This is a genomic window from uncultured Jatrophihabitans sp. (assembly GCF_964244045.1).
Taxonomy (GTDB): domain Bacteria; phylum Actinomycetota; class Actinomycetes; order Mycobacteriales; family Jatrophihabitantaceae; genus Jatrophihabitans.
In genome coordinates this window covers 118,391-173,691 of sequence record NZ_CAXTHK010000002.1, presented here as the reverse complement: position 1 = coordinate 173,691, position 55,301 = coordinate 118,391, and the positions used below count along the sequence as shown (strand labels likewise).

Below are 55,301 nucleotides of genomic sequence, written 5' to 3'. Positions count from 1 at the left end.
CGCCGGCGTGCAGAAACGCCTTGTCGAGCTGCTGCGCGCGGCCCCGCCGGCCGCTTCGTCCTCCGTGGAGTCACCCAGCGCCCCGTCACCCGACGCGGACGGGCTCACCCGGCGCGAGGTCGACGTCGTGCGCCTCGTGGCCGAAGGGCTGTCGAACCAGCAGATCGCCCGGCGCCTCGTCGTCAGCGAGGCGACCATCAAAACGCACCTGAACCATGTGCTGTCCAAGCTGGCTGTCGACGGCCGCCCTGGCCTGGTGGCCTGGGCCTGGCGCAACGGACTGGGCGGCACCTGACCCGCCCCACCCCGCACTTCACGCGGAACGCGGCGCGCGCTCTGGTTGTTTGCGACAATGGAGAGTCGCAACAATTTAGGGAGACCCTTGACCGACCTTCACTTCGTTCAGGCCGCCAGAGGCCATTTCGCTGCGTCACTCGCTCACTTCGTTCGCTCATGACCGACGGACCGTTGATCGTCCAGTCCGACAAGACCTTGCTGCTCGAGGTAGATCACCCGGAGGCGGCTGAGTGCCGCGGTGCGATCGCGCCGTTCGCCGAGCTAGAGCGTTCGCCCGAGCACGTGCACACCTACCGGCTCACGCCATTGGGGCTGTGGAACGCGCGCGCGGCCGGGCACGACGCCGAGCAGGTCGTCGATGCCCTGGTGCGCTTCTCGCGCTACCCCGTCCCACACGCACTGCTCGTCGACGTCGCCGACACCATGGACCGCTACGGGCGGCTGCAGCTGGTCAAGCACCCGGTGCACGGGTTGGCGCTCGTCAGCCTCGACCGTGCCGTGCTCGAGGAGATCCTGCGGCAGAAGAAGATCGCGCCGATGCTCGGGGCGCGCGTCGAGGACGACATCGTGCTGGTCCACCCGTCCGAGCGCGGGCACCTCAAGCAGGCGCTGCTGAAGGTCGGCTGGCCGGCCGAGGACCTCGCCGGCTACGTCGACGGCGAGGCGCACCCGATCGAGCTCGACGAGGAGAAGTGGCAGCTGCGCGACTACCAGCAGCAGGCTGCCGACATGTTCTGGGCCGGCGGCTCAGGCGTGGTCGTGCTGCCGTGTGGCGCGGGCAAGACGCTCGTCGGTGCGGCCGCCATGGCCAAGGCGAAGGCGACCACGCTGATCCTGGTGACCAACACGGTCAGCGGCCGGCAGTGGAAGCGCGAGCTGCTTGCCCGCACGTCGCTCACCGAGGACGAGATCGGTGAGTACAGCGGCGAGAAGAAGGAGATCCGCCCGGTCACCATCGCCACCTACCAGGTGATGACGACCCGCCGGAAGGGCGAATACCGCCACCTGGAGCTGTTCGACTCCCGCGACTGGGGCCTCATCGTCTACGACGAGGTGCACCTGTTGCCCGCGCCGATCTTCCGGCTCACTGCGGACCTGCAGTCCCGCCGCCGATTGGGCCTCACGGCGACGCTGATCCGTGAGGACGGCCGCGAGGGTGACGTCTTCTCGCTCATCGGTCCCAAGCGCTACGACGCGCCGTGGAAGGACATCGAGAACCAGGGCTACATCGCCCCGGCCGACTGCACCGAGGTCCGCGTCACCCTCACCGACGCCGAGCGGATGGCCTACGCCACGGCCGAGCCCGAGGACCGCTACAAGCTTGCCGCGACCGCCCGCACCAAACTGCCGGTCATCAAGGAGATCGTCGACCGGCACCCCAACGACCAGGTGCTCGTCATCGGCGCCTACCTCGACCAGCTCGACGACGCGGCCGAGGTCCTCGATGGCGCCCCGATCATCCAGGGCTCGACGACGACCAAGGAGCGCGAGCGGCTCTACGACGAGTTCCGCCGCGGGGAATCGCGCGTCCTGGTGGTCAGCAAGGTCGCCAACTTCTCCATCGACCTGCCGGAGGCCGCGGTGGCGGTCCAGATGTCGGGCACCTTCGGTTCGCGCCAGGAGGAGGCCCAGCGGTTGGGCCGCGTGCTGCGCCCGAAGGCCGACGGCCGGCAGGCGCACTTCTACACCGTCGTCGCCCGCGACACCCTGGACGCGGAGTACGCCGCCCACCGGCAGCGCTTCCTCGCCGAGCAGGGCTACGCGTACACAATCAAGGACGCTGACGACCTGCTCGGGCGCAGCCTGCCCGAGTTCCCGGTCGAGGAAGAGTGACCTCAAGGCCTGCGGCACGCTGAGCGCGGGCGGCGGGCGTCGTATTCGGGTGGTAGAGGTAGCGGCATGCTCTCGCGCGCGCAGGTTGCACTGCCCACCCTCGCGCTGATCGGCGCCGTCGCCCTGACGTCGTGCACGTCCAGCTCATCGAACTCGTCGAACTCGACCAAGGACAAGAGCGCTACCGGGTCCACGCGCACCGCGCGGACGACCGGTGGCCGCTCCGTCGAACCCACCACCGTCGCGGACAAGCTGGAGACGGGTCTGGCTACCGCGACGTCGGCGCACCTGGCCGTGTCGACGGAGCTGTCCGGCCAGAGGTTGGAAGGCGCGGGCGACGTCAGGTTGACCAAGGGCGCGATCTCCCAGGCCAATCTGCAGCAGGCCCTGCCGAGCGGTCTGGGCACGATCACCGTCGTCGTCTCCGGGGGCAAGACCTACGCCAAGCTGCCGAGCGCGCTCCGCACCGACTCGAGCAAGCTCTGGGTGCTGCTGACCCCCGACAGCCGGAGCACCGTCGTGTCGCAACTGGCCTCGACCGTGCAGCCGATCCTGACCGTCGCATCGCCCGCCAGTCTCGTCGCATTCACCCGCTCGGCGTCCTCCGTCACCGACCTCGGTCAGGCAAGCACAGGTGGCGTGACCACCACGCACTACCGAGTCATCGTCGACGCGGGCTCGCTGCCGACCTCGGTACCGAGCAGCATCACGGCCGGCGGAAAATCCTCTATCCCGATCGACATGTACCTCGATGCGACCGGCCGGCCCCGCCAGGTCACCGGCACCTTTTCGATCAGCGGGCAGACGGTTACGCCGACCATCACGCTGTCGGACTACGACGCGCCGGTGTCCATCACCGCGCCGCCCGCGGAGCAGGTCGGCGCGCGCTGAACGACGCAGCCGCTGGCGGCCGTTCGGCAGAATGACCAGGTGCACGTAGCCCTCGACATCCTGGCCCTGGTGGCGGTCGTCGGGTTCGGTGCAGCGCTCGCCCGGCGGCTGGGCTGGTCCGAGCCGCTCGTGCTCGTGACCGTCGGCATCGTGCTGTCGTTCGTCCCACACGTCCTCGAGATTCGCCTCACGCCCGACCTCGTGCTCATCGGGCTGCTGCCGCCGCTGCTCTACGCGGCAGCGTTGCAGACGTCGCTGATCGACTTCAAGGCCAACCGCCGTCCGATCCTGCTGTTGTCCGTCGGGCTCGTGGTGTTCTCGACGCTAGCGGTGGGCGTCATCGCCTGGTGGGTGGTGCCGGCCGCGACGCTGTCGGCCGGGTTTGCTCTCGGTGCGGTGGTCGCCCCACCGGACGCGGTCGCGGCCACCACCGTCGCCCGGCGGGTCGGCATGCCGCGGCGCATCGTCTCGATCCTTGAGAGCGAGAGCCTGGTCAACGACGCCACCGCCCTCGTCGCGCTGAACACGGCGATCGCAGCGATCAGCGCGTCGGTGAGCCCGGTCGAGGTGGGTTGGGACTTCGTTCGCTCAGCCGGGGGCGGGCTGCTGGCGGGGCTGGCCGCCGCGTTCGTCCTGGCCAAGATCCGTCGCCGCATCGACGACCCGGTGCTCGACACCACGCTGTCCTTCGCCGCGCCGTACGTCGCCTTTCTGCCGGCTGAGCAGATCCACGGCTCCGGCGTGCTGGCCGTGGTCGTCACGGGCCTATTGCTCGGCCACAAGGCGCCGGTACTGCAGACGGCCAGCTCGCGCATCGCCGAGAACGTCAACTGGCGCACCGTGCAGTTCCTGCTCGAGAACGTCGTGTTCCTGCTCATCGGCCTGCAGATCCGCCGACTGCTCAGCACGGTCGGCGACGCCGGTCTCACCTGGACGCAGATCGTGGTGCCGTGCGTCGTCGTGTCCCTGGCGACCGTCGCGGTGCGCATCGCCTGGGTGTTCGGCGTGACCGCGCTGCTGAAGGTCGTGGGTGTACGCACCTGGGACTGGCGAACCTCGGCCGTCGTGTCCTGGGCCGGCATGCGAGGGGTGGTGACGCTCGCCGCCGTCTTCGTGTTGCCGGCAGACACCCCGCAGCGCAGTCTGCTCGCCCTGTGCGCGTTCGTGGTCGTGGCCGGAACGCTGCTCGTCCAAGGATTGACCCTGCCCGTGTTGGTGCGCCGGCTGCGCTTGCCCTCGCCCGACGCGGCCGAAGATGCGCTGCAGAGCGCCCAGCTCGTCAACGCCGCCGCCAACGCCGGGTTGGCGGTCCTCGACGAGGTCAGCACCGACGATGTTCCGAAGGAAGTTCTGGCCGACCTGCGCGATCGCGCCCTGACCCGCAGCAACCGCATCTGGGAGCAACTCGGCCGCGCGCAGAGCGAGATCGAACCGCCGTCGGCGGCTTACCGGCGGCTGCGCCTGCAGATGCTTTCGGCCGAGCGCAGCTCCATCCTGGAGGCGCGCGACCGCGGGATCTACGACGACGTCGTGCTGCGCCAGTCGCTGCAGGCCATCGACATGGAGGAGTCCCTGCTCGATCGCATCGCCGACGCCGCAGCCCAGGTCGACGCGGAACTCGTCACCGCCGAGCAACGCGCCGGCGACTGCGAGCACCTGGAGAACGCGCCGCACGTCATGCGCGCCAACACGCCCAACGGCTGCGAGGAATGCCTACGCGACGGGGTCCGGTGGGTGCACCTGCGGCTGTGCCTCGAGTGCGGGCACGTCGGCTGCTGCGACTCCTCACCCGGCCGGCACGCCGTCGCGCACTACCAGGACACCGGGCACCCCGTGATGCGCTCGATCGAGCCCGGCGAGGCCTGGCGCTGGTGCTTCGTGGACGAGCTCCTCGGCTGAGCTGACCCCCTCTGTGATCAACAGCGCGAAAACGTCGTCCTACGACGTTTTCGCGCTGTTGATCAGCGTGGGCGGGGGTCAGGGGCGGACGGCGGCCAGCAACGCGGTGTAGGCCGCGACGAGCTCCGCGCGCTCCTGCGTCAGCCGCGGGTCGTCCAGGGCGCACCCGTCCCGATGCCAATCGTCGGAGTGCCGCATGGCGCGGGTCCGGTGCTCTGCCGCCGGGCGGACGGCGATCTCGTCGGAGCCGTAGACGTAGGCGTACAGGGCGACCAGCGAATCCAGGAGGTCGTCCTCGGTCAACGCGTTCTCCCGCTGGCGCGCGCGGTGCACCCGCCACCACTCGACCTCCAAACGCGCCGCCCGCTCGGGGTCCAGCGTCAGCCCGCCGTCGCGGACCACGAGCGCGTAAAATCCGCGCATCAACCGCCGCGCCCGCTCCGGATCGTTGTCCGGATAAGGCGCCCAAGCCTGATTCGCCCGCAGCACCAACCACGCCCCCCGCACCGTCCGCCCCCACGACATCCCGAACCCCAGCCGCACAAGACGCCCGGCACTGACCAGCACGCCCCGCCAGTCCCGCCGGTAATAAGCCACCCACGCATCAGCTTCCGCCAAACCGAGCCTCACCGGATCAAACTCCCGCGGACCCACAGCGAGACGACCTTTCTGGGCGAAACGAGGGAGGCGGCAGGGTGGACCGATCCGGAGCGCAGGTTGGGTCTGGCCGTCTTCGCGAGCAACGAAGCGAAGACTGGATGCGACGGATCGGCCCACCCCGTCGACCGACCGGACGAAGACAAACGAAACGGGCGGCCCCACAAAAGGGACCGCCCGTTCCGAAGTGATTCAGGCTGGACTCAGAAGTCCATGTCCCCGCCGGGCATCCCGCCGCCAGCAGCAGCGCCGGCCTTCTCGGGCTTGTCGGCGACAACGCACTCGGTGGTGAGGAAGAGCGCGGCGATGGAGGCCGCGTTCTGCAGCGCCGAGCGGGTGACCTTGGTCGGCTCGACGATGCCCTCCTTGAACATGTCGACGTACTCGCCGGTCGCGGCGTTGAGGCCGTGACCCACGGGCAGGCTGAGCACCTTCTCCGCAACAACGCCGCCCTCGAGGCCGGCGTTGATAGCGATCTGCTTGAGCGGGGCGAGCAGCGCGACCTTGACGATGTTGGCACCAGTGGCCTCGTCGCCGGTCAGGTCGAGCTTCTCGAAGGCCGAGACGGTCGCGTTGGCCAGAGCCACGCCACCACCGGGAAGCAGGCCCTCTTCGACGGCGGCCTTCGCGTTGCGAACGGCGTCCTCGATGCGGTGCTTGCGCTCCTTGAGCTCGACCTCGGTGGCCGCGCCGACCTTGATGACCGCAACGCCGCCGGCCAGCTTGGCCAGTCGCTCCTGCAGCTTCTCGCGGTCGTAGTCGGAGTCCGACTTGTCGATCTCGGCGCGGATCTGGTTGACCCGGCCCTGGATGGCGTCGGCGTCGCCGGCACCCTCGACGAGAGTCGTCTCGTCCTTGGTGGTGGTGAACTTGCGGGCGCGGCCCAGCAGCTCCAGGCCGGCGGTCTCGAGCTTGAGACCGACGGTGTCGGAGATGACCTCGCCACCGGTGAGGATGGCGATGTCGGCCAGCATGGCCTTGCGGCGGTCGCCGAAGCCCGGAGCCTTGACGGCGACGGACTTGAACGTGCCACGAATCTTGTTCACGACCAGGGTCGCGAGCGCCTCGCCCTCGACGTCCTCGGCGATGATCGCCAGCGGCTTGCCGGTCTGCATGACCTTCTCGAGCAGCGGCAGCATGTCCTTGACGTTCGAGATCTTGCCCTCGTGGATGAGGATGTACGGGTCCTCGAGGTCGGTCTCCATGCGGTCGGTGTCGGTGACGAAGTACGCCGACAGGTGACCCTTGTCGAAGCGCATGCCCTCGGTGAGCTCGAGCTCGAGGCCGAAGGTGTTGCTCTCCTCGACGGTGATGACGCCTTCCTTGCCGACCTTGTCCATCGCCTCGGCGATGATCTCGCCGACCGTGGTGTCAGCTGCGGAGATGGACGCGGTGGCCGCGATCTGCTCCTTGCCCTCGATCTCCTTGGCCTGGTTGCCCAGCACCTCGGAAACGGCGAGGACGGCCTGCTCGATGCCGCGCTTGAGCGCCATCGGGTTGGCGCCGGCCGCGACGTTGCGCAGGCCCTCACGCACGAGCGCCTGGGCGAGCACGGTAGCGGTGGTGGTGCCGTCGCCGGCGACGTCGTCGGTCTTCTTGGCGACCTCCTTGACGAGCTCGGCGCCGATCTTCTCGTACGGCTCCTCGAGCTCGATTTCCTTGGCGATGGAGACACCGTCATTGGTGATCGTGGGGGCGCCCCACTTCTTCTCCAGGACGACGTTGCGGCCCTTCGGGCCGAGCGTCACCTTCACGGCGTCGGCAAGCTGGTTCATGCCACGCTCAAGGCCGCGGCGGGCCTCCTCGTCGAACGCGATCAGTTTGGCCATTCGGGTACCTCACTCTGTAAATAACTACGTCTGTGTCCGGTTGGCGGTGCCCGCGACGGACGGCCTCCATGGGGTGGCCTCACTGCACGACCGGCTGGCACTCAGCATACGGGAGTGCCAATTCGAGTCTGGCACTCACCCGGTGCGAGTGCAAGCAGCGAATCGCCGGGAGTCGCTACCCTCCGCGCATGCTGTCGATTACCGACCTGACCAAGGCCTACGGCACGACGACGGCGCTGGCCGGGGTGTCGCTGTCCCTGTCCCCGGGCGAGATGGTCGGCTTCGTCGGGGCCAACGGCGCGGGCAAGTCGACGACGATGCGCATCGCCATGGGGTTGCTCGCGGCGGACTCCGGGTCGGTGCGTTGGAACGACGGGCCGCTGACCGCGGCCGGGCGGGCCCGCTTCGGCTACATGCCCGAGGAGCGCGGCCTCTATCCGAAGATGCGCATCGTCGAGCAGGTCGCCTACTTCGGGCAGCTGCGTGGGATGCCCGCGGCCGCGGCCGCCGCTGCGGCCGAGCGCCTCATCAAGCAGATGGACGTCCTGGCCGGGCCACGCGACAACGTGCAGGCGCTCTCGCTCGGCAACCAGCAGCGCGTCCAACTGGCCGCTGCCCTGGTGCACGACCCGGAAGTGCTGATCCTGGACGAGCCGTTCTCCGGCCTCGACCCGGTCGGCGTCGACACGATGGCGGACGTCCTGAACCGCCGACGTGCCGACGGCACGGGCGTGCTGTTCTCCAGCCACCAGCTCGAGCTCGTCGAACGGCTGTGCGACCGAGTCGTGATCATCCGTAACGGCCGCATCGTCGCGGACGGCACGCTCGAGTCCCTGCGTAGTCACGGCGCCCGTCGCGAGCTTGAGGTTCGGGTCGACGCCGACCCGTCGTGGACGGCCGCACTCGACGGCGTGCGCGAGGTCTCGCGCGACGGCACGCTCGCCGTGCTCGCCGTCGACGCACCCGACGCCGATCAACAGGTGCTCGCCGCCGCGATCAAGGCCGGGCGGGTCGAGCACTTCGGCTGGCGCACCCCGTCGCTGTCCGAGCTGTACCGCGAGGCGATGAGTGTGGACGCGGCATGACCGGCCTCCGCTGCGCTCCGGCCGCCGAAGGCCATACCTATTCGTCCTGCGCTCACGGTGTTCGCGCATGAACCCCGTACTCCTGATCGCGCGGCGCGAGATCACCACGCGGATCCAGCAGCGGGGCTACCGCATCGGGTTCGGGATCGCGCTGGTGGTCGTCGTCCTCGCGTGCGTCCTGCCCTCCCTGTTCTCCGGCGACGACGGTCCGGCGCACTACGACGTCGGCATCGCGACGTCCGCGCCGGGCCTGCCCCGCGCGCTCGAGACCCTCGCCCGGGCCCAGGGCGCGCGCGTCACCGTGCACACCGTCAGCGCGGCCGACGCGCGCAGCAAGGTCCGCGACAAGAAGCTCGACGCGGCGGTGTTGCCGGGGCGGGTACTCATCGCGCGCTCGGCGGACTCGACCGCCGTCAGCCTCGTCCGTGGCGCCGATCAGCTCGCCGGCACCCTCGACCGGTTGCGCGCAGCCGGCCTGACCACCGCGCAAGCTACCGCCGCGCTGCAGGCTCCAACGCTGACCCTTGAGACCACCAAGTCCTCGCAGAGCTCCGAGCGGCAGGCGCTGGCCGTCGTCGCCGTGGTCGTGCTGTTCTCCCAGCTCATCACCTTCTGCACGTGGGTGGCGATGGGCGTGGTCGAGGAGAAGTCCAGCCGGGTGGTCGAGCTCGTCCTGGCCGCCGTGCGCCCGTTGCAACTGCTGGCCGGCAAGCTGCTCGGCATCGGCGCGCTCGCCGCCGGGCAGGTGCTGGTGATCGGCGTCGTCGGACTGGTCGCCGCCACGCTGTCCGGGACCCTGTCGCTGCCCGCGTCCGGCCTGCTCGTCCTGGTCGGCGGCTTCGTCGGATTCGTCCTGGGCTATGCCTTCTTCGCAGCGCTCGCCGCCGGCGTTGCGTCGACGGTGTCCCGCCAGGAGGAGGTGTCGGGCGTGCTCGCGCCGATCACCATCACGATCATGATCTGCTACTTCGCCAGCTTCGCCGCGGCGTCCAACCCGGACTCGAGCCTGGCGCGCGTGCTCTCGATCGTCCCGCCGGTGTCGTCGCTGACCATGCCGGCGCGGTTGGCGAACGGCGGCGTAGCGACGCTCGACGTCGTGCTCGCGATCCTCCTGCTGGTGCTGGCCGCCGCAGGCGTCACTGTCGTCGCAGCACGCATCTACCGGGCGTCCGTGCTGCACAGCGGGTCGCGGGTGTCGCTGCGCCGGGCGTGGCATGGCGAGGCCGTGGGCGGCGACGCCTGATCGCTCGGCCGTGACCACGGCGCGAGTACGGTCGGCTCAACGGGTACTTTCTCGCCGGCATCGCGCCGGCCGTGCTCGCGGCACTGATGAGCCGGCCCAGACAGCCGTGATCGGCGATCTCTATGAGCACAGCCGCACCTCTCGCCCCTCCCACCGCTGCGCCCGAGGCCGCGCGAGCCGTGTTCCGCACGGATCCGACGCCAGGCTTTGTCGAAGGCGGCTGGTGGCCGCGCTCCACCGACCTCGCCGCCGAGGCGCCGGCCCTTGTTCGGGCGGTCCGCGAGTCCGGGCGGGACGTGTTCCGGCTCATGTATTGCCTGCACGCGTGGGAGAAGCCACCGCGCTCGCTCGTCGTCGACGGCCGGGTGGTCAAACTCGGCGGCTACAACACCGTCGACCCGTCCGTCATCACCCTGGTCGACGCGTCGGGCTGGGAACGGATGGACCTCCTGGTCATTCCGCCGGACGCAGACGTGGCGTTCGCCGAGACTGCGCTGGCCGAGGCCGGCGCCGACGAGGACCACCGCGCGATCGCGATCCTCACCCACACCGCTTCGACGAAGGGGATCTGATGTCCGGCAAGAACAAGGGCGGCCGCGAGGTCCGCAAACCCAAGCAGGTCAAGGCGAAGGCTGTCGAGACGATCAGCCCGGTGCTGAAGGGTGCGGTCAAGAAGCCGAAGTAAACCGCCGAACAGCTAGCTGACGATGCGGACGCTGTCGGCCTGCGGACCCTTCGGACCCTGGACGACCTCGAACTCGACGCGCTGGTTCTCCTCAAGCGACTTGTAGCCGTCGGACTGGATGGCCGAGTAGTGGACGAAGACGTCCTGACCGTCGTCCACGGCGATGAAGCCGTAGCCCTTCTCGTTGTTGAACCACTTCACACTGCCCTGTGCCACGGTGCACTCCTTGCTCATTCCCGGGCCGGGGGCCCGATCCGGATCCCGGACCCTACCGGCACCTCGAGGCTTCGCCAAGGCCGCTCGTCGATCACGTTTGCGCCCCGAATGACCGGTTGTCGGCGACGCAGCCGGACATACCAGGCGCAAACGTGATCGGCGGGTTCCCTGTCCACAGCTGTTGCGCTCATCCCCAGCTCCGCAATCATCCCGCAGCGCGTCGCGATGATTCAGTGCGCTGTTGGCATGCGCCCGTTGCCGCCGGCCCCGGTCTTCACCCGCCCGGACCTGTACCCCCTGGGGTGGACGGACCCGGCCATCACGCGGGCCGTGCGTAGCGGTCATCTCATCGCGCTGCGCCGGGGGCAGCTCGCACGCAGCGGCGCCGACGACCGGGCGACCCGGGCGATTGCCGCGACCCACGCCTGCACGGGCAGCGTGCTCAGTGACCGCAGCGCGCTGGACGTGCACGGACTCCCCGTCGTCGGTCGATGGAACGGCAAACCGGAGTTGACGGTGCCGCCCGGGAGGGTCGGCTCGCTGACAGACGCACACCTCTACCGGGCCACGCTGTGGCCACAGGACGTCGTCAGCACCGATCTCGTGGACGTGACGTCGGTAGCCCGCACGCTTGTCGATGTAGCGCGTCGATTCCCGACCTCGACCGCGGTGTCCGCGCTCGATGCCGCCCTGCATCGCCGGCTGGTGACGTTTGAAGAGCTCGACGACGTCGTCCTGCGGTGTTGGAACTGGCCCCGCGTTGCTCGGGCCCATCGTGCTATCCGGCTGTCCGACGCTCGGGCCGAATCACCCCTCGAGTCGATCAGCAGGCTGACTATCCGGTGGCTGCGCCTACCCGCGCCCGAGCCGCAGGTGGTGGTGCTCGACCGATCCGGCTATCCCATCGCCCGACTCGACTTCTATTGGGACGAGTTCGGCGTGGCCGGCGAGGCCGACGGGCTGATGAAGTACAACGAGGACGGCCGAGCGATGCTCACCGCCGAGAAAGACCGGCAGGAGGAGCTCGAGAACCTCGGCGTCTGCTTCGCGCGGTGGGGGTGGCGACACGTCACGCGGCAACCCCACGCCATGCGCAGCCGGATCGAGTCGGCGTTCGCACGCGGTCGGTTGTTGGATCGATCAGGTTTTCGCCGCCAATGGTCGGTCCGGTCCACGTGAACCGAGCGTCCGGCGCGCAAACCTGACCAGTGGCCAGCTACAGCAGGCCGGCCTCGCGCATGCCCTTGAGGGTCGGCTTGATGGTGACGGTCGGGGCGGCGGAGACCGCGTCGATGGTCTTGAGGCCGTCACCGGTGTTGTAGACGACGGTCTCGACGGAGGTGTCGATGCGGCCCTGTTCGACGAGCTTCTTCAGCACCGCCACCGTGACGCCACCCGCGGTCTCGGCGAACACCCCGGTGGTGCGGGCGAGCAACCGGATGCCGTCGCGGATCTCGTCGTCGTTCACCGCGGCCATCGCACCACCCGAAGCGCGCACGGCGTCCAGCGCGTAGGGGCCGTCGGCCGGGTTGCCGATGTTCAGCGACTTCGCGATGCCGGTGGGCCGCACCGGGATGACCTCGGACGTGCCGGCGTCGAAGGCGGTGGCGATCGGCGAGCAACCGGCCGACTGCGCGCCGAAGACCGTCCAGGCAGAGGACGGCACGAGCCCGGCAGCGACCAGTTCCTTGAACGCCTTGTTGATCTTCGTCAGCATCGAGCCCGACGCCATCGGCGCGACGTACTGCCCCGGCAGCCGCCAACCCAGCTGCTCGGCGACCTCGAACCCCAGCGTCTTGGAGCCCTCGGCGTAGTAGGGCCGGATGTTGACGTTGACGAAGCCGGTGTCCTCGAACTCCTCGGTCTCGCCCAGCTCGGAGCACAGCCGGTTGACGTCGTCGTAGGAGCCCTCGATGCCGACGAGCGTGCCGCCGTACACCGAAGTCTGCGTGATCTTGGCCGACTCGAGGTCGGACGGGACGAAGACGATTGACGGCATGCCGATGCGCGCCGCGTGGGCGGCGACGGAGTTGGCGAGGTTGCCGGTGGAGGCGCAGGCGATGCGGCGAAAGCCCAGCTCGCGCGCCGCGGTGATGGCCACCGACACGACGCGGTCCTTGAACGAGTGCGTCGGGTTGGCTGAGTCGTCCTTGATGTAGACGGGCGCGGTGAAGCCGAGCTCGTCGGCCAGCCGGTCGGCGCGGATCAGCGGCGTCATGCCCGTGCTGGATTCCACCCGGGTTGCGGCGTTCTGGCCCACGGGCAGCAACCCGGCGTAGCGCCAGATCGACTGCGGGCCGGCCGCGATCTCGTCATGAGTGACCCGGGCCAGAGCAGCGGTGTCGTACCCGATCTCGAGCGGGCCCCAGCACTCCAGGCACGCGTGCTGCGCACCGAGCGGGAACTGCGCGCCGCAGCTGCGACAGACGAGTCCCGACGCAGGAGACGGAACGGTGTGGCGGTCAACGGTCAATGTCATAACGAGGCCTTCCCCTCATCTTCCTCGCACGTGTTCCGTGCGAGCCGGAGTTGGCACCTGCGCGCGACGGCCTCGGACGTCGCTGCATCTGAGCAGACGCAGTGTCTGAGCAAGATCGCGCGCGGTTGCCGGGGCTTCGTCGGGCCGGTCCCTCTGCCCCTCTGGATGAGCGCTGCTATTCGGTTGTGCGTCCATCATGGCACAGCGCCCGGCGGCGTCAGTCCGACTGATAGTCGGGGGTGAGCACGACCACGACAGGCCCGCTCGGTAGTTCGGCGAACTTGGGCTCGACCCGCTTGATGGTCGGGTACTGCGCCCGCAGGGCCTCGGCCGCAGCCTTTGCCCCGCTGACGGACGGGTCGTAGTAGGCGCACGTCGACACGATGTTGTTGGTCAGATTGCCCGAGGACGTGACCGTCCACCCCCCGGCCTCAAAGCGGATCGCGGCCTGCTTGGCCAGCCCGGCGATGGTGGTGTTGTTCAGCACGACAAGCGGAACGGCTCCGGCCGCGGTCGTCGTGGACGCTGTAGTGCCCGACCCACTCAGGCTGACCGGGGCGGCGCTGGTGGGCCCGCTCGTGGTCGGCGCGGGGGTACGTGTGGCCGAGCGCGACGACGACGGCGCGCCGACGGTCCCGCTGATGGACACCGACTTGCCGGCGTCGCTCGGGATGTCGGATTTGGGGTCGCGAAGAGCGACCACGGCGACGATGAGGACGACTACGCCGACCACGGCCAGGACGATCCCGGCTAGCCGCTCGCGCTGCCGACGGCGAGCGGCCTGACGAGCCAGGCGACCATGCGCGTCCGGTGCCTTCGAAACTTTCAGTGTTGTCAGCGCCTTAGATCTCAAAACCCAATCGACGTGCCGACCGCTGACGCTGCCGGCTCGCTCGCAATCTTCGCAAACGCTTGACCAGCATGGGGTCGGCGGCCAGCGCAGACGGAGTGTCGATCAAGGCATTGAGTACCTGGTAATAGCGGGTGGCCGACATGTCGAACAGCTCGCGGATCGCCTGTTCCTTGGCGCCGGCGTATTTCCACCACTGGCGCTCGAAGGCCAGAATCTCGCGGTCACGACGGTTCAGGCCGTCGGCATCCGGCTCGTCGGCAGGGCCGGTGGGGGCGGTGGCGGACTGCATGCTGAGGGGCTCCCGTTGGCTGCTCGAGTCGCTAATTGCACGGGTGTAATTCCGCGTAGACATTCAAGCATGCGGGACGGTGCCGCCCCCGTCGCGGCGCGCTGTGGACAACTCGTAAGAAGCAGGCGTGCCGTCCACAGCCGGTGAATGCGACCGTCCTGCTGGGCATTACCACCGTCAGGCTCGCAACCATGTCGTTGCTTCCTAACCCCGACACCCTGCTCGCGGTGGCCGGGCGCATCGCTCGGCACGCCGCCGCGCTTCGCCGGCACGCCGAGCTGCTCGCTGCGTCCCTAGGCCACACCACCTGGCACGGCGCGGCCGCCCGGAGCTTCGCGCACGAGGCCCTGGAGGTCTGCGCGTCGTTGCGGCGCAGCGCCGAACGCCTGGACTCCGCGGCCGCCGCTCTGCGGCAGCACGCGGCCCGGGTGCGTGGGGAGCTGACCGTGCTGAGCCGGGCAACGACCGGGGCGCTGCATACGGCCGGCGTCGGCGTCCACGTCGCAGGAGATGTCGCGCACGAGGTCCTCGACGTGGTGGGCATCTGATGGGTGACGTCGATGTCAGCGGCGGTGCAGGCGGCCTCGAGGCCCGTACGGAGGAGCTCGAACTGCTGGCACGGCGCTTCGGCGGCGTGGCCACCGACTGTCTCGGTTCGTCGACCAGCCTGCACGGCTACCTCGTCGACGGCGCGGTCACCACGTCCGTCGTGTTGGACCCGTCCGGCTGGGCGCGGTTCGAAACCGAGCTCGTCGGCGCCCTCGACGGGCTGCACGGGTTGAGCTGGCTCGGGCTGCGGTGTGGGGCGCTCGACGGCGAGCTGCGCGCAGCGGCCGCGGCTTACCGCGCCGTCGACCAGCTCGACGGCGCGTTGCACGACGAGGTGCTCGGCCTGGTACGCCTGCCCGGTGCCTTCGTCGCCGCCGGCACCCAGCTCGCGCATTCGCACGACCCCGCGGCGGCGGCCCAGGCCGGCATCGCCGCCGATCCGATGGCGGCCGACGTGGTCGTCAACGAGCTCGGGTTGCCGGCCGCTCTCGTCGCGGCTGCCGCGGCGCTGCCCGACGGGCACGGACTGGCCGTGCCGCTGGGCACCGACTCGCGGGGGATCGCCGGCCGGCCGCCACGCCGGCTCACCGACGTCGTCGGGGATCTCGCGCAGCGCAACGCCGACGATGCCCACCACGGCGCCATCGACGTCCGGATCATCACGCTGGCCGGCGGCGGCCGACGGGTGATCGTCGACGTCACCGGGACGAAGTCGTGGTCACCGGGCCGCACGTCCGATGTGACGAGCCTGACGACGAACGGCCGCGCCCTCGTGGGTCGCAACACCGCCTACGAGCAGGGCGTGCTGTCGGCGATGCACAAGGCCGGCGTGCGTCCCGAGGACGACGTCATGCTCGTAGGTCACAGCGAGGGCGGCATGGTCGCAGTGACCACTGCACGCGACGCGGTGCGCTGCGGCCGCTTCCACGTCACCCACGTCGTCACCGCCGGATCGCCGGTCGGCCGCACGGTCGGCGAGTTACCGCGCTCGGTGCAGGTGCTGGCCCTCGAGAACTCGACCGACGTCGTCCCGCACCTCGACGGCGTCGCCAACCCCGACCGCCCGAACGTCACCACCGTCAGCTCGGCGCACGGCGATCACACGGTCGACGGCGACCACTCGCTCGACACCGCCTACCACCGGGTCGCCGCCGACACCCAGGCAAGCCCCGACGCTTCGGTCCGCGCGTTCCTCGGCAGCGCCGACGACTACTTCCGCGGCACCCACGTCACGACGCACACCTTCCAGGTGGTGCGGCACTACTGAACCGATCCATCGCCCTAATCCCTTGTCCTGGCCACCCAGGTCGGCGACGATCTCGACATGCTGGGTCTGATGCAGGACACGCCACTGACCACGAACTGGATCTTCACGCGGGCTCAGCAGTACTTCCGCGACAAGCCGATCGCAACGCGCACCGTCACCGGCATCGAGCGCTCCACGCTGGGCGACACGTTGACCGACGCGCAGCGCGTCGCCGGCTGGCTCGACGATGTCGGCATCTCGCCCGAGGGCCGCGTCGGCACGTTCGCGTGGAACACCGCTAGGCACCTGGCGCTGTACTTCGCGATCCCGGGCAGCGGGCGCGTCATGCACACGATCAACATCCGCTACTTCGCCGACCAGCTCGTCTATACCGTCAACCACGCCGAGGACGAGGCCGTCTTCGTCGACCGCTCGCTGCTGCCGCTGTTCCTGCAGCACCTGCCGCGGCTCGAGACCGTCCGCCACGTCGTGGTCATGGACGACGGCGCCGATGCCGAGATCCCGGACTCCGACGCCTACGACAACATCAACATCGTGCTGTGGAGCGACGTCATCGACCACGCGACGCCCATGGACTTCAGCGACCGGGTCACCGACGAGCGGCAGGGCGCGGCGATCTGCTACACCACCGGCACCACCGGCAACCCCAAGGGTGTGTTCTACACGCACCGCTCCACCTGGCTGCACTCGAACGCGACGATGTCGTCGGCCGCCTTCGGGCTGGCTGAGTCCGACCGCGTGCTGCCCGTTGTCCCGATGTTCCACGCCAATGCCTGGGGCCTCGCCTACGCCGCCGGGCTGGCCGGCGCATCGATGGTGATGCCTGGGCCCGATCTGTCTCCGGCAGCGATCGTCGACCTGCTCGAGCAGGAGCGCGTCACGGTCACCGCGGGCGTGCCGACGATCTGGATGGGCATGCTGCCGCTGCTCGAGGGCCGCGACCTCTCGGCGCTGCGCATCATCCTGTGCGGCGGCTCGGCCGTGCCGCGCGCGCTGTCCGAGGCCTACCGCGAGAAGGTCGGCCTGCCGATCATGCAGGCCTGGGGCATGACCGAGACCTCGCCGATCGCGACCGCCGCCGTCATCCGCTCCGAGGTCGCCGATCTCGATGACGACGGACTGGCCGACATCCGCTCGATGGTTGGCCTCCCACCGCCGGGCGTCGAGCTGCGCATCGTCGACGCCGACACCCGCGAGGCGCTGCCGTGGGACGGCAAGACCTCGGGTGAACTGGAGGCGAGCGGGCCGTGGGTCGCGCGGCAGTACTACCGGACCGACGAACCCGGCGAGCAGTTCGCGGCCGACGGCTGGCTGCGCACCGGCGATGTCGCCACCGTCTCCGAACTCGGCTACGTCCGCCTCGTCGACCGCACGAAGGACCTCGTCAAGTCCGGTGGCGAGTGGATCAGCTCCGTCGACCTCGAGAACCAGCTCATGGGCCACCCGAAGGTCGCCGAGGCAGCGGTGATTGCGGTTCCGCACCCGAAGTGGATGGAGCGCCCGCTCGCCTGCGTCGTGGTGAAGGACGGCGAGCAGGTGACCCGCGAGGAGGTACTTGACTTCCTCAGCCAGCGGTTGTCGAAGTGGCAGCTGCCCGACGACGTCGTGTTCATCGACGAGGTGCCTAAGACCAGCGTCGGCAAATTCTCCAAGAAGACACTGCGTGACCGGTTTGTCGACTATCGCCTGCCGTCTGCCTGATTCCGGCGTGTCGCAACACGAGTAACACTTGTCCCAACCTTAACATTGGTGGTTTGATCAGCGGGCCCCGCGTTCCCTCGACGCGGGCGGGTTGGCTGCTGAACCAGGTACGCCGATCCTGACGACTCGCGGCTCCCCCCGGCCGCCGGCCTGACTGGATCATCGCCATGACTGCTCTTTCCCGGCCCCCCCGGCGCTCCCGGCTGCGCTCCGTTCGCGCGATCGTCTGCCTGGCTACCGTCCTGGCCGTCGCGGCCGGAGCCACCGCGGTCGTGCAGGTTGCCACGGCCGCCGCGTCCGCACCGGCGCGAGCCGCGGCCGTGCCGGGGGCCCCGATCGGCCGCTTGGACGCGATGAGCCTCACCCCAGGTGGACTTCTCGCCCGCGGTTGGTCGCTCGACCCGGACGCCCCAGCGACAACGAACGCCGTGTACGCCTGGGTCGACGGTAAGAACATCAAGTCCGGCGTCCCGGCGAATCTCAACCGGCCGGACGTCGCGACCGCGCACCCCGGAGCAGGGCCGCTGCACGGTTTCTCCTGGAGCATCCCGGTGCCGGAGGGCCGGCACACGGTGTGCATCCGCGCCACCAACCTCGGCCCGGGCGCAGCGGCGACTCTGCAGTGCCGCACCGCCACGTTCAATTACGGGCCGGTCGGGGCGCTCGACGTCCCGAAGGTCACCGCCGGAAAGGTTCGGATCCGGGGCTGGGCCTTCGATCGCGATGCCGTGACCACACCGCTGTCGGTGGTGCTACGGATCGACTCGACGTCCATCACCGTGACCGCTGACCGCACTCGCTCCGAGGTTGCGAAGCAGTACCCGGGTGTCGGCAGCTCTCACGGGTTCGACATCACGGTGACCCTGCCCCAGGGCAGGCATACGATCTGCGCGGTAGCAGACAACCTCGGTTACGGCTCCGACCGCTCGCTCGGCTGCCGCACCGTCGTCGTGAACTTCATTCCGAAGGCCTCGCTGGCCAAGCCTGCCGTCACCAGCACCGGGCTGTCGTTGACGGGCTGGGCCTACGACCCGGACACCAGTAAGCCGGTGACGACCAACATCCTGCTCGACGGGCGTCAGATCGCCAGCATCACGGCCAATCGCAAGGGCAGGACGTACAGCGGCCACAACTTCAAGCTCGCCGTGCGGGCCCGGTCCGGCCGGCACACCGTCTGCGCCGTCGCCGTCAACCTGCTCTACGGCACCCGCAACTCGACCCCCGCCTGCCGGACGGTCACCCTTGCCCTCAAGCCGCTCGGGGCCTTCCAGTCGCTGACCCGCGCAGCCGGCTCGAACGGACTCGTCCTGACCGGGTGGGCCCTGGACCCCGACACCTTTGCGCCGATCTCGGTCGCGGTCACCATCGACAAACGACGCGCCCCGACCCTGACCGCCGGCAGCAGCCGCCCCGACATCGGGGCGAGATACCCCGGCCTGGGTTCCGCCCACGGCCTGTCGACGGTGCTGGCAGCCGACGACGGCGAGCACACCGTCTGCCTGACCGCGGTCAACGTCAGCGGCGGCAAGAACGTCTCGCTCGGGTGCCGGATCGTCTGGGCGGTGCACCCGGTCACCCCCAGCAACCCGCAGACCGCCACCGCCATCCCCGGCTTTGGCGGCGCGACGGTTACCTGGGCAGCGCCCGCATCCGACGGTGGCGCGCCGATCGCAAGCTACGTCGTCACCTCCTCGCCCGCGAACGTCAGCGTCTCGGTGCCCGGCACGTCGACGACCGGGGTCGTCGTCGGTCTCAAGGCCAGCACCTACTACACGTTCACGGTTCGTGCGGTCAACGGCGCTGGGTTGTCCTCGGGCACCACCATGTCGTCAGCCGTTCGCACCGAGGCGGGACCGCCGGCCCAGCGCTCCCCGGCCCCCATCTCGACCAGCCGATACATCCGCAACGTCCGCGGCTCGTCGCCGGCGGAGCTGGCCACGATGCGCGCCGAAGGTGCCACCGACGCGGCGCACAACCCCTCCGGGCACGGCTACCTCGTCCTGCTCGACATCGGTGGCCAGGACGCCTACGACAAGGGTGTCGTGCTCAGTGCAACGACCCGCTTCGTGACGTACGGCGATCTGGTCCGTGACGTCCAGGCCTACCTGGACGGCTACGCCGGCGCGCAACGATCGAGCGCACCCGTGATGATCGCCATCGGCACGAACAACGACATGGACGTGTCTGCGGCGACCGGTCGTGCCTGGGCCACCAGCGTGGTCAACCCGCTGGCCGCCTACGCCACGCGCTACGTCGGAATGTCCATCGCCGGCGCCAACGACATCGAGCCCGGTTTTCGTGCCTCGTACTCGACGACGAAGAGTTGGCTGGGCGGGTACCTGTCCGCCACCAGCGCAGCGTTCATCTTCAACGGATCGGCTGACGGGTGCGCCTGGACGGTCACCAACCGCCGGTGCAATAACGGGTGGACGATGGCCGGCCTGCACTACCTCGCCGCCGCCGCCGCACCCACCCGGATGCTCAACCTGCCGCAGATCTACAACAACACGATGGCCGATCAGTGGAAGTTCATCTCCCTCACCGGCGTCGTCAACGGCCTGCCGCGCATCAACTTCGCCGGGGTGCTGACCGAGTACACGGCTTGTTCCCAGACCAGGAGTTGCGGCAGCATGTCGGGGCGTTCGGCCTGGACCAGGTTGTGGAACAACCTGCAGTCCGACGCCCGGCTCAAGGTGTCCAGCCTGCCCTACGCCACGGACCTTCGGATCGACCGGTGAGCCGCCGTCCGACGGCTCGGACCCTCGTCGCGCTGGGCGCGCTGCTGGCATTGGCTGCGGGGTGCTCGTCGGCCGGGCCCGCTCCAGGACGATCGGGCGGGTCGACCGTCGCGGGCCCACCGGCCGCCAGGACAGCGACGTCGACGCCGCCCCCCGCGGCCAGCAGAACCGCTGCGGCGTCGAGTGCCACGGCCTCCGCGTCGGCGACGGCTGCGGCGAGCACGGCTGCCGCGGCGACGGCGATGCCGCGCTCCACCTGCCGCAGCCTGCAGATCCGGGTCATCCGCGGCTCGGCCGCCCCCGGTTACGAGTTCGCGGCGCTGCAGTTCGTCAACACCGGCACGGCGCGGTGCGTGCTGAACGGGTACCCCACCGTCACCCTGTTACGCAGCGGCACCCAGGTGGGCCGCCCGTCGACGGCCGCCGGCACCGGGACCTCACGCTTCACCCTCGAGCCCGGGGCCACGGCCGAGAGCAAGCTCCGGGACTTCTCGTCCTGCGAGGCGCCGCTGTCGGACCAGATCCGGGTGGTCGCCCCCGGGAGCTCGATGACCATCACCCGTCCAGGCCAGCTGCGCGCCTGCACGCTGCGGGTGTCGGCCCTCACCACCCCCGAGTGACGAGCGCCTGACGACCCACCGGCACACTCGGAGCTCGTGGGCACCCCGACAAGAGTTCGGCCGGTACCGTCGCAAACCCTGCTGGTCTGTGCCCTGGGGCTCACCGGACTGACCATGCGCGTCGGTGCTACGAGCATCGGCCCGGTGCTGCACGACCTGCAGCGTGACCTACACGTGTCCGGCGGGGTCGCCGGGGTCATCACCACGCTGCCGGTGTTGTCGTTTGCGGCGATGGGTGCCGCGACGCCGAAGATCGCTCGGCGGTTCGGTCCGCACCGGGTGCTCACCGGCGCTTTGGCGCTCAGTGCCGTCGGGTTGGTGCTGCGCCCGCTGGCCGATTCCGCGGCCGTGTTCAGCGTGCTGACCGTGCTCGCGCTGTGCGGCGCGGCGATCAGCAACGTCCTGATGCCGAGCCTGGTCAAGCGACACTTCCCGAACCGAATCGGGCCGATGACCGCGCTGTACACGACTGCGTTGGCTGTCGGCGCGACGGCCGGCGCCGGATTCACCGTCCCGCTGGGCGACCTCGCCGGCAGCTGGCGGCTCGGGCTCGGCACGTGGGCGGTACTGCCGGCACTGGCCGTGCTGCCGTGGCTCACCAGCCTGCGCGCCGACCACCCGACGACCGATGCCGGCACCAGCGCGGTGTCGATGACCATGTCGAGCCTGGCGCGCAGCCGCACCGCGTGGGCGCTGACCGTGTTCTTCGCCGCGCAGTCGATGCAGGCCTACATCTCCTTCGGCTGGTTCGCCCGCTTCCTCGGCGCGCACGACATCTCCGCCGGCACGGCCGGGCTGATGGTTGCCGTCTTCTCCGCGATCGGCATTCCGGTGTCGGTCGTGACGCCCCGCGTGCCGCGAGCCCGGCAACGGCTCGCGATTGTCGGCTGCTGCGCAGCCACGCTGCTGGCCTACACCGGCCTCGCGGTCGCACCGCACGCGGCCGCGTGGCCCAGCATGATCCTGGCCGGCATCGGCAGTGGCACGTTCCCGATCGCGCTGACGCTCATCGGCCAACGCAGCCGTTCAGCCGACGGCACGGCCGCGTTGTCAGCCTTCGTGCAGGTGGTCGGCTACCTGATCGCGGGCACCGGGCCCTTCCTGTTCGGGGCGCTCTTCGGCGTCACCGGTACGTGGGGCCTGCCGCTGGCCGTGCTGTTCGCCGCCGCACTCGTCACCCTCGTCGCAGGTTGGCGGGCCACCGCGAACCGCTTCGTCGACGACGAGGTGGTCGGCGAGGTGCCGGCGCGCGCATAACCCACACGACACCGAGGCGATCGCCATTCTCACGGCCCGCGGGGTCACCGCCGCCGCGCAGCAGCTCAAGTCGACGCTGCCAAGCCCGAGCGGTCGCGGAGACCGGGCCCAGTCCTGGTAGCAAGGCGTCGAGGTGTGGGGCGAACGCGGCATGCGCAAGCTGTGGTCGGCCGCGAACATCAAGGTCTACCTCGGCGGTGTCGCCCTGACCGAGTTCCTCAAGTCGATGTGCGACCTGCTCGGCGAGCGCGACGAGCGGTACTGGGTGCGCAGCAGCAGCCGCGCCGGCACCGGCTCGTCGACCTCGACCTCGACCTCGACCGCCGAGCAGATCCGCCGCGTGCCGATCATGTCGATCGCCGAGCTCGCCGCGCTGCCCCGCGGCCGGCGCTGCTGTTCTCCTCCGGCAACCGGCCCGCGCTCGCCCGGCCGGGTGCCCTGGATGAACGGCCCGCACGCCGAGGCGATCCGCGCGTCGCTAGCCAAGTGGGAGTCCAACGACGGCCACGCCCGGCGGGTGGTCGAGACCGACCAGGCGATCGCGGAAACCCGCGAAACCGACCGCGCCGAAGCGCTGCTGCACAACCGCGATCTGTCCTCGTCCCTGTCCAATGCAAGAGTCCTGCTGTGAACGGTCACGAAGTCGAGCTCGACCAGCACACCCACGCCACCCGGCAGCTGTCCGCGCTGCTCTCGGCCGCGCTGGCGGCCGCGCAGGCCGCGGCGCAGGTGTCAGCCCAGCGGGCCCGCGGCACCGCCCAGCGCGCCGATCAGCAGGCCCGTCAGGCCGAGTAAGTCACCCGGCGGGCCGAGCTGGCCGCCGAGAGTCAGGCCGAGCGGCGGCAACGCGCCACGCAGACCGTCCAGCACCGGCAGTGGAGCATCCGGCCCACCGCGCAGTGGCTGCACGACAACCCGCTGTCCGCGGCCGCGGCGTGGTCCTCGGCCGACGTGCACCGAGAGCACGATCCGGTCGCCGCCCGGCACGCCGACCAGTGGGAGACGATCTTCAAGAAGGAAGGCGTCGACGTCGACCAGGTCCGCGCCGACGCACCGGCCGCCGTCGCGGCCGCCGAGCAGGAGCAGGCACCGCCGCCTGCGGTGGCCGCGGCCGAACCGGTCGAGATGGCCGGCGAGGTCGCCGCCGTCGAGGTGGCCGCCGGCGCGGTCCTGGCCGGCGCGGCCGACGTCGCCAACGAGGCAGCGCACGAGGCCGTGCACACCGAGACGACCGCCCGTGACGCTGCTCCGGCCGCCGCCGCAGGCAGCACGCCGTGGAGCGCCTACGCCGACGGTGCCGCCGCCGCAGCGCTCGGCGGCCGAGGCGTATCGACGCCGCCCAACCAGGTGCTGGCCAAGTCCCGCGAGACACCGGACCTCGCCGCGACCGCGGCCGACACCGGCAGCCGCGGCCTGGAGCTGGTCAACACGAACGGAGTCGAGCGATGAGCACCGAACTGCCGGAGCTCGTGTACAGCTGCGTCGAGGATTGGGTGCTCAACCTGCTCGCCCCGACCATCAAGCGTCGCCTCGACGCGGCCGGCGCGGCCACGCTGACCTGGTCCCCGGAGTGGTGGCGTCACGCTGAGGCGATCGCCCGTCTCGAGGCTTTGTGGCGGGCGTGGGAGGTCTGCCGCGAAGCCGACGGTGAGGCTCCCTCGCGCTGGTTCTGGCAGCACTGCGACCCGATGCTCGCCGTCCTGATGGACGCAAAATCGGGTCCGCTGTTGAACTGCAAACCCAGCGAACACGGCAAATAAAACACGGCCAGCACGCTGCCCTCGACTCCAGCGCCAGCCGGATACTGGGGCGGCGGGGTCGCGGCGATCGCCTAGCCTGGTCGCCTTCAAACCCCGGGTCCGGCCGCTGACCGGACATCTAGTCCCTCGCAAGGCTGGGGCACGGTCGCGCGGATCGAAGATCCCGCCTACGCCGTCGGCGCGTTCTTCGACCATCTGCTGCGAGTCGGCAACTGGCAGAAGCTGCCCGCCGTGAGGCGTTCCAGAAGGTGCAGATCTCCGGCACGCCCGAGGCGTACGCCAGGTGGGTGCCGATGGGCTACCGCGCTGACCGCGTCACTGCTGGGCGATCGGTCGGTGGCTCTGATCTACGCGCCGGGCGGCGCCGGCACGGCCCCGGGCGAAGCACCCGCCCTCGGAGCGTGCGCCCGCGGCGACGGCCCGAACGATGGTGGCCACCCCCGGTGCTGACCCAGGCCGCTGACGTTGGCGACCTCGCCGGAGCGCAGCTGCTCAACTTCGCGGCGGGAGAGGCTACGGCCATCGCCCATGCCGGCCGGTGATGCCGCGGTCAGCCCGAACTCTTCCTCGAGTTCGATGCACGCCTCGCGCTGAAGCATCCGGTCGAACGCCAGCTTGTGCAACCGGCCGTCGTCGGCCCGGATCAGGTTCGCTACGAAGTGGATGTGGTCGTTGCCGTTGGCCGATGTGCCGTGATTGATGGCGATCCACTGGACCTGCTCGTCGAAACCGGGCTTGTCGGCGAACCGCTGCGCGGTCTGCTGCCAGCGGTCGTCACTGAGCTGGCCGTCGCCGGTCGGCACGGACACGACCAGGTGGTAGACGTAGCCGGCCCTGGTCTTGTCGCCGTGCACGGTGACCGGCTCGTCCAGCTCTGAGATCAGCTGAGCTAGGGTCGCGCCGTCGGGCTGTGCCGTGCCCAGCCAGGTCGGGTCGGACGCGGCCAAATGCGCTGGTTCGTTCGCTCCTCGGCGCGTCCCGGCCCGAACAAGATAACGGACCAAGCCGCCCATCCGGTCGCCGCGCAGCGACTTCGAGATCACCGCCCGCCGCCCGTCACGGCGGCCGAGGCCTCGGCGATCGCGTCGTCGGCACGTGCCGTTACCATTTCACCGCGGTCATCAATGCCGGCAGTGCGGCGTAAACCTCGCCCAGCTATGCAGCTATGCCGTTAGCTGGTTGGCGTTGTTCGCAACCCCTGGTCAACACCCGGCCGCGCATCCCCTGGCGTTGATGAGCGCCGCCTCAGCCACCTTGGCGTCACCAGTAGCAGCCTGCGGGCTCACGTCATCGTGATCGCATCGAGCCGCTCGCGCAGGAAGTCGCGCGCCAGTACCGGCGGGTGATCGTGGCCGCGGCCAATGGGCGGCGGCAACGGCGCGACCACCGTGTCGTGGTCGCACTCGTAGAAGTAAACGAGGCTGACGAGGTCCTCGTCCGGCGCCTCGGCCTGCGGCGGCAGCACCCGGTGCCGATTGGACTTCCACCGGTGGCCGGTCCAGCGGGCCAGCAGGTCGCCGGTGTTGATGGTCAGCGCGCCGGGCACGTACGGGGCGTCGACCCAGCCGACATCCTCGGTCCACACCTGCAGGCCGCCGCGGCCCGGCTCGCGGTCGAGGATCGTCACGGTGCCGAAGTCGGTGTGCGGGCCGATGCGGAACTGGTTGTCGGCCGGTGCGCCGGTGACGTCCGCCGGCGGGTACCAGTTGACGTTCAGCGTGTGGGTCGCGTGCCCGGTGTGCCGGGTGAAGAAGTCGTCGGACACGCCGAGGGCCGCGGCGCACAGCCGCAGCAGGTCGTCGGCCAGCGAGCGCATCGCACCGAGGTAGGGGACGAGGTGGTCCTGCAGCGCCGGCACCTCGCTGGGGTAGACGTTCGGTTGGAACCAGTAGCCGTCGATCTCGGCGTCGCCGGTAGGCCGGTCGGCGCCCACCGAGTAGGACTCCTTGAGGTCGGGCGGGGTCGCCGTGCCCTCGCTGTAGCCGTTGGCCTCGACGCCCGGCGGCAGCCAGCCCCGGCCCTGCACCGTCACCGCGTAGCGGGCCTTGAGTTCGGGCGGCAGGGTGAAGAAGGTGCGGGCTGCGGTGCGCACATCGGTGGCCTGTGAGTCGGGTACACCGTGCCCGGTCACGAGCAGGAACCCGAAGTCCTGCAGGGCGGCGTCAACCTGCGCTGCGACGGCCGCACGGTCGTCGGCCTCGCCGTAGAACCAGGGTTGCAAATCGATGATGGGGAGGATGCCCATGCTCAGACTCCGATGTCCTCGTTCCAGAGTTGGGGACGGTCAGCGATGAAGTCGCTCATCAGCTGCACGCACCGCTCGTCGTCGAGCAGCACGATCTCCACGCCGTTCTCCGCAAGCCAGTCGTGGCCGCCGACGAAGGTGCGCGCCTCGCCGATGACGACGCGCGATATGCCGAACTGACGCACCAACCCGCTGCAGTACCAGCACGGCGAGAGCGTTGTCACCATCGTGGTGCCGCGGTAGCTCGCCTGCCGGCCGGCGTCGCGAAACGCCGCGGTCTCGCCGTGCGTCGAGGGGTCACCGTCCTGGACGCGCCGGTTGTGCCCGCGGCCCAGTACCTGCCCGTCGGCAGACATGAGCGCCGCGCCGATCGGGATGCCGCCTTCGGCCAGCCCGGCCTCGGCCTCCTCGACCGCGATCGTCAACCAGTCCTCGTAACTACTCACGCCTTCGTGAACGCGTTCGTCCGCTCCGGCACCGGCGCGGACGAGGTACTACGCAGGACCCGGTGCAGCACGAGGTACAGCGCGGCGGCGACCACGAACCCGACCTCGAAGGTGAGGTCGCCGATGCTCGGGTGCGCCTTGGGGATCGGGGCGACGTACTTGGTCTGGTCGGAGAACAACCAGATGGACAGCACTCCGGCTACCAGCATGGCGATCGGCCCGGCGAGGTTGACGTGCCGCGTGTCGCCGTACAGACGCGAGCTGTCCGTGCCGCGGCGCAGGAGCCGGTCGACGAACACGACGCCGAGCCACGGGCCGACCCAGTAGGCAATGACGAGCAGGAAGTTCTCGTACGCGCCGGTGTTGTTCAGGTACTTGAAGGCCAGCAGGGTGCCGACCACGCCGAGCCCGACCGCAACGGCAGCCCGAGCGGCGCGGGTGGGCAGTCGCACACCCATGGCCATGAACGACAGCGAGCCCGAGTACATGTTGATCGCGTTGGCGCAGATCGCGCCGATGACGATCGCGATCAGCGTCAGCTTGCCCAGCCAGGTCGGGACGAGGTTGGTGAAGGACGACGGGTCGACGGCCTTCTGGCCTGCGGTGACGACCGCTGCGCCTGCGGTCTCGAGCAGGGTGCAGGACCAGAACACGCCGAGCCCAGCCCAGAAGCCAACCGATACCGGCCGGGTGTCCGGGGCGAGGTAGCGGGTGTAGTCCGCCGCGTAGGGATTCCAGCCGGCGGCGTACCCGAAAGTCGCACCGACCATGATCAGGAACGCGCCGGGGATGGGCTGGCTCGCCGCACCGGGGTGCGCCTTGGTCAGCACCCAGACGCTGGCGATCACGAAGATCGCGAACAGCACCGGGAACGCGAAACGTTCGGCCGCCTGCACGAGGTTGTGCCCGCAGAAGGCCAGCACCAGCTCGGTGACCACCACGATCAGCAGACACAGGCCCTTCGGGATCCCGTCGACGAGGGTGTGCATGGCCAGCGCGCCGCTGATGCTGTTGACCGCGAACCAGCCGATGCCCGCGATCAACGCGTTCAACCCGGCCGGCAGGATGTTGCCCAGGAAGCCGAACGCCGAGCGGCTGATCACCATCTGGGGCAGTCCCGCCCGCGGCCCCCACATCGACAGCAGGCCCTGCGTGCCGGCGCCGACGGCGGTGCCCAGCACGATGGCCAGGAACGTGTCCCAGAACGACATCCCGAAGGCCAGCGGTCCGAGGATGCCGACGCCAACCGTCGCGAACTCCATGTTCGGCGAGGTCCAGGTCCACAACAGCTGCAGCGGCGAGCCGTGCCGCGCATCGAGGGGAATGAATTCGGCACCGCCGGGCTCGACGGCCACAAGTTTGGAGCCATAGCCGATCAGCTCCGCGTTGATGTCGGGAGAGGCGGTCGCGGTCATGGCGGACACCCTGACACCGGTTCGTGTCACCCGCGTTACGAGTTACCACCCGCTCTGACAAGATCGCGGCATGACGCACTGGTACCCGCTGGACGAAGCCGGCGCCGACATCTTCACGGGAGCGCCGCACGTGTACCGGTACCAACTGCACTACGACGCGCCGCCCGCGACGGTGTGGGAGTCGCTGGCCTCCGACGAGTCGTTGGCGGCATGGGGAGCAGCGGTCAAGGACGTCAAGTGGCTGACGCCGCGCCCATTCGCCGTCGGCACCGAACGCGAGGTGGTGCTGGCCGGCGGGCTGGCCCGGGTCCGCGAGCGGTTCTTCCGCTGGGACGAGGGCCGCGGGTACTCCTTCGCCGGTTACGAGGCGAGCTTCCCGATGTTCCGACGCTTCGCGGAGGACTACGTCCTCGAACCCGACGGCGACGGCACCCTGTTCACCTGGACCGTCGCGGTGGAGGCCAAGGCCAAGTTCCGGCTCCCGGTGCGGGTCCTCAGCCCGGTGAACGGCTTCGCCTTCGGCCGGATGGCCGCCGACGGCAAGAAGTATTTCGCGCGCTGAGTACCGGTACTCAGGCCGCGGACCGGCCGTCCCGGCAGGGTCGTTCCCATGACGAACTCACCCGCAGGCTCACCCAGACCCAGCACCACCTCCGCCTTCTACCTCCAGTCGATCATCGCCTTCTCGATCGCCCTGGGCGTCGTGATCATCGGCGAGGTCTACCTCCCGGTCTCACCCTGGATCCGCGCCTTCCTGGCGCTCGGCACCGTCTTCCTGGTCTCCTCCACCTTCAGCCTCGCCAAGTGCGTGCGCGACCAGCAGGAGACCGAGACGGTCGTCAGCCGGATCGACCGGGCCCGCATCGAGAGGATGCTCGCCGAGTACGACCCCTACCGGGTGCCGGCGCCGCCCGCGGGCGCCGATCAGCAGAACGCGCCGTATCCCGCCTACCCGAACCACAACCCCGTCAGCGCTTGATCACCACCCGACGACCGCCCCGGTCTTGCAGCGCCGCACTTCGTTCGGCGGCAGAGCTCCCGTACCTGCCTGTCGCTTCGCAAGCGTCGCTCCGTAGGCCGGGGCTTCGTCGTACCGTGCGCAGTGTGCCGGCCGATGTGCGGATGCCCGTGACCGGCATCCGGCTGTCGCTGTGGCGAGCCGTGACCGTGTTCCGGGTCGCCGCGCTGCTCATCGACCTGGTGCTGATCGTGCGCTGGCACTCGATCTACGAGCGGCCGGGCCTGGCGCTGATCACCGGCGCGGCCATGGTTGTCGTGACGCTCATGATGGGCGCGGCTGCAGTCACTGGGCGCGCCCACCGGCCGACGATCGTTGCGCTCGACGCGCTGGCCACCGCCGGCCTGACCCTGCTCAGCATCCCGGTGCAGACCGCCGCCCAGCAGCACGGCGGCATGATCACCCTGACCAGCATCTGGGCAGCCGGCCCCACATTGGAGGCGGCCTTCGTAGCCGGGCCGCTCGGCGGCGTCGCTGCTGCGGTCGTGCAGTACCTGACCGCCGTCGTCGTGGCCGACAACGGCGGCGGTCGCACGCTCTACAGCGGGGTGCTGCTCCTGCTGGCCGGCGCTGTCGTCGGCGTAGTGACCCGGCTGGCAGTGCGGGCCGAGGACGAACTGCGCGCCGCGTCAGCAGCTCAGGCCGCGGTGGCGGAGCGCGAACGGCTGACCCGTCAGATCCACGACGGGGTGCTGCAGGTGCTGGGGCTCGTGCACCGCACCGGCCAGGACGCCGACGGACCGTGGCCGGCGATCGCCGCAGCGGCCGCCGAGCAGGAGGCTGCGCTGCGCGGGTTGATCACCTCGCGCTCGCCTGAGCCCGATGGCGTCGAACTCGGCGCCGCGCTGCGCGCGCTGCGCTCGACCCGGGTGACGGTCTCGACGCCGGCTGGGTCGGTCGACCTGACGCCGGCCGCGGCGACGATGGTGGCCGACGCCGTCCGCGCCGCCCTGCACAACGTCGACCAGCACGCAGGTCCAGACGCGCACGCCTGGGTGCTGCTCGAGGACGTGGACGATGCCGTGCGGGTGACGGTCCGCGACGACGGTGCCGGGATGCCCACCGGTCGGTTGGCCGACGCCCGGGCGCAAGGTCGGGTCGGCGTGACCCACTCCATCCGCGGGCGCATCGAGGACCTGGGTGGCACGTGCACGATCGTCTCGACGCCCGGCGAAGGAACGGAGATCGACATGACCATTCCGGTTCCACGCTTATGACCCGCGTCCTCATCGTCGACGACCATCCGATCTGGCGGGATGCTCTTGAGCGCGACCTCGTCGACGCCGGGTACGAGGTCGTCGCCGCCTGCGCCGACGGCGAGAGCGCGGTGCGCATCGCGCCGGCCACCCGTCCGGACGTCGTGCTGATGGACCTGCAGCTGCCGGGCATCTCCGGTGTCGAGGCCGCGGCCGCGCTCGTCGCCGCCGACCCGGCAGTCCGCATCCTCATGTTCTCCTCCTCGGGCGAGGACGAGGCCGTGTTGGCCGCGGTGAAGGTCGGCGCCCGCGGCTATCTGGTGAAGTCGGCGAGCCGGACGGACCTGCTGGCGGCCGTCGAGCGCACCGCGGCCGGCGAGGCGACCTTCTCCCCCGGCCTGGCCGCGCTGGTGCTCGGCGAGTACCGCCGCATCCGCCGCGACGAGCCGTCCCCGGCCGCCGTCCTCACCGAGCGGGAGACCGAGATCCTGCGACTGGTGTCCACCGGCCTGACGGCCAAGCAGATCGCCGCCAGGCTGACCGTCTCGTTCCGTACTGTCCAGAATCACATCCAGAACACCCTGCAGAAGCTGCAGCTGCACAACCGCGTCGAGCTCACCCGCTGGGCCATCGAGCAGGGCATCACCGAGTAGCGCGAAATCGTCGGTGCCGCCCGCGACACTGTCGGATGTGTACGACCTGCCTACGACCCGCCGATGGGACGCGCTGGACGCGGCCGCAACCATCGCTCTGGTCGTCGCAGGCGCGCTCGTCGGAATCACCCACGGCGCCGCCCGGTACTCGTGGCTCGCGGTGGCCGTCGCGTTGACGTCGCTGCGAGTGCTGGCCGCGTCCCGCGCCCGGGCTGCCCAACGGCGGGCCACCCGCGCGGCCGAGCAGATCGCCGAGGACATCCGGACCTCCGCGAATTATGCGATCTCCGATGCCTTCACGCCGATCCTGCGGCTCGTCACAGAACTGTTCGAGGCCGGTGACGAGGTCCAGCGCGAGGCGATCCGCGCCCAGATCGTCACCTCGGTCGTCTACGCGGCCGCGGCCTCGATCGGTCCTGACCACGGCGTCCGTGCGTGCTTCTTCGTCCTCGATGTGGACACCGACCCAGACGGTGACGGGCCACGCCGGCTGCGGTGGACGGGCCAGCAGGCCGGCCGCGCGGACGAGCCGCGATCACCGTTCGTCGCGGGGACCGAGTCCGGGGACGCGGCCATTGCCATGGTGATGGACGACAGCTACCTGTTCTGCCGCGACATCGAGTCCGACCCGCCGCCGGGTTGGGACGCTCACGACCACGTCTACCGGACCTTCCTGTCCGTGCCCGTCCGCGGCGTCGATCACGCCACCGGGATGCTGACCGTCGACTCGCTGCGTCCCGGTGATCTCGACCCGGAGCGCGACAAGCCGATCGTCCTCGTGCTCGCCCGCATCTTGGCCATCAGCCAGATCTCGGCTGGGGCGTAGGGGAAACGTCGATGTCGGACCTCTGCCCTACGGTCGGTCTGGTACGCATCGCACCCTTGGCGGGTACCCTCGATCTGTCGACTCCAGGGAGGTCTTCATGGCGAAGCAGCAACCGGTTCAGCGGGTGAAGCCGTCGGCCGATCCGCAGGTCGAAGCCATGATCACCGACCCCGCGGCGTACTTCGCCCGCGCTCGATCGGCAGCTCGCCGTGAGGCCCGCGTCTACGTCCGGTCCCGCGGCCAGCACCCGCGGCCGGCCTGACTCGCCCGGCCCCACTCGCCGAGAACGTTTTCGACGGACATTCAGCCGCTCGATACCCGGACAGCACGCAACGTGATGTACGACCGGCCTGCGGTGGTCGAGCGCGCTTCGACGCACTCCCGTCGTTACGGTGTGGTAACAGCAGCTCGGCTGGCCGAGCGCGCATGCCTGCGATGGGAGCGAACACACAGTGGTCGACGTCGAATCCGAACTTGATCGGGCCGGTCTGAACAACCCCCACGTGCGTGAGTACGTGACGTACTGGGCGGGGGTGACCCAGCCCGACCGGATCGAGGTCGTCAGCGCGTCCGACGACGCCCGGCTCATCGACGAGGCCCTCGCTGCCGGCGAGATCCTGCCGGCCGGCGACGGGCTGTACTACTCCCGCAGCCACCCGAAGGACACCGCGCGTTCCGAGGAGCGCACGATCGTTGCCACCGCCGACCCGGCCGACAAGGGCGTCTACGACAACTGGCGCCCGTCGTCGGAGATGAAGCCGCTGCTCGAAGGCCTGATGAAGGGCCAGTCGCAGGGCAAGACGATGTACGTGGTGCCCTACCTGATGGCTCCGCCCGGCTCACCGCTCGAGGCCTGGGCCGCCGGCGTCGAACTGACCGACACCCGCAGCGTCGTGCTGCAGATGATCCGCATGGCCCGCGTCGGCGTCGCGCACGTCGAGTCGCTTGCCGACCCGAGCTCCTTCGTCCGCGGCGTGCACGTCACCGGTGACCTCGAGAACCTCGGCCAGGGCACGCCCGATGACAAGCGGTACTTCGTCACCGTCGCCGACGAGCGGACGATCCTGCACTTCGGCTCGTCCTACGGCGGCAATGCACTGCTGGGCAAGATCGCGCACGGCCTGCGGCAGGCGGCCTACGACGGCTGGAAGTCCGGCGAGTTCCTGGCCGAGCAGTTCATGCTGCTGGGCATCACCGACAAGCAGACCGGCAAGAAGTACCACATCTGCGGCGGCTTCCCGAGCGCGTCCGGCAAGACGAACCTGGCCATGATGCTGCCGCCCGAGGGCATGGGCGAGCGCTACCACGTCGAGTTCTACGGCGACGACATCGCCTGGCTGCGGGTCGATCCCGAGGACGGCAAGATCTACGGCATCAACCCCGAGAACGGGGTGTTTGGCGTCGCCAAGGACACGAACGAGAAGACGAATCCGACGGCCGTCGACTCCGTCCTTCCGGGCACGGGCGCGATCTTCACCAACGTCGCCTACAACGAGAAGACCCACGAGGTGTGGTGGGAGGGCAAGACGCCGGCCGCGCCCACCGAGCTGGACGGGTGGCGCGACTGGAAGGGCGAGCTCATCACCGAGCGCAGCGACGACGCAGCGGGCGAGCCGTGGGCGCATCCGAACAGCCGGTTCACCACGACGCTGGCCAACGTCCCGAACATTGCCGACGATTACGAGAACCCGAAGGGCGTCCCGATCGACGCCATCATCTTCGGCGGCCGCACCAGCGACCGCGAGCCGCTGGTGCGCGCGTTCACCGACATCGCCGAGGGCGTCTACGACGGCTTGACGCTGGGCGCCGAGGCCACGTTCGCGGCCGAGGGCGTCGACGGTCAGCTGCGCTACGACCCGATGTCCATGCGTCCGTTCATGAGCTACCCCGAGGGTCCGTACGCGGCGCACTGGCTGAAGATCATCGGCGCGGCCCGCGAGACGCCGATCTTCGCGCACGTCAACTGGTTCCAGCGCAGCCCCGAGGACAAGCACTTCCTCTGGCCCGGCTACCGCGACAACCTGCGTCCGCTGCTGTGGCTCTGCGCGCTGAAGAACGGTGAGGTCACCGGGCGGCAGACCGCGGTCGGCATCATCCCGACCGAGGAGGAGCTCGAGCTCGGCGGCGTCGACATCACGCCCGAGGACCTCGCCACCATCCTCACCATCGACGTCGAGCGCTGGCGACAGGAGATGACCTTCCGGGAGGCGCACCTGCGCCAGTTCCCGAACCTGCCGGACGAGATCTGGGAGGCGCACCAGCGCGTCACCAAGGCGCTCGACGACGCCTGACCGGCCCCTTCCCTGGTGATCAACCGCGGATTTGCGTCGATGAGCGACGCGGATCCGCAGTTGATCATCGGGGCGCGGACGCGGGGGCGGGCCCTGTCAGGTGATGCGGACGTGCTCGCCACGGGACTCGACGACGTCGCCGCGGCGCAACTGCCGGCCCCGACGCGTCTCGGGCTCGCCTTTCACGGTGACCGCGCCGTCGGCGAGCAACGCCTTGGCGTCGCCGCCCGCGTCGACCAGGTCGGCGAGCTTGAGCAGTTGCCCGAGCCGGATCGACTCGTCTCGAATGGTGACGTCGCGCATGCCGCCATCCTGCCCCCACCCGCGCCGCCGGTGCCTCGGCAGGCACGATGGACACGTGACTGATCCCGAGCAGGAACGCCGGCCTAGGAACGTGGACGCCCTGGTCTCCGTCGTCCTGGCTCTCCTTGCCTTGATCGTGGGCTCGTTCACTCGCGCAGGCGTCGTTCTCGGCCTGATCGCGGTTGTCGGAGGCGTAGCCGGCGTCCTGCGCGCAGAGAAGACCGAGGTCGGGATGCCGACCGCCCTGTTCGGCATCGTCATTGGGCTGGTCGCGGTGCTCTGGACCGCGGTGTCCTTCGCCTCCAGATAGCGCGACGCCGTCCTCTACGCTCACTTAGGCTCAGTCGCACGCCCACAGGAAAGAAGCGCGCACCGTCATGTCCGAGGCAGCCGAGGAGTCGCCGTCGCGCGCTGTGCTCTGGTCTGAACTCACCGAGGCCCGCGCGCGGCTGGGTGAGCTCGAGGCTGCCAACGACACGACCCGGCGCATCGACATCGCGGTCGGCATGCTGATGGCACGCAACCGCTACTCGGAGGCTCAGGCCCGTGGCGCCCTGCAGCAGATGAGCCTGAGCAGTCAGCGGATGATCCGCGACATCGCCGAGGAGATCATTCGCACTGCGTGACTCAACGGCTCGCGGATGTTCCAGCCGGCCTATGACTCACTGTGCCTAGTGCGCCGCGCGGCACCGTCAGGTCAGCTCGATGCCGGACACCGTGGGCAGGGCCGCCATCAGCCGACGCACGATCGTGGGCGCGCCGACCAACCGGACGCCGCGGGGGTCGAGTGCGGCGAGGGACCGCAACGGCGTGTGATGCAGGTACCGGACGTTGCTGACGTCGATCTCACACGGCTGTCCGTCGTCCGGAGCGCAGCTGCGGATGTCGGCCTCCCTGGTGAGCACCGCGTCGAGAGCGGGGGCGTCCCAGACCTCCACATCGCCCGACAGCACCAGGCGGATACGCCCGGCCACGTAGCCGTGATGAAGACTCCACCGCGGGGTATTCGATCCGGACACAGCTGGGTGCACCCGTGCGGCGCAGGACACCAGCTCGTCACTCACCAGCTGCGCGTCGATGAAACAGGTACCACTGATCGGCCGGCGCGCCTGCCAGGCGTCGGTCTGCTGTTCCCACCGCAGCCAGCGCTCGGTGGTCTGCGACGATCCGGCCAGCATCGCGGTGTTGTCGGCGAATACGCGTAACCCGGTGTGGCCGGCGGCTAATATCTCGTCGAGAACCGCGTCCCAGTCGTGCAGGAGCTTGTCGGCGTCCTCGTTCTGGAAGGCGTCATAGGCCCCCGCAACATCGACGACGTCCAGCCGACGGCCGGAACCGGCGACGAGGACCTCTTCCGGGTCGAAATCGAGCCGCGAGAGGTCAGCGACCAACATCAGGGCCTCCGAGTCCTCGGCCCCGGCGAACGCGGCCAGAGCGGCGCGCGCGAAGTCGCCCTCGGCGTGACCGACGGCCATGGCGTGGCCGTGCATCGCTCGACTCGGGGCGTGCGTCCTGGTCACATCCGTCGCGGTCACGGGTAGACAATAGGTCACGTAGGGTAATCAGGCCACTGCGGAATTTTGCAGCTGCTTGACCTCCGTTTCGTCAGCGCGGGCGGTCGTCGATGATGCGGCGCATCTTGCCCATCGATCGCTCGATGGTGTCCGGCGCCTGGACCTGCACCTGCACGCTCACGCCGATGATGTTCTTGACGAACGTCTGCAACTGACGTCCGCCCTCGTCGCCGTCGGCCTCGGTCGCGTCGGTGCGACGCTCGACGAGCACCTCCATCTTGTCCATGCGATCAGGCTTGGTGAGCCGCAGCTGGAAGTGCGGCGAGAGCGCCGGCGTGCGCAGGATCAGCTCCTCGATCTGCGTGGGGAAGAGGTTGACGCCGCGCAGGATGATCATGTCGTCGGTGCGACCGGTGATCTTCTCCATCCGGCGCATCGTGCGTGCCGTACCCGGGAGCAGCCGGGTCAGGTCACGCGTCCGGTAGCGGATCACCGGCATGGCCTGCTTCGTCAGCGACGTGAAGACGAGTTCGCCCTCGTCGCCGTCCGGCAGCACCTCACCGGTGACCGGGTCGATGACCTCCGGGTAGAAGTGGTCCTCCCAGACGTGCAGGCCGTCCTTGGTCTCGACGCACTCCTGGGCGACGCCGGGGCCAATGACCTCGGACAACCCGTAGATGTCGGTGGCGTCGATGCCGACGCGAGTCTCCATCTCGGCCCGCATCTCGTTCGTCCACGGTTCGGCCCCGAAGATGCCGTAACGCAGTGACGTCGTCGCAGGGTCGACTCCCTGCCGTTCCATCTCGTCGACGATCGCCAGCATGTAGGACGGCGTGACCATGATGATGTCCGGCCGGAAGTCCTGGATCAGCGTGACCTGCCGCTCGGTCATGCCGCCGGAGACCGGGACGACGGTGCAGCCGAGCTTCTCCGCGCCGTAGTGCGCACCCATGCCGCCGGTGAACAGGCCGTAGCCGTAGGCGTTGTGCAGGATGTGCCCGGGCCGGCCGCCCGCGGCGCGGATCGAGCGGGCCATCACCGTGGCCCAGGTGTCGATGTCCTCGCGCGTGTAGCCGACAACGGTGGCGCGGCCGGTGGTCCCGGAGGATGCGTGTACCCGCGACACCTGTTCGCGCGGGACGGCGAACATGCCGAACGGGTAGTTGTCGCGCAGGTCGGCCTTGGCGGTGAAGGGGAAGTTCGCCAGGTCGCCGAGGTCCGTGCAGTCGTCGGGGTGCACACCGGCGGCGTCGAAGGCGCGGCGGTAGTGATCGACGTTGTCGTAGGCGTGCCGCAGGGACCACTGCAGACGCTCGAGCTGCAGCGCGCGCAGCTCGTCGATGGACGCGCGCTCGATCGGCTCCAGCTGGTCGGGCGCTTGCTGGGTGAGGGTCATCGTGTGCTCCCGGTTCTGCGCAGCCCGTCGAAGGCCATGGTGGACACGACATGCACCAACTCATCGACGTTGTGTTGGTGGGTGGGCTTGAGCCACTCGGTGAGCGAATTGACCATCCCGAACAGCAGCCTGGCCGTCACAGACGGGTCGATGTCGGGGTGCAGGTCGCCCTCGGTGACCGCTTCCTTCACCAGATCGGCGACCAACTGATCGAGGTGCCGCCGCCTCGCCAATGCGCGCCGCTCGACGGTGCTGTTCCCGCGGACACGGAGCAGCAGCGTGACGTAGGACAACCGATCCACGAGCACCTCGACGCTGCGTCGGACGAGCACCTCCAGCCGGTCCACCGCAGGGCCGTCGAGGGCGCGAACCTCCTCGGCCGCGGCCTCCAACCCGACCAGCGCGTGGTCCAGCGCGAGACCGAGCAGCGCGTCCTTGCCCTTGACGTGGTGGTAGATAGCGGCCTTGCTGATGCCGAGTCCCGCCGACAGGTCCTCCATGCTCGTGCCGTCGAACCCGCGCTCGTTGAAGATCGTCACCGACTTGGCCAGCAACCCCGGCAGGTCGTACCCCGGGCGGCCGCGCCGGACGGCAGTCATGACTGCCCGCTGAGCTGGTGGCTGCGGCCCCGGAACTCCGCGATGACCGCGTCGTCGCGGCGCACGGTGACGTCGTAGAGACCGCTTCGCCCGTAACCGGTACGCAGCCTGGCCTCGGCCTCGAGCACCTCACCACGACGGGCCGGTGTGATGAACACGATGCTGCACTCGGCGGCGACGGTCACGGGGCCCCAGCTGTTGCACGCGCAGGCGAAGGCCGTGTCGGCGAGGAAGAAGATCACGCCGCCGTGGCAGATGTCGTGCCCGTTCACCATGTCGGCGCGGACGGTCAGCCGGGTGCGGGCCCACCCATCCCCGTATCCGGTCAGCTCGATGCCCATGGCCTGGGAGGCGTGATCGTCGGCCATCATGGCTTCGACGGGCGTCATGAGTCGTAGTCGATGGTGACGGTGTCGGAGATGGGCAAGGCCTGGCACGTGAGCACATAGCCCGCGTCGATCTCGTTCTGTTCCAGCGCGTAGTTGCGTCGCATCCGCACCTCCCCATGAGTGACGAGTGCCCGGCACGTTCCGCACACGCCGCCCTTGCAGGCAAAGGGCAGGTCGGGACGCACCTTCTGCGCGCCGTCGAGAACAGGCGTGTCCGGGGTGACGGTGACGGTCGTGCTGCGGCCGTCGAGCACAACGGTGACCTCGGCTCCCGGACCGGCCGGCGCGTCCTCGTGCCGGGCCTCGTCCGGCGGATCGTCGCCAACGTAGAACAGCTCGCGGTGCACGCGCTCCGCGGGAACATCGAGTTCGGTGAGGACGTCGATGGCGTCGGTGACCATGCCGAACGGTCCGCACAGCCACCAGTGGTCCACGGCGTCGACGTCGAGCGTGGCCGGGAGGAGTGCGCGCAGCTTGGCGGCGTCCAGGCGGCCCGAGAACAGCTCGACCTCCTGCGGTTCGCGCGACAGCACGTGCACGAGCCGCATGCGGGCGGGGTGGGCGTCCTTCAGGTCGGCGACGTCGTCGGCGAACATCACCGAGTCGGTGCGCCGGTTGCCGTACAGCAGCGTGACCGTCGCGTCGGCATGCGCGTTCAGCACGGAGGCGGCGATGGACAACATCGGCGTGATCCCCGAGCCGGCGGCAATGAGAACGTGATGACCGCCGGCCGTGAGGTCAGGAGTGAACGACCCGGTGGGGGCCTGCACCTCGATCGTGTCGCCGGCGCGCACCGTGTGCACCAGCCAGCCCGAGACCGCGCCGCCGGCGACCTCGCGGACCCCGATGCGCGGCGCGTGCCCGACCGGTGCGCAGATGGAGTACGAGCGACGCTCCTCGCCGACCTTCAGCGTCAGCGACTGGCCGGGCGCAAAGGTGAAGACATCCACCAGACCCTCGGGTACGGCGAAGGTGACGGCGGCTGAGTCGTCGGTCAGCTCGTCCACTGCGGCCACGGTCAGCGGGTGGAATTCGGGCCGGAGCGCCATCAAATCTCCTTGAAGTACTCGAACGGTTCGTCGCACGACCGGCAGCGGTACAGCGCCTTGCAGGCAGTGGCGCTGAACGCCGAGGATTCGACGGTGTTCGTCGACGCGCAGCGCGGGCAGGCCACGGTTCGCGGGCGGACGGACAGCGTCAGCGGGATCGGCCCGGCCCCGCGAACGGCGGCTGGATTCGGCGGCGCGATGCCGGCCGCGGTGAGCTTCTTGCGCCCGGCAGCGGTGATCCAGTCGCTGCTCCACGCCGGGGCCAGCGAGGTGCGGACCGTGACGTCGAAGTACCCGGCCTGCTCGAGACGGTGGCGCAGGTCGTGGCTGATCTCGCGCATCGCGGGGCAGCCCGAGTACGTCGGGGTGATGGTCACCGTCACCGCGGTGCCATCGGTGTCGACGTCGCGCAGGATGCCGAGATCGGCGAGCGTCACCATCGGCAACTCCGGATCGGGTACCTGGGCGGCGACGTCCCAGGCGCTCTCGGTCGCGGTCACCACGTGATCACCACTGTGCGTCCGGGTGCGCGCGGGCGACGCTCTGCAGTTCGGCCAGCACGTATGCCATGGCCTCGGTGTGCAGACCGTCCCGACCGGCGCGGCCGCCGACACTGGCCAGCGGTTGCGCGTCGGGCCGTTCGAGGCCGGCGGTGGCGAACACGGTGTCGAGCACGACGTCGACCTCGGCCCGCAGGGTCGTCACGTCGACGGCCACCCCCGGGAGGGCGGCCTCGATCGGGTGCGGCGTGAACAGCTCGTCCACCAGCGGCCACGCGACGTCCAGGCCGTGCTGCATCTTTGCGTGCGACACCTCGGTGCCGTCGCCGAGGCGCACGACCCACTGGGCGGCGTAGTCGCGGTGGTAGGTGAGTTCCTTGACGCCCTTGCCGGCGATGGCGGCCAGCACCGGATCGGCGGAGGCCTGCAAACCGTCGAAGAGGGCAAGCCGCCAGGTCGAGAAGACGAGCAAGCGGCCGACGAGTTCGGCGAAGTCGTCGTCGTGCCGCTCGACGAGACGTACGTTGCGGAACGCACTCTCGTCGCGGAAGAACGCGAACGCATCCTCGCCGCGATCAGTGCCGTCGGCGCGCCCGGCGCGGGCGAGCAGCATGCGCGCCTCGCCGAGCAGGTCGAGCGCGACGTTGCCCAGCGCGGTCTCCTCCTCCAACTCGGGAGCACGCGTCATCCACTGCTGCAGGCGGTGGCTGTAGATCAACGCGTCGTCGCCGAGCATCAGGCAGTAGGCAGCCAGGGCGGCACCGTCGACGCCGTTGGGCACCGTCGTGTCGACGCCCTCGAGCGCATCGGTGAAGCCGGTGCCGAAGGCCCAGCGGTGGTCGTCGCCCTCGGCGTCGCCCAGGCCGTCGTACGGGGTGTCGTACGGGGTGTCGTTCATTGCACCGCTCACATGTGGGGGACGTCGTCGGGGATGTCGTAGAACGTCGGATGCCGGTAGACCTTGTCGCCGGCCGGCGCGAAGAACGGGTCCTTCTCGTCCGGGCTGGACGCGGTGATGTCGGTGGCCGCCACGACCCAGATGCTGACGCCCTCGTTGCGGCGGGTGTAGAGGTCACGCGCGTGGTGCAGCGCCATGTTGTCGTCGGCCGCGTGCAGGGAGCCCACGTGCACGTGGTTCAGCCCGCGCTTGCCGCGCAGGAACACCTCATATAGCAGCCAGTCCCTGCGCGACTGGGCCGGGTCGTTCACGGTCGGGATGCCCTGCATGGGAACAGCGCCGTGGCCACCCTCGGCCGTCATCTCGCTCATCGAAGGGCCGCCTTGCGAGCGTGTGCGGTCGCCGCGTCGCGGACCCAGGCGCCGTCGTCGTGAGCGGCCTTGCGGTGCGCGACGCGCTGGGCGTTGCACGGGCCGTTACCGGCCACGACGGCCTTGAACTCGTCCCAATCAATGACCCCGAAGTCGTAGTGCCCGCGCTCGTCGTTCCAGCTCAGGTCGGGGTCGGGGAACGTCACGCCCAGCTTCTCGGCCTGCGGCACGGACATGTCGACGAAGCGCTGCCGCAGCTCGTCGTTGGTGTGCCGCTTGATGCCCCACGCCATCGACTGCTCGGTGTTCGGTGAATCCTCGTCGGGCGGGCCGAACATCATCAGCGACGGCCACCAGAACCGGTCGACGGCGGCCTGCACCATGGCCCGCTGGCCCTCGGTGCCGCGCATCATCGTCATCAGCAGCTCGTAGCCCTGCCGCTGGTGGAAGGACTCCTCCTTGCAGATGCGGATCATGGCGCGCGCGTACGGACCGTACGACGAGCGGCACAGCGGCACCTGGTTGCAGATCGCCGCACCGTCGACCAGCCAGCCGATGACGCCGACGTCGGCGTAGGACAGCGTGGGGTAGTTGAAGATCGACGAGTACTTCTGCCGGTTGGTGACGAGCTTGTCGGTCAGGTCGGCGCGGTCGGCACCGAGCGTCTCGGCGGCGCTGTACAGGTACATGCCGTGGCCGGCCTCGTCCTGCACCTTGGCCAGCAGGATCGCCTTGCGCCGCAGCGACGGTGCCCGGGTGATCCAGTTGCCCTCGGGCTGCATGCCGATGATCTCCGAGTGCGCGTGCTGAGCGATCTGGCGGATCATCGTCTTGCGGTAGCCGTCAGGCATCCAGTCGCGGGGCTCGATCCGCTTGTCGTGCTCGATCGTGGCGTCGAAGTACTCCTGCAGGTACAGCGTCTCGCTCATGCCTTCCACTCCTTCGCGACCATGGTGAGCACGTCGTACTGCGCGGCCACCGAACCGTCCTGCTTGGTCACCTGCGCGTCCCAGCGCACCTCGCCGTGCGCGCTGTCGCCGCGGGGGGTGATGGCCTTGCAGGTCAGCGTCACGGTCAGCTCGTCGCCTGGCTTGACCGGGGTGACGAAGCGCAGGTCGTCGATGCCGTAGTTGGCCAGCACCGGTCCGTACTCGGGGCTGACGAACAGGCCCGCTGCGATCGAGACGACGAGGTAGCCGTGCGCCACGATGCCGCCGAACAGCGGGTTCCTCGCCGCCGCCTCCGCGTCGGTGTGTGCGTAGAACGTGTCGCCGGTGAACTCCGCGAAGTGCGCGACGTCCTCCTGCGTCACCAACCGCGGGCCGGCGGTGACTGAATCGCCGATCTTCAACTCGGCGAGCGACTTGCGGAACGGGTGCACCCCGTCATCGGTCCGCGCGCTGCCGGGCATCCACCGGTTGGTGATCGCGGTGAGGACGCGGGGGCTGGCCTGGACCGCGGTGCGCTGCATGTGGTGGTGCACGCCGCGGATGCCGCCCAGCTCCTCGCCACCGCCGGCGCGACCCGGCCCGCCGTGCACCAGCGTCGGCAACGGCGAGCCGTGCCCGGTGGACTCCGTCGCGTCGTCCTGATCCAGCACCAGCAGGCGGCCGTGCCAGGGGGCGACACCTAGCACGACGTCGCGGGCGAAGTCGCTGTCACCGGTGACGACTGAGCCGACCAGGCTGCCCTGCCCGCGCGCCGCGAGTTCGACGGCGTGCCGCGTGTCGCGGTAGCCGATCAACGTGCTCACCGGCCCGAACGCCTCGACCTCGTGCGGCTCGGCGCTGTCGGCACTGTCGGCCTTGATCAGGACCGGCGAGATGAACGCACCGCGCTGCGCGTCGGCGCCAACGACATCGACGTGCTCGGGATCGCCAAAGACCGCGGTACCCACCGACAGCAGGGCCTTGAGCGAGCGACGGACCTCGTCGCGCTGCTCAAGGCTGGCCAGGGCGCCCATCCCGACCGACTCGTCGGCGGGGTTGCCCACTACGACCGTGGCGAGCTGCGCCGAGGCCGCTTCGGCCACTGCGTCGACGTACTCGGCGGGCACGATTGCGCGACGGATCGCGGTGCACTTCTGGCCGGCCTTGACGGTCATCTCGGTGACGAGCTGGGTCGCGTAGAGGTCGAATTCGGGCGTGCCGGGTGCGGCGTCGGGTCCGAGGATCGAGCAGTTCAGCGAGTCGGCCTCGGCGCTGAACCGAACCGAGTTCGCGACCACGGTGGGGTTCGTCCGTAGCTGCTGCGCGGTCGACGCCGAGCCGGTGAAGGACAGCAGGTCCTGGTCGGTCAGGTGGTCGAACAGGTCGCCGACGCTGCCGCAGATCAGCTGCAGCGAGCCCTCCGGCAGCAGGCCGGACTCGATGATCAACTCGACGACCCGGGCGGTGAGGTAGGCGGTCGCGCTGGCCGGCTTGACGAGCGTCGGCACGCCGGCCAGGAAGGCCGGGGCCAGCTTCTCCAGCGGGCCCCAGACCGGGAAGTTGAAGGCGTTGACCTGCACCGCGACCCCGTGTCGGGGCGTGTAGATGTGCTGGCCCAGGAACTGGCCGCGCTTGCCCAGCGCTTCGACGGGACCGTCGAGCAGCACGGTGTCGTTCGGCAGCTCGCGTCTACCCTTGCTCGCATAGCTCAGCAGGACGCCGATGCCGCCGTCGACGTCGAACGTGCTGTCGAACAGGGTCGACCCGGTGCGCGCCGACAGGGCGTACAGCTCGTCGCGGTTCTCGCGCAGCAGGCCGCCGACGGCCTTCAGCAGGGCGGCGCGTTCGTGGAACGTCAGCTCGCGCAGCGCCGGCCCGCCGACGTCGCGCCCGTGGCGCAGGGTCGCCTGCATGCCGATGCCGGCTGAGGAGATGGTGGCCACCTGATCGCCCGTCACCGCGTCGAGCAGCGGCGCGCCCTGGTCAGCCGGTTCGAACCAGGACCCGTTCACGTAGCTACGCAGCGGCATTCGCAGGCTCCCTAATTTCTGACCGAACGTTCAGTTGGATGCTAGCCTGCCCGCATGACCGATGACCAGGCCAATTCCGAAGTGACGTGTCACATCGCGGACGCGGTAGCGACGATCACGATGACCACGCCGTCGCTGGGCAGCGCGGCGAAGCGCGGCCTACTGGACTGCGTGCAGCAGGTCACCGACGACGCCTCGGTCCGCGCCGTGGTGCTGACCGGCACCGGCCGGGTGTTCAGCGCGGGCCAGGATCTCGCCGAGCATGCCGACGCGCTCGCCGCTGAGGGCGAACCGTTCGCCACCATCGAGCAGCACTACAACCCCGTCGTTATCGCTCTGGCCACGATGCCCAAGCCGGTCATCGCCGCCATCAACGGCACCTGCGCGGGCGCCGGCCTGGGCCTGGCGCTCGCCTGCGATCTTCGGGTCGCGGTCGCCGGCACGAAGTTCGTGACCGCCTTCAGCAGCATCGGCCTCACCCCCGACTCGGGCCTGTCCGCTTCGCTGGCGCGCGCGGTGGGTGCCGCCCGGGCCAGTGAGCTGATCCTGCTGGCCGACGCGTTCACTGCCGAGGACGCGCTCGCGTGGGGCATGATCGGCCGGATCGCGGACGCGGCGGACTTCGACACCACCATTGACGCCCTGGCCCATCGTCTCGCGGCCGGCCCGACCCGGGCGTACGCGACGTCGAAGGTGGCGATCCGCAACGCCTGGGCCGCCGGCTGGGACGACGTCCTGGCGCGGGAAGTCCACAGTCAAACGGCGCTGGGTTCGACGACGGACCACCGGGACGCGGTCTCGGCATTCCTGTCGAAATCCCGCCCCACGTTCACCGGGCGATGACTCCAGCTCTCTCGATCCGATCGGTCGTCAACGATCTCAGAATGCTGCGCGCCCCACGTTGCGAAGCCTGTGTGATTCGAAGCCATGCCCTCTGCGCCCTCGTTCGACCGCAAAGCGGATCAGCGGCTTCCACTCGTCAGAACAGCCTCTCAGACTGAGCCGGCTCGGCCTCCGTCCCCGTTTCTGGGGCCCAATGGAGCCGCCTGTGGAGCCGCCTGTGGGATTCGAACCCACGACCTACCGCTTACAAGGCGGTTGCTCTGGCCAACTGAGCTAAGGCGGCAAGCGGAACACAGGCTACCGGCACGACGTCCGTCCCGCTGTTCGCTGATCTACAGTTCGGTGCCCGAAAGACCTTCCCGAACGGAGGGGCCAATGCGCCGCGCGCTCGCCTCGCTCGTCGCCGCGCTGGCCATCTGCACCCTTGCGAACCCGGGGCCGGCGACGTCGGCACCTCACGTCCCGGTCATCGTGATCGATCCGGGCCACAGCCGCAGCATCCATGCGATCGACCGGCAGACCGGGCTGCGGGTCGACGACTACGAGAACGAGCCGGAGATGCGCGACGTCTTCTCGGTGGCCCGGCTCGTGACCGCGCGGCTGCGATCCCTGGGCTACCGCGTCGTCATGACCAAGACGTCGCTGAATCAACGGCGCAACCTCGCCCAGCGGGCCCGGATCGCAAACGCTGCCCACGCCGACCTGGCGATTTCGATCCACGACCAGGCCGGGCGCAACGGAGGCATCGGGTTCCGCACAGGAAACAACATCGTCTACTACCAGTCCGTTGGCGACTACCGCGTGACCCCGCGCGGCCATCATGTCGTGTTCCGCAACCACGTCGTCGCCAGGCTGAGCAAGCGCTATGCCGCCGAGTTCGCCCGCGCCCGCCGCGCGGTGCAACACGCCCGCATGAAGGTCCGCGGCAACGTCGGTTACGACCTGGGCTCGCGTGGGCTGGCGCCGGGCGACATCTGGATCGTGCAGCTGCTCGCCCACATGCCGTGGATCTACAACGAGGCGGGCGGCAACAGCCGGGGCCACGTCGGGCTCACCGCCGCCGATCGGCGCACGTACGCCGCCTCGCTCGTGGCCGGCGTCGAGGCCTGCATCCCACCGCCGAGACGGGCGTGACGCCCGCGACCCTGGACGGGATGACGTCGGGTGAGCAGGTTGCACCGTCCGCAGGCCGGGTTCTGGATCCGGTTCCGAGCGTGATGGCGGGTGAACCACCTGTCGCAAGGCACAGCTGCGCGGCGGGCCCGCGCCGCCTGGGTTCTGCGTACCGAAGCGCAAGTACGTCAACGACGGTTACAGCGTCAGGCGTGCCGGCGGCGCCGGGCGATGTCGGACAGCGTGACGGCGACGGCCACGGACGCGTTCAGCGACTCGGCGGCCGGGGCCATCGGGATCGACAGCGTGACGTCGCAGTTCTCGCCGGCGAGCCGCGACAGCCCGCGACCCTCGGACCCGACGACCAATACCAGCGGCTCGGTGGCCATCTCGAGATCGTCGAGCTGCGTGGTGCCGTCGGCATCCAGGCCGACGACGAACATCCCGGCGTCCCTGCACTCCTTGAGCGAGCGCACCAGGTTCGTCACCTGCGCGACGGGCAGCCGGGCCGCAGTGCCTGCCGACGTACGCCAGGCCGTTGGCGTGATGCCGGCCGAACGACGTTCGGTGATGATCACACCGTGCGCGCCGAAGGCCACCGCGGAGCGAATGATCGCGCCGAGGTTGCGCGGGTCGGTCACGCCGTCGAGAGCGACAAGTAGCGGGGCGGTGCCCGAGTCGCGCGCGGTGGCGATGACGTCGCGCAGCTCGGTGTAGGCGAACGGCGGCACCTGCAGCGCGATGCCCTGATGCACGATGTTGTTGGTGCGGCGGTCCATCTCGGCCCGGCTGATCTCGAGCAGGGCCAGGTTGCGGTTGCTGGCCAGCCGGATGGCCTCGGTGATGCGCTCGTCGGCCTCGATGCCCTGCGCGAGGTACAGCGCAGTGGCCGGGATCTTCGCCCGCAGCGCCTCGGCCACCGGGTTTCGCCCGACCAGCAGCTCCGCCGCCGGGTTGTCGCGCGGCGATTTCGTGCGCGACGAGGTGGACCTCTTGTCGGCAGCTGCCGCTCGGCGCGCGGCCGGATGACCCTTGCGCGCCTCGGCCGGGGGGGTCGGGCCCTTGCCCTTGATGCCCCGCTGGATGTGCCCGCCGGTACCCGTCGAGGCACCCTTCTTCGACTTGCGGATCGCACCCTGTCGCTGCGAGTTACCGGCCATCAGTTCAGACTCCATCGCGGCCCGTCGGGGGTGTCCTCGATGCTGACGCCGGCCGCGGCGAGCTGATCGCGGATGGCGTCCGAGGCTGCGTAATCCTTGCGGGCCCGGGCGGCTGTGCGCTGGTCGAGGGCCACCCGGACGAGCGCGTCCACGGCGTCGAGCGTTGCTTCGGGCGCCGTGTCCCACTGGAACGGGCTCACTCCGAGGACTCTCGTGTTTGCGGCGACTTCCCCGGCAACGCGCTGCACGGTGACAGCGTCGCCGCTCTCCAGCGCAGCGTTGCCCGCACGGACCAGATCGTGGATGACAGCGAACGCCGCAGGCGTGCCGAGGTCGTCGTTGAGCGCCGCGGCGAACGCGTCGCTCACCCGCCCGTCGGTCTCGATGTCGACGACTGCTCCGGCACGCGTCAAGAACCGCTCGATGCGTCCGTACGCGACGGCCGCCTCGTCCAACGACGACTTCGAGAACTCGATCGTCGAGCGGTAGTGCGCGGCGCCGAGGTAGTAGCGCACCTCGACCGGACGCCACTGGCGCACGATCTCGCGCACCTGCAGGGTGTTGCCGAGCGACTTGCTCATCTTCTCGCCCGAGAGGTTGACCATGCCGTTGTGCAGCCAGTAGTTGGCGAACCCGTCGCCGGCCGCGCGGGACTGCGCGAGCTCGTTCTCGTGGTGCGGGAAGACGAGGTCGAGCCCGCCGCCGTGGATGTCGAAGGCCGCGCCGAGGTACTTCGTCGACATCGCCGAGCACTCCAGGTGCCAGCCGGGCCGACCGCGTCCCCACGGCGTGGGCCAGGACGGCTCGCCGGGCTTGGCGGACTTCCAGAGCGCGAAGTCGCGCGGATCGAGTTTGCGAGAATCGCCGACCGAGTCGCCGGCGGCCTGCATCTCGTCCACCTTCTGGCCCGACAGCGAGCCGTAGGTGGGCCATGAGCGCACGTCGAAGTAGACGTCACCGTCGGCGGCGTAGGCGTGGCCACCGTCGATGAGACGCTGCATGAGCTCGACCATCTCGGTGACGTGCGCGGTGGCCAACGGCTCGTAGCTCGGCGGCAAGCAGCCCAGCGCCTGTTCGGCGGCGACGACCTCGCGCTCGTTGCGGAACGACAGCGCCCACCACGGCTCGTCCGCCGCGCCTGCCTTGTCGATGATCTTGTCGTCGATGTCGGTGACGTTGCGGACGAAGGTGACGTCGTAGCCGGTGTGCGTGAGCCAGCGCCGCAGGATGTCCATATTGATCCAGTTGCGGACGTGCCCGACGTGCGGCGGCCCCTGGACGGTGAGCCCGCAGAGGTAGATCGACGCCTTGCCGGGTTCGAGGGGCTCGAAAGCCCGCAACGACCGAGTCGCGGTGTCGTACAGCCTCAAACCCACGGTCACCGCTCGCTTCGCTCGGGTGACCGGCGAAGCCGATACCCATGGTTCGCTCGCTGCGCTCGACTCACGGTGTCATCGTACGGACCACTCACGCGCGATCGGCCCGCTCGAGCGGCGATGGCGCCGGATAGCGTCAAGGACATGGACGAGCCCACCCTGCGCCCCGAGTCGCTCGCCGTCTCGCTGGGCCGCCCGCACGAGCCCGGCGCGCCGCTGTCGACGCCGATCGTGCTCACCGCCCCGTACCGGAACGCACCGACTGACAACGACTACTCCCGCGACGCCCCCACCGACACCCGGGCCGCCTTCGAGGAGATCCTCGGCGCCCTCGAGGGCGGGCTGGCGCTGTCGTTCTCGAGCGGTATGGCCGCTCTCGCCGCGATCGTCGAGTCGCGACCGGTCGGGACGGTGGCCGTGGTGCCCGAGGCCGCTTACAGCGGCGCTGTCAAGATCTTCGCCGAGCAGGAGCAACTCGGCCGGATGCAGGTGCGTCGTGTCGACATCGCCGACACCCATGCGGTTACTGCAGCGCTCGACGGCGCCGACCTGCTCTGGCTCGAGACGGTAACGAACCCGCTGATGACCATCCCGGACATTCCGGCGCTCACGGCGGCCGCCCACGCGGCCGGGGCAATTGTCGGTATCGACGCGACGTTCTCGACACCGTTGATCGTGCGCCCGCTCGAGCTGGGCGCCGACGTCGTCATGCACTCGGTGACGAAATACCTGTCGGGGCACTCGGACGTGCTGATGGGCGCGCTCGTCCTACCCGCCGGACCGCTCTACGACGTGTTGCGGGCCAGGCGCACCCTGGCCGGCGGCATCCCGGGTGCGCTCGAGACCTACCTGGCCACGCGCGGACTGCGGACGCTCGCCGTGCGGATGGACCGTGCGCAGGCCAACGCCGGCGAGCTGGCGTCCCGGCTGGCCGCGCATGCTCGGGTGACCCGCGTGCGCTACCCGGGGTTGCCGTCCGACCCAGGGCATGCGGTTGCCGCGCGCGACTTCGCGGGTTTCGGGGCAATGATCGGCGTCGAGATCGATGGTGGCGCCGACGCCGCCGAGCGGGTGTGCCACGCCGTGCGGTTGATCCACCACGCCACCAGCCTGGGCGGCGTCGAGTCGCTGATCGAGCGTCGCGCCCGGCACGCCGTCGACGCGTCGTTCGGCACCCCGGAGACGCTGCTGCGGTTCTCGGTGGGGATCGAGCACGTCGAGGATCTATGGGCCGACCTCGAGCAGGCGCTCGCGTCGATCAGCGGGTGAGCAGGGCGGTGGCGATCGCGGCGCGACCCTCGCCGCGGCCGGTGAGGCCGAGCCCGTCCGTGGTCGTGGCGGCGACCGACACCGGGGCGCCGACGACTGCCTGCAGCTCGGCCTGGGCCTCGGCGCGCCGCGGGCCGACCTTGGGCGCGTTCCCCACGACCTGTACGGCGACGTTGCCGATCGTCCAACCCGCGGTGGTGACCAGCCGGACCACCTCGCGCAGCAGCGTCACCCCGGACGCGCCGGCCCACTGCGGGTCGGCCGTGCCGAACACCGCCCCCAGATCACCCTGTCCGGCGGCGGACAGCAGCGCGTCGCAGGCGGCGTGCGCGGCGACGTCGCCGTCGGAATGCCCTGCACAGCCGTCGATGCCGGGCCAGAACAACCCGGCCAGCCAGCAGTCCCGGCCGAGTTCGACGGGGTGGACGTCGACCCCGATGCCGGTGCGGATGTCAGGCACGCACAGCCACCGCCTCGGCCACCGCGAGATCCCATGGCCGGGTGATCTTGAACGCCGCATCGGAGCCGGACACGGCGACCACCTTGCCGCCGGCGGCCTCGACCAGCGCGGCGTCGTCGGTGACCTGCAACGACCGCCCGGCCTCGTGGGCAGCGACCAGCACCGAGCGCCGGAAGCCCTGCGGGGTCTGTACGGCCACCAGCTGGCTGCGATCGACGATGCCTGTGAAGTGCCCGGCCTCGTCCACCCGTCGCACGGTGTCGTGGATCGGGACGACGGGCACCGCGGCATCGGCCCCGTCGAGCAGTGCTGTGATGACCGACGTGATCACCTCGTGCGGGACGAACGGCCGCGCGACGTCGTGCACGAGCACGAGTTCGATCTCCGGGGCGAGTGCGGCGAGTCCTGCCGAGACCGACGCCTGCCGGGTGGCGCCACCGGGCACGGCGGTCGTCGAGGTGAGCCCACCCGCCTGCTCGAGGTGCGTCGACGGCGCAACCACATACAGCCGGCCGACCAACGGATGCGTAAGGAAGCGTTCGGCCGCATGCTCGAGCAGCGTGCGGCCGGCGATCGACTGGAAGGCCTTGGGGACGGACCCACCGAGGCGTTGACCGCTCCCGGCCGCAACAAGAATGACGGCGCAGGACGCTGGATTGTGAATAGCGTTCTGCGCCGTCATCGACAGCTTGTGAATCAGAGTCGTACTTAGGCGACGGCCTCGCCGAGGACCTCGTCCAGCACGACCTCGGCCTTGTCCTCATTGGTGCCTTCCGCGAGCGCGAGCTCACTGATGAGGATCTGCCGCGCCTTGGCGAGCATGCGCTTCTCTCCGGCGGACAACCCGCGATCGCGATCGCGGCGCCAGAGATCACGCACGACCTCAGCCACCTTGTTCACATCGCCCGACGCAAGCTTCTCGCCGTTGGCCTTGTACCGGCGCGACCAGTTGGTCGGCTCCTCGGTGTGCGGGGTACGCAGTACCTCGAAGACCTTGTCCAGGCCCTCCTGCCCAACGACATCGCGGACGCCAACGACCTCGGCGTTCTCGGCCGGCACCAGCACTGTGAGGTCACCCTGGGCCACCTTCAGCCTCAGGTAGGTCTTCTTTACTCCCTTGAGAAGTCGCTCCTCGATCGCCTCGATGAGAGCAGCTCCGTGATGCGGGTAAACGACGGTCTCGCCGACCTTGAAAGTCATGTAATACAGCCCCTTTCGCTCCCTCCAGGATAACACGCGGCGGACTGCCTATAGGAGGTGCAAATTCCTTTGTCAAGCCCCAGAGACCCCATTTTTCGGGACTCAGGGCGAGGTCATGGGTAGCTGGAAGGCCGTGCTGGGCGGTCGCCCGCAGCACGGGAGCACGCCCTCGCTACGCTGTGATCGGCAGCGAACAGTCGGCGGATGCAGCACCGTACGACAAGCAGCGAGGAGTCGACGTGAACGCACATCCCGGGGCCGCGCGCCGCCGCCGCACCGCCGGATTGGGTGCGATCGCCGTCGCCGCCGCGCTGTTGACCTCCGCCTGTGCAGCCGGGCGGGTCGCGCAGACGCAGAACCAGCGACCGTCCGTCTCCGGCGTCAACGCCGACATCGGCGCGATCTCCATCCGCAACCTCACGGTCGAGGCGCCGCCCCAGGGCCCGTCCTTCCCGAAGGATTCGGCGCTGCGCCTCATCGCCGTGTTCGTCAACAACGGCACCGCCAGCGACCTGCTCACCGACATCAGCTCGGCATCCTTCACCAGCTGGGGCGCCTACAGCTCCGTGACCGCCGGCGACGAGGTCGTCGCAGCCGCCGGCAGCACCTCCCCCACCGCTGTGCCGACCGCCGAGCCTGTCCCGACCTCCGAGGCTGGGTCGGCGACGAGCACACCGACGACGAGCACACCGCAGGCCAGTCGGACAGTGCGCATCCCGGCCAACGGGCGCACCTCGTACGGCGTCCCGGACGCCACCGGAACCCTGCTGGCGCTGGGCACCAAGACCACGATCTACCCGGGCAGCATCGTCACCATGACGCTGACGTTCGCCCGGGCCGGGACGGTCACCGTCCGCGTACCGGTCAACGTCACCAGCGATCCCACGCAGTCCACCCTGCCCGATCCCAGCGGCAGCGGCGGCAGCGAGGGCGGCTGACGCACCACCGCTCACCGCCGGGTGTCGACCCGGTTGTGTCGGGGCCCCGCGTTACCGTCCGCACATGCCCCGTCCCAGCACCGCCTACCGCTGCTCGTCCTGCGGCGCGACCGCGGGTAAGTGGTACGGCCGCTGCCCGAAGTGCGGCGAGTTCTCGACGCTCGCCGAGTACACCGCGCCGTCGACGCGCGAGCCCGGACTGCGTTCGAGCACGAAGGGCAGCACGCCCAACCGTCCGGCTCGCAGGGTTTCCGAGGTCGTCACCGGCGGCCCGGCCGTGCGCCTGTCGACCGGCATCGGCGAGTTCGACCGGGTGCTGGGCGGCGGCATGGTGCCCGGCCAGGTGTGCCTGTGCAGCGGGCCGCCCGGGTCGGGCAAGAGCACGCTGCTGCTGGCGGTCGCCGACCGCGTCGCCCGCGCCGAGGACCGCCCCGTCCTCTACGTCTCGGGCGAGGAGTCGGTTGAGCAGATCGCGCTGCGCGCCCAGCGCATCGGAGCCACCAGCGCCAACCTGCTGCTCGCCGACGACGTCGACCTGGGGTCGGTCATCGGCCACCTCGACGAGCACGCCGGCGCGCTGGCTCTCGTCGTCATCGACTCGGTGCAGACCATCGCCTCGGCCGACGTCGACGGGCGCGCGGGCGGTGTCACTCAGACGATGGAGGTCGCACAGGCTCTGAGCCGGGTCGCTAAGGCGCGTGGGCTGCCGATGCTGCTGGTCGGTCAGGTCACCAAGGACTCCACCGTCGCCGGACCGCGGGCGTTGGAGCACATCGTCGACACCACGCTCAGCCTGGACGGCGACAAGCACACGTCGCTGCGGCTGCTGCGCACCGTCAAGAATCGCTTCGGCGCGCTCGAGGTCGCGGCGTTCGAGCAGCGCGACGACGGCATGCACGAGGTGCTCGACCCCAGCTCGCTGTTCCGCGAACATCGCACCGCACCCGTGGCGGGCACCTGCCCCACCGTCACCATGGAGGGCGCCCGAGCGATCGTCGCGGAGCTGCAGGCACTGGTCGGCAGCGCCACCGTGCCCAATGGACGCCGCGCGGTGTCGGGCCTCGACACCGGCCGCGCGGCCATGCTGATCGCCGTCACCGAACGCGCCGGCGGCGAGATGCTGTGGAACCGCGACGTCTACATCGCCACCGCCGCCGGCATGCGAGTCTCCGACCCGGGTACCGATCTAGCCGTCTGCCTCGCCGTCATGTCCGCCCATGGCGCCGCCTCCACCCAGGAGAAGGTCGTCCCCCTCGACACGCTCGTGATCGGCGAGGTGACGCTGTCCGGCGACGTGCGCCCCGTTCCGATGATGACCGAACGGGCGGCCGAAGCGGTCCGGCTCGGTTACCGGCGGTTGCTCGTGCCCGTCGGTACTCGCGGCAAGCTCGGTCGTCAGCTGGCGTCGGCACGGTTCGTCGAGGTCGGCACCCTGCGCGAGGCCATGCTGGCGCTGCAGGCGCCCCCGGCACCGAGCATCGCCACCGCTCGCGGAGTCACGTTGCGCCCCGTGCCCAACGAGTGAGCCCGTGTCGCGCGCCGGGCGCAATTCGGCCGCGCCAGCCCCGGAACTACTTACACTGAACGCCGTGGCCCCCACCGAACGCGATGAGACGGCGCTGCGCGGCGTCCTTGCCACCGTGGCCCCTGGCACCACCCTGCGGGACGGGCTCGAACGCATCCTGCGGGGCAACACCGGCGCGCTGATCGTCATCGGTTGGGACCCCGTCGTCGAGGGGTTGTGCACGGGCGGTTTCCCACTCGACGTCGGCTTCTCGGCCACCCGGCTGCGCGAGCTGTGCAAGATGGACGGCGCGGTGGTGCTGTCGACCGACGGCCTGCGGATCATGTATTCGGCCACGCACCTGATGCCCGACCCGGCCATTCCCACCGAGGAGTCCGGCACCCGCCACCGCACCGCCCAGCGGGTGGCCCGCCAGACCGGTTACCCGGTGATCTCGGTGTCGCAGTCGATGCGCATCATCAGCCTCTACGTCGGCGATCTGCGCTACGTCCTGGAGAGCAGCGGCGAGCTGTTGTCGCGCGCCAACCAGGCCATCGCCACCCTCGAGCGATACAAGACCCGCCTCGACGAGGTGTCCCACTCGTTGTCGGCGCTCGAGATCGAGGATCTCGTGACCATTCGCGACGCGGCGAGCGTGGCGCAGCGCCTCGAGATGGTCCGCCGGATCGCCGACGAGGTGACCGGGCAGGTCGTGGAGCTCGGCACCGACGGCCGATTGCTCGCCCTGCAGCTCGACGAGCTGATGGCCGGCGTCGACGCCGATCGCGAGTTCCTGGCCCGCGACTACGTGCCCACCGGTCGGCGGGCCCGCTCGACCGAGAAGGTGCTCGGCGAGCTCGCCCAGCTGTCGGCGCTCGACCTGCTCGACCTCACGTGCGTCGCCGCGGCGATGGGCCTGCCGAACACGCCCGAGAGCCAGGAGAGCGCAGTCAGCCCCCGTGGTTATCGGCTGTTGGCCCGGGTGCCGCGCATCCCCGCCGGCATCCTCGATCGGGTCGTCGAGCACTTCGGCGGGCTGCAGAAACTCCTGGCCGCGTCCGTCGAGGACCTGCAGATCGTCGACGGCGTCGGCGAGGGTCGCGCACGCTCGGTGCGCGAGGGCATCTCGCGCCTGGCCGAAGTGTCGATCATCGACCGATTCAGCTGAGTGTCGATCATCGACCGATTCAGCTGAGTGTCGATCATCGACCGATTCAGCTGA

Annotated in this window: 59 protein-coding genes, 1 tRNA gene and 1 riboswitch (1 of these 61 cut by a window edge); of the genes, 33 read left to right on the top strand and 27 right to left on the bottom strand. The window is 69.8% G+C overall.

All coding sequences use genetic code 11. The features are described 5' to 3' along the window. The 4 genes from ACFFC4_RS02665 to ACFFC4_RS02650 form a co-directional block, all read left to right on the top strand. Positions 1–295, top strand: the 3' portion of a protein-coding gene (locus ACFFC4_RS02665) for a response regulator (protein ID WP_375497494.1). Its footprint begins 377 nt before the window's first position; only the last 295 of its 672 coding nucleotides appear in the window; its start codon lies off the left edge, out of view; it ends in the stop codon at positions 293–295. Between the two features lie 158 nt (positions 296–453). Continuing rightward, entirely contained in the window at positions 454–2,130 is a 1,677-nt protein-coding gene (locus tag ACFFC4_RS02660; protein WP_375497492.1) for a DNA repair helicase XPB, read from the top strand. Between the two features lie 66 nt (positions 2,131–2,196). Then, positions 2,197–3,021 carry a hypothetical protein gene (locus ACFFC4_RS02655; RefSeq protein ID WP_375497490.1) on the top strand — a complete coding sequence of 275 codons (825 nt, stop codon included), beginning with the start codon at positions 2,197–2,199 and terminating at the stop codon, positions 3,019–3,021. 39 nt (positions 3,022–3,060) lie between these two features. Further along, entirely contained in the window at positions 3,061–4,920 is a 1,860-nt protein-coding gene (locus ACFFC4_RS02650; RefSeq protein ID WP_375497488.1) for a Na+/H+ antiporter, read from the top strand. Between the two features lie 78 nt (positions 4,921–4,998). On the opposite strand, the gene ACFFC4_RS02645 is transcribed toward ACFFC4_RS02650, so the two are convergent. Both ACFFC4_RS02645 and groL read right to left on the bottom strand, forming a co-directional pair. Continuing rightward, on the bottom strand, positions 4,999–5,517 hold the full coding sequence (locus ACFFC4_RS02645) for a hypothetical protein (RefSeq protein WP_375497486.1): 519 nt from the start codon (positions 5,515–5,517) through the stop codon (positions 4,999–5,001). 263 nt (positions 5,518–5,780) lie between these two features. Then, positions 5,781–7,406 (bottom strand): chaperonin GroEL, encoded by a 1,626-nt coding sequence (groL, locus tag ACFFC4_RS02640; protein ID WP_375497484.1) that lies wholly within the window; start codon positions 7,404–7,406, stop codon positions 5,781–5,783. Positions 7,407–7,594: 188 nt separating this feature from the next. On the opposite strand from groL, the gene ACFFC4_RS02635 reads away from it, so the two are divergent. The 3 genes from ACFFC4_RS02635 to ACFFC4_RS02625 all read left to right on the top strand — a co-directional run bounded on the left by ACFFC4_RS02635 (position 7,595) and on the right by ACFFC4_RS02625 (position 10,306). Beyond that, positions 7,595–8,491: an ABC transporter ATP-binding protein gene (locus ACFFC4_RS02635; RefSeq protein ID WP_375497482.1), complete on the top strand. Its 897-nt coding sequence runs from the start codon at positions 7,595–7,597 to the stop codon at positions 8,489–8,491. A 67-nt stretch (positions 8,492–8,558) separates the two neighbouring features. Further along, positions 8,559–9,734, top strand: coding sequence for an ABC transporter permease (locus tag ACFFC4_RS02630; protein WP_375497480.1), 1,176 nt, complete (start codon positions 8,559–8,561; stop codon positions 9,732–9,734). A 122-nt stretch (positions 9,735–9,856) separates the two neighbouring features. Beyond that, entirely contained in the window at positions 9,857–10,306 is a 450-nt protein-coding gene (locus ACFFC4_RS02625; RefSeq protein ID WP_375497478.1) for a DUF5994 family protein, read from the top strand. 125 nt (positions 10,307–10,431) lie between these two features. On the opposite strand, the gene ACFFC4_RS02620 is transcribed toward ACFFC4_RS02625, so the two are convergent. Further along, positions 10,432–10,635, bottom strand: coding sequence for a cold-shock protein (locus tag ACFFC4_RS02620; protein WP_375497476.1), 204 nt, complete (start codon positions 10,633–10,635; stop codon positions 10,432–10,434). A 246-nt stretch (positions 10,636–10,881) separates the two neighbouring features. Here ACFFC4_RS02620 and ACFFC4_RS02615 point away from each other — a divergent pair, with 246 nt between their 5' ends. Beyond that, positions 10,882–11,814, top strand: a complete 933-nt coding sequence (locus ACFFC4_RS02615; RefSeq protein ID WP_375497474.1) for a hypothetical protein — start codon at positions 10,882–10,884, stop codon at positions 11,812–11,814. A gap of 37 nt (positions 11,815–11,851) precedes the next feature. Here the strand turns inward: ACFFC4_RS02615 and thrC are convergent, their stop codons facing one another. The 3 genes from thrC to ACFFC4_RS02600 form a co-directional block, all read right to left on the bottom strand. Further along, positions 11,852–13,114, bottom strand: coding sequence for a threonine synthase (thrC, locus tag ACFFC4_RS02610; protein ID WP_375497472.1), 1,263 nt, complete (start codon positions 13,112–13,114; stop codon positions 11,852–11,854). Between the two features lie 12 nt (positions 13,115–13,126). Then, positions 13,127–13,286, bottom strand: a riboswitch (SAM riboswitch). Between the two features lie 45 nt (positions 13,287–13,331). After that, on the bottom strand, positions 13,332–13,847 hold the full coding sequence (locus tag ACFFC4_RS02605; RefSeq protein ID WP_375497470.1) for a LytR C-terminal domain-containing protein: 516 nt from the start codon (positions 13,845–13,847) through the stop codon (positions 13,332–13,334). Between the two features lie 109 nt (positions 13,848–13,956). Next, entirely contained in the window at positions 13,957–14,256 is a 300-nt protein-coding gene (locus tag ACFFC4_RS02600; RefSeq protein WP_375497468.1) for a DUF3263 domain-containing protein, read from the bottom strand. A gap of 191 nt (positions 14,257–14,447) precedes the next feature. Between ACFFC4_RS02600 and ACFFC4_RS02595 the strand changes: the two genes are divergently transcribed. The 10 genes from ACFFC4_RS02595 to ACFFC4_RS02550 all read left to right on the top strand — a co-directional run bounded on the left by ACFFC4_RS02595 (position 14,448) and on the right by ACFFC4_RS02550 (position 24,148). Further along, positions 14,448–14,804 carry a hypothetical protein gene (locus tag ACFFC4_RS02595; protein WP_375497466.1) on the top strand — a complete coding sequence of 119 codons (357 nt, stop codon included), beginning with the start codon at positions 14,448–14,450 and terminating at the stop codon, positions 14,802–14,804. After that, the gene (locus tag ACFFC4_RS02590; protein WP_375497464.1) at positions 14,804–16,072 is read left to right on the top strand and encodes a hypothetical protein; all 1,269 of its coding nucleotides are present in this window, start codon (positions 14,804–14,806) and stop codon (positions 16,070–16,072) included. Before ACFFC4_RS02595 ends, ACFFC4_RS02590 begins: the two co-directional genes overlap by 1 nt. 57 nt (positions 16,073–16,129) lie before the next feature. After that, positions 16,130–17,773, top strand: a complete 1,644-nt coding sequence (locus ACFFC4_RS02585; protein WP_375497462.1) for a long-chain fatty acid--CoA ligase — start codon at positions 16,130–16,132, stop codon at positions 17,771–17,773. A gap of 167 nt (positions 17,774–17,940) precedes the next feature. Then, positions 17,941–20,511 (top strand): fibronectin type III domain-containing protein, encoded by a 2,571-nt coding sequence (locus ACFFC4_RS02580; RefSeq protein ID WP_375497460.1) that lies wholly within the window; start codon positions 17,941–17,943, stop codon positions 20,509–20,511. After that, positions 20,508–21,131 (top strand): DUF4232 domain-containing protein, encoded by a 624-nt coding sequence (locus ACFFC4_RS02575; protein WP_375497458.1) that lies wholly within the window; start codon positions 20,508–20,510, stop codon positions 21,129–21,131. Before ACFFC4_RS02580 ends, ACFFC4_RS02575 begins: the two co-directional genes overlap by 4 nt. Positions 21,132–21,167: 36 nt before the next feature. Then, entirely contained in the window at positions 21,168–22,388 is a 1,221-nt protein-coding gene (locus ACFFC4_RS02570) for a CynX/NimT family MFS transporter (RefSeq protein WP_375497456.1), read from the top strand. 151 nt (positions 22,389–22,539) lie between these two features. Continuing rightward, positions 22,540–23,019 carry a TraM recognition domain-containing protein gene (locus ACFFC4_RS02565; protein WP_375497454.1) on the top strand — a complete coding sequence of 160 codons (480 nt, stop codon included), beginning with the start codon at positions 22,540–22,542 and terminating at the stop codon, positions 23,017–23,019. After that, complete coding sequence (locus tag ACFFC4_RS02560; RefSeq protein ID WP_375497452.1) at positions 23,016–23,183, top strand: hypothetical protein; 168 nt, start codon at positions 23,016–23,018, stop codon at positions 23,181–23,183. Before ACFFC4_RS02565 ends, ACFFC4_RS02560 begins: the two co-directional genes overlap by 4 nt. A 156-nt stretch (positions 23,184–23,339) precedes the next feature. Beyond that, positions 23,340–23,837 (top strand): hypothetical protein, encoded by a 498-nt coding sequence (locus ACFFC4_RS02555; RefSeq protein ID WP_375497450.1) that lies wholly within the window; start codon positions 23,340–23,342, stop codon positions 23,835–23,837. After that, the gene (locus tag ACFFC4_RS02550) at positions 23,834–24,148 is read left to right on the top strand and encodes a DUF4913 domain-containing protein (protein WP_375497448.1); all 315 of its coding nucleotides are present in this window, start codon (positions 23,834–23,836) and stop codon (positions 24,146–24,148) included. Before ACFFC4_RS02555 ends, ACFFC4_RS02550 begins: the two co-directional genes overlap by 4 nt. 347 nt (positions 24,149–24,495) lie before the next feature. On the opposite strand, the gene ACFFC4_RS02545 is transcribed toward ACFFC4_RS02550, so the two are convergent. The 4 genes from ACFFC4_RS02545 to ACFFC4_RS02530 all read right to left on the bottom strand — a co-directional run bounded on the left by ACFFC4_RS02545 (position 24,496) and on the right by ACFFC4_RS02530 (position 28,254). Then, entirely contained in the window at positions 24,496–25,095 is a 600-nt protein-coding gene (locus tag ACFFC4_RS02545) for a relaxase/mobilization nuclease domain-containing protein (protein ID WP_375497446.1), read from the bottom strand. Between the two features lie 335 nt (positions 25,096–25,430). Continuing rightward, positions 25,431–26,393, bottom strand: coding sequence for an isopenicillin N synthase family dioxygenase (locus tag ACFFC4_RS02540; protein ID WP_375497444.1), 963 nt, complete (start codon positions 26,391–26,393; stop codon positions 25,431–25,433). Between the two features lie 2 nt (positions 26,394–26,395). Next, a complete protein-coding gene (locus tag ACFFC4_RS02535) occupies positions 26,396–26,839 on the bottom strand; it encodes a nucleoside deaminase (RefSeq protein WP_375497442.1) in 444 nt (147 codons plus the stop codon). Then, positions 26,836–28,254 (bottom strand): purine-cytosine permease family protein, encoded by a 1,419-nt coding sequence (locus ACFFC4_RS02530; protein ID WP_375497440.1) that lies wholly within the window; start codon positions 28,252–28,254, stop codon positions 26,836–26,838. The genes ACFFC4_RS02535 and ACFFC4_RS02530 overlap by 4 nt, the downstream gene beginning before the upstream one ends. 70 nt (positions 28,255–28,324) lie before the next feature. On the opposite strand from ACFFC4_RS02530, the gene ACFFC4_RS02525 reads away from it, so the two are divergent. From ACFFC4_RS02525 to ACFFC4_RS02495, 7 genes are all read left to right on the top strand, one after another. Continuing rightward, complete coding sequence (locus ACFFC4_RS02525; RefSeq protein ID WP_375497438.1) at positions 28,325–28,816, top strand: SRPBCC family protein; 492 nt, start codon at positions 28,325–28,327, stop codon at positions 28,814–28,816. A 48-nt stretch (positions 28,817–28,864) separates the two neighbouring features. Next, a complete protein-coding gene (locus tag ACFFC4_RS02520) occupies positions 28,865–29,233 on the top strand; it encodes a YiaA/YiaB family inner membrane protein (RefSeq protein WP_375497436.1) in 369 nt (122 codons plus the stop codon). A 116-nt stretch (positions 29,234–29,349) separates the two neighbouring features. Continuing rightward, entirely contained in the window at positions 29,350–30,489 is a 1,140-nt protein-coding gene (macS, locus tag ACFFC4_RS02515; RefSeq protein WP_375497434.1) for a MacS family sensor histidine kinase, read from the top strand. Continuing rightward, positions 30,486–31,121, top strand: a complete 636-nt coding sequence (locus ACFFC4_RS02510; RefSeq protein WP_375497432.1) for a response regulator — start codon at positions 30,486–30,488, stop codon at positions 31,119–31,121. Before macS ends, ACFFC4_RS02510 begins: the two co-directional genes overlap by 4 nt. A gap of 37 nt (positions 31,122–31,158) precedes the next feature. Further along, the gene (locus ACFFC4_RS02505; protein ID WP_375497430.1) at positions 31,159–31,947 is read left to right on the top strand and encodes a hypothetical protein; all 789 of its coding nucleotides are present in this window, start codon (positions 31,159–31,161) and stop codon (positions 31,945–31,947) included. Positions 31,948–32,044: 97 nt separating this feature from the next. Continuing rightward, complete coding sequence (locus ACFFC4_RS02500) at positions 32,045–32,209, top strand: hypothetical protein (RefSeq protein WP_375497428.1); 165 nt, start codon at positions 32,045–32,047, stop codon at positions 32,207–32,209. Positions 32,210–32,399: 190 nt separating this feature from the next. Then, complete coding sequence (locus ACFFC4_RS02495; RefSeq protein WP_375497426.1) at positions 32,400–34,238, top strand: phosphoenolpyruvate carboxykinase (GTP); 1,839 nt, start codon at positions 32,400–32,402, stop codon at positions 34,236–34,238. Between the two features lie 96 nt (positions 34,239–34,334). On the opposite strand, the gene ACFFC4_RS02490 is transcribed toward ACFFC4_RS02495, so the two are convergent. Then, on the bottom strand, positions 34,335–34,541 hold the full coding sequence (locus ACFFC4_RS02490; RefSeq protein WP_375497424.1) for an RNA-binding S4 domain-containing protein: 207 nt from the start codon (positions 34,539–34,541) through the stop codon (positions 34,335–34,337). A gap of 55 nt (positions 34,542–34,596) precedes the next feature. Between ACFFC4_RS02490 and ACFFC4_RS02485 the strand changes: the two genes are divergently transcribed. Continuing rightward, positions 34,597–34,851, top strand: a complete 255-nt coding sequence (locus ACFFC4_RS02485; protein ID WP_375497422.1) for a hypothetical protein — start codon at positions 34,597–34,599, stop codon at positions 34,849–34,851. Between the two features lie 67 nt (positions 34,852–34,918). Next, positions 34,919–35,167, top strand: a complete 249-nt coding sequence (locus ACFFC4_RS02480; protein ID WP_375497420.1) for an ANTAR domain-containing protein — start codon at positions 34,919–34,921, stop codon at positions 35,165–35,167. 66 nt (positions 35,168–35,233) lie between these two features. On the opposite strand, the gene ACFFC4_RS02475 is transcribed toward ACFFC4_RS02480, so the two are convergent. The 10 genes from ACFFC4_RS02475 to paaZ form a co-directional block, all read right to left on the bottom strand. After that, positions 35,234–36,076 carry an MEDS domain-containing protein gene (locus ACFFC4_RS02475; protein ID WP_375497418.1) on the bottom strand — a complete coding sequence of 281 codons (843 nt, stop codon included), beginning with the start codon at positions 36,074–36,076 and terminating at the stop codon, positions 35,234–35,236. Between the two features lie 70 nt (positions 36,077–36,146). Then, on the bottom strand, positions 36,147–37,451 hold the full coding sequence (gene paaK, locus ACFFC4_RS02470) for a phenylacetate--CoA ligase PaaK (RefSeq protein WP_375497416.1): 1,305 nt from the start codon (positions 37,449–37,451) through the stop codon (positions 36,147–36,149). Next, positions 37,448–38,050, bottom strand: a complete 603-nt coding sequence (locus ACFFC4_RS02465) for a TetR/AcrR family transcriptional regulator (protein WP_375497414.1) — start codon at positions 38,048–38,050, stop codon at positions 37,448–37,450. The genes paaK and ACFFC4_RS02465 overlap by 4 nt, the downstream gene beginning before the upstream one ends. Next, positions 38,047–38,439, bottom strand: a complete 393-nt coding sequence (gene paaI / locus ACFFC4_RS02460) for a hydroxyphenylacetyl-CoA thioesterase PaaI (RefSeq protein ID WP_375497412.1) — start codon at positions 38,437–38,439, stop codon at positions 38,047–38,049. The genes ACFFC4_RS02465 and paaI overlap by 4 nt, the downstream gene beginning before the upstream one ends. Further along, positions 38,436–39,488 carry a 1,2-phenylacetyl-CoA epoxidase subunit PaaE gene (gene paaE, locus ACFFC4_RS02455; RefSeq protein ID WP_375497410.1) on the bottom strand — a complete coding sequence of 351 codons (1,053 nt, stop codon included), beginning with the start codon at positions 39,486–39,488 and terminating at the stop codon, positions 38,436–38,438. Before paaE ends, paaI begins: the two co-directional genes overlap by 4 nt. Next, complete coding sequence (gene paaD / locus ACFFC4_RS02450; RefSeq protein ID WP_375497408.1) at positions 39,488–39,991, bottom strand: 1,2-phenylacetyl-CoA epoxidase subunit PaaD; 504 nt, start codon at positions 39,989–39,991, stop codon at positions 39,488–39,490. Before paaD ends, paaE begins: the two co-directional genes overlap by 1 nt. A 4-nt stretch (positions 39,992–39,995) precedes the next feature. Continuing rightward, entirely contained in the window at positions 39,996–40,886 is an 891-nt protein-coding gene (gene paaC / locus ACFFC4_RS02445) for a 1,2-phenylacetyl-CoA epoxidase subunit PaaC (protein WP_375497406.1), read from the bottom strand. Positions 40,887–40,894: 8 nt separating this feature from the next. Then, entirely contained in the window at positions 40,895–41,257 is a 363-nt protein-coding gene (gene paaB / locus ACFFC4_RS02440) for a 1,2-phenylacetyl-CoA epoxidase subunit PaaB (protein ID WP_375497404.1), read from the bottom strand. After that, on the bottom strand, positions 41,254–42,186 hold the full coding sequence (gene paaA / locus ACFFC4_RS02435; RefSeq protein WP_375497402.1) for a 1,2-phenylacetyl-CoA epoxidase subunit PaaA: 933 nt from the start codon (positions 42,184–42,186) through the stop codon (positions 41,254–41,256). The genes paaB and paaA overlap by 4 nt, the downstream gene beginning before the upstream one ends. After that, on the bottom strand, positions 42,183–44,216 hold the full coding sequence (gene paaZ, locus ACFFC4_RS02430) for a phenylacetic acid degradation bifunctional protein PaaZ (RefSeq protein ID WP_375497400.1): 2,034 nt from the start codon (positions 44,214–44,216) through the stop codon (positions 42,183–42,185). The genes paaA and paaZ overlap by 4 nt, the downstream gene beginning before the upstream one ends. A gap of 54 nt (positions 44,217–44,270) precedes the next feature. Between paaZ and ACFFC4_RS02425 the strand changes: the two genes are divergently transcribed. Beyond that, positions 44,271–45,059 carry an enoyl-CoA hydratase/isomerase family protein gene (locus tag ACFFC4_RS02425; protein WP_375497398.1) on the top strand — a complete coding sequence of 263 codons (789 nt, stop codon included), beginning with the start codon at positions 44,271–44,273 and terminating at the stop codon, positions 45,057–45,059. Between the two features lie 206 nt (positions 45,060–45,265). On the opposite strand, the gene ACFFC4_RS02420 is transcribed toward ACFFC4_RS02425, so the two are convergent. Further along, a tRNA-Thr gene (locus ACFFC4_RS02420) sits at positions 45,266–45,342 on the bottom strand. Between the two features lie 92 nt (positions 45,343–45,434). On the opposite strand from ACFFC4_RS02420, the gene ACFFC4_RS02415 reads away from it, so the two are divergent. After that, positions 45,435–46,193 (top strand): N-acetylmuramoyl-L-alanine amidase, encoded by a 759-nt coding sequence (locus ACFFC4_RS02415; RefSeq protein WP_375497396.1) that lies wholly within the window; start codon positions 45,435–45,437, stop codon positions 46,191–46,193. Between the two features lie 185 nt (positions 46,194–46,378). Here the strand turns inward: ACFFC4_RS02415 and rlmB are convergent, their stop codons facing one another. Then, on the bottom strand, positions 46,379–47,332 hold the full coding sequence (rlmB, locus tag ACFFC4_RS02410; RefSeq protein ID WP_375497394.1) for a 23S rRNA (guanosine(2251)-2'-O)-methyltransferase RlmB: 954 nt from the start codon (positions 47,330–47,332) through the stop codon (positions 46,379–46,381). Continuing rightward, entirely contained in the window at positions 47,332–48,708 is a 1,377-nt protein-coding gene (gene cysS, locus ACFFC4_RS02405; protein WP_375497392.1) for a cysteine--tRNA ligase, read from the bottom strand. Before cysS ends, rlmB begins: the two co-directional genes overlap by 1 nt. A 144-nt stretch (positions 48,709–48,852) precedes the next feature. Between cysS and ACFFC4_RS02400 the strand changes: the two genes are divergently transcribed. Then, entirely contained in the window at positions 48,853–49,977 is a 1,125-nt protein-coding gene (locus ACFFC4_RS02400) for a trans-sulfuration enzyme family protein (RefSeq protein ID WP_375497390.1), read from the top strand. Here the strand turns inward: ACFFC4_RS02400 and ispF are convergent. From ispF to ACFFC4_RS02385, 3 genes are read right to left on the bottom strand one after another with little or no spacing between them, the layout of a single operon-like run. After that, positions 49,967–50,428: a 2-C-methyl-D-erythritol 2,4-cyclodiphosphate synthase gene (gene ispF / locus ACFFC4_RS02395; protein WP_375497662.1), complete on the bottom strand. Its 462-nt coding sequence runs from the start codon at positions 50,426–50,428 to the stop codon at positions 49,967–49,969. The genes ACFFC4_RS02400 and ispF overlap by 11 nt on opposite strands. A 1-nt stretch (position 50,429) precedes the next feature. Further along, the gene (gene ispD / locus ACFFC4_RS02390) at positions 50,430–51,119 is read right to left on the bottom strand and encodes a 2-C-methyl-D-erythritol 4-phosphate cytidylyltransferase (protein WP_375497388.1); all 690 of its coding nucleotides are present in this window, start codon (positions 51,117–51,119) and stop codon (positions 50,430–50,432) included. Between the two features lie 26 nt (positions 51,120–51,145). Next, on the bottom strand, positions 51,146–51,637 hold the full coding sequence (locus ACFFC4_RS02385; protein WP_375486458.1) for a CarD family transcriptional regulator: 492 nt from the start codon (positions 51,635–51,637) through the stop codon (positions 51,146–51,148). A gap of 239 nt (positions 51,638–51,876) precedes the next feature. On the opposite strand from ACFFC4_RS02385, the gene ACFFC4_RS02380 reads away from it, so the two are divergent. The 3 genes from ACFFC4_RS02380 (at position 51,877) to disA (ending at position 55,247) form a co-directional block, all read left to right on the top strand. Further along, the gene (locus ACFFC4_RS02380; RefSeq protein WP_375497386.1) at positions 51,877–52,575 is read left to right on the top strand and encodes a hypothetical protein; all 699 of its coding nucleotides are present in this window, start codon (positions 51,877–51,879) and stop codon (positions 52,573–52,575) included. Positions 52,576–52,639: 64 nt separating this feature from the next. Continuing rightward, positions 52,640–54,100 carry a DNA repair protein RadA gene (radA, locus tag ACFFC4_RS02375; protein WP_375497384.1) on the top strand — a complete coding sequence of 487 codons (1,461 nt, stop codon included), beginning with the start codon at positions 52,640–52,642 and terminating at the stop codon, positions 54,098–54,100. A 55-nt stretch (positions 54,101–54,155) separates the two neighbouring features. Continuing rightward, on the top strand, positions 54,156–55,247 hold the full coding sequence (disA, locus tag ACFFC4_RS02370) for a DNA integrity scanning diadenylate cyclase DisA (protein WP_375497660.1): 1,092 nt from the start codon (positions 54,156–54,158) through the stop codon (positions 55,245–55,247). The last annotated feature ends 54 nt before the right edge of the window (positions 55,248–55,301 follow it).

Excerpts from the sequence above, each read along its gene's own strand:
- ACFFC4_RS02660 (WP_375497492.1), top strand. The coding sequence starts at position 454 with ATGACCGACGGACCGTTGATCGTCCAGTCCGACAAGACCTTGCTGCTC.
- ACFFC4_RS02655 (WP_375497490.1), top strand. The coding sequence starts at position 2,197 with ATGCTCTCGCGCGCGCAGGTTGCACTGCCCACCCTCGCGCTGATCGGC.
- groL (WP_375497484.1), bottom strand. The coding sequence starts at position 7,406 with ATGGCCAAACTGATCGCGTTCGACGAGGAGGCCCGCCGCGGCCTTGAG.
- ACFFC4_RS02635 (WP_375497482.1), top strand. The coding sequence starts at position 7,595 with ATGCTGTCGATTACCGACCTGACCAAGGCCTACGGCACGACGACGGCG.
- ACFFC4_RS02630 (WP_375497480.1), top strand. The coding sequence starts at position 8,559 with ATGAACCCCGTACTCCTGATCGCGCGGCGCGAGATCACCACGCGGATC.
- ACFFC4_RS02625 (WP_375497478.1), top strand. The coding sequence starts at position 9,857 with ATGAGCACAGCCGCACCTCTCGCCCCTCCCACCGCTGCGCCCGAGGCC.
- ACFFC4_RS02615 (WP_375497474.1), top strand. The coding sequence starts at position 10,882 with ATGCGCCCGTTGCCGCCGGCCCCGGTCTTCACCCGCCCGGACCTGTAC.
- thrC (WP_375497472.1), bottom strand. The coding sequence starts at position 13,114 with ATGACATTGACCGTTGACCGCCACACCGTTCCGTCTCCTGCGTCGGGA.
- ACFFC4_RS02600 (WP_375497468.1), bottom strand. The coding sequence starts at position 14,256 with ATGCAGTCCGCCACCGCCCCCACCGGCCCTGCCGACGAGCCGGATGCC.
- ACFFC4_RS02595 (WP_375497466.1), top strand. The coding sequence starts at position 14,448 with ATGTCGTTGCTTCCTAACCCCGACACCCTGCTCGCGGTGGCCGGGCGC.
- ACFFC4_RS02590 (WP_375497464.1), top strand. The coding sequence starts at position 14,804 with ATGGGTGACGTCGATGTCAGCGGCGGTGCAGGCGGCCTCGAGGCCCGT.
- ACFFC4_RS02585 (WP_375497462.1), top strand. The coding sequence starts at position 16,130 with ATGCTGGGTCTGATGCAGGACACGCCACTGACCACGAACTGGATCTTC.
- ACFFC4_RS02580 (WP_375497460.1), top strand. The coding sequence starts at position 17,941 with ATGACTGCTCTTTCCCGGCCCCCCCGGCGCTCCCGGCTGCGCTCCGTT.
- ACFFC4_RS02565 (WP_375497454.1), top strand. The coding sequence starts at position 22,540 with ATGCGCAAGCTGTGGTCGGCCGCGAACATCAAGGTCTACCTCGGCGGT.
- ACFFC4_RS02550 (WP_375497448.1), top strand. The coding sequence starts at position 23,834 with ATGAGCACCGAACTGCCGGAGCTCGTGTACAGCTGCGTCGAGGATTGG.
- ACFFC4_RS02540 (WP_375497444.1), bottom strand. The coding sequence starts at position 26,393 with ATGGGCATCCTCCCCATCATCGATTTGCAACCCTGGTTCTACGGCGAG.
- ACFFC4_RS02530 (WP_375497440.1), bottom strand. The coding sequence starts at position 28,254 with ATGACCGCGACCGCCTCTCCCGACATCAACGCGGAGCTGATCGGCTAT.
- ACFFC4_RS02525 (WP_375497438.1), top strand. The coding sequence starts at position 28,325 with ATGACGCACTGGTACCCGCTGGACGAAGCCGGCGCCGACATCTTCACG.
- ACFFC4_RS02520 (WP_375497436.1), top strand. The coding sequence starts at position 28,865 with ATGACGAACTCACCCGCAGGCTCACCCAGACCCAGCACCACCTCCGCC.
- ACFFC4_RS02510 (WP_375497432.1), top strand. The coding sequence starts at position 30,486 with ATGACCCGCGTCCTCATCGTCGACGACCATCCGATCTGGCGGGATGCT.
- ACFFC4_RS02500 (WP_375497428.1), top strand. The coding sequence starts at position 32,045 with ATGGCGAAGCAGCAACCGGTTCAGCGGGTGAAGCCGTCGGCCGATCCG.
- ACFFC4_RS02490 (WP_375497424.1), bottom strand. The coding sequence starts at position 34,541 with ATGCGCGACGTCACCATTCGAGACGAGTCGATCCGGCTCGGGCAACTG.
- ACFFC4_RS02480 (WP_375497420.1), top strand. The coding sequence starts at position 34,919 with ATGTCCGAGGCAGCCGAGGAGTCGCCGTCGCGCGCTGTGCTCTGGTCT.
- paaK (WP_375497416.1), bottom strand. The coding sequence starts at position 37,451 with ATGACCCTCACCCAGCAAGCGCCCGACCAGCTGGAGCCGATCGAGCGC.
- ACFFC4_RS02465 (WP_375497414.1), bottom strand. The coding sequence starts at position 38,050 with ATGACTGCCGTCCGGCGCGGCCGCCCGGGGTACGACCTGCCGGGGTTG.
- paaI (WP_375497412.1), bottom strand. The coding sequence starts at position 38,439 with ATGACGCCCGTCGAAGCCATGATGGCCGACGATCACGCCTCCCAGGCC.
- paaE (WP_375497410.1), bottom strand. The coding sequence starts at position 39,488 with ATGGCGCTCCGGCCCGAATTCCACCCGCTGACCGTGGCCGCAGTGGAC.
- paaC (WP_375497406.1), bottom strand. The coding sequence starts at position 40,886 with ATGAACGACACCCCGTACGACACCCCGTACGACGGCCTGGGCGACGCC.
- paaB (WP_375497404.1), bottom strand. The coding sequence starts at position 41,257 with ATGAGCGAGATGACGGCCGAGGGTGGCCACGGCGCTGTTCCCATGCAG.
- paaA (WP_375497402.1), bottom strand. The coding sequence starts at position 42,186 with ATGAGCGAGACGCTGTACCTGCAGGAGTACTTCGACGCCACGATCGAG.
- paaZ (WP_375497400.1), bottom strand. The coding sequence starts at position 44,216 with ATGCCGCTGCGTAGCTACGTGAACGGGTCCTGGTTCGAACCGGCTGAC.
- ACFFC4_RS02425 (WP_375497398.1), top strand. The coding sequence starts at position 44,271 with ATGACCGATGACCAGGCCAATTCCGAAGTGACGTGTCACATCGCGGAC.
- ACFFC4_RS02415 (WP_375497396.1), top strand. The coding sequence starts at position 45,435 with ATGCGCCGCGCGCTCGCCTCGCTCGTCGCCGCGCTGGCCATCTGCACC.
- rlmB (WP_375497394.1), bottom strand. The coding sequence starts at position 47,332 with ATGGCCGGTAACTCGCAGCGACAGGGTGCGATCCGCAAGTCGAAGAAG.
- ACFFC4_RS02400 (WP_375497390.1), top strand. The coding sequence starts at position 48,853 with ATGGACGAGCCCACCCTGCGCCCCGAGTCGCTCGCCGTCTCGCTGGGC.
- ispD (WP_375497388.1), bottom strand. The coding sequence starts at position 51,119 with ATGACGGCGCAGAACGCTATTCACAATCCAGCGTCCTGCGCCGTCATT.
- ACFFC4_RS02385 (WP_375486458.1), bottom strand. The coding sequence starts at position 51,637 with ATGACTTTCAAGGTCGGCGAGACCGTCGTTTACCCGCATCACGGAGCT.
- radA (WP_375497384.1), top strand. The coding sequence starts at position 52,640 with ATGCCCCGTCCCAGCACCGCCTACCGCTGCTCGTCCTGCGGCGCGACC.